The organism is Clostridium sp. 10cd* (genome assembly GCF_044336395.1).
Taxonomy (GTDB): domain Bacteria; phylum Bacillota_I; class Bacilli_A; order Erysipelotrichales; family Erysipelotrichaceae; genus Clostridium_AQ; species Clostridium_AQ innocuum.
Window position 1 is genome coordinate 2075219 of sequence record NZ_CP172347.1, and the last position, 55477, is coordinate 2130695.

A 55477-nucleotide genomic window follows, 5' to 3' on the forward strand; every position below is an offset into this window, starting at 1 on the left:
TAGAAGGCAGTCCGTGGTATGGATATTATATGGAAATAGGACAACCATTTGATGGTAACTATGCTAATGCTGGTGATGGAACAACACCTTGGACTGTAGATTTCTTTAAATAATTAAAAAAGCTAGAATTCTAGCTTTTTTAATTTGAAAGGAGGGAACAAGAAATGAAGAAATCATTCCGTTTTTCAGTACTGTTATTTCTTTTTATATTTGTAATATTCCCTATGATAGAGCCGGTTTATGTAAGCGCAGGAGCATTAACCACACAGGCATTTAAGCCTTTGAGTAATAAGGAAAAGGTTGTAGGTTTTACAAAAATCGGATCATGGAATAATGGGAGTTTTTTTGAAACAATAACTCATGAATTAGTTGGCTTTGACGATGAGGCTATGACAATGAAATACCGGTTTCGATATTACATAACACATAAGGGAAGTGCTGGTTCCTATATTTATCAGAAAGTACCTGTCGGTGTTTTCCTCGATAATAAAAAGGTTGCAACCTTTTCCAGCTGGATTGATAAGCATATAGCAAACAAAACACAGCTGTGCGGAGAAAAAACAGTAACCATAAAATCAGGAACACATGTCGTTGAGCTTCGTGATATTAAGGACGGAGCATTAACCGTTGTGAATGTGACCAAATCCATCAATATTCCTCTGCCATCCTATTCGGTCAAATTTCTTGATGATGACGGTACGGTATTGAAGACACAAACAGTGGAGAGGTATAAGAGCGCATCAGCTCCAAAGGTATCCAATAAAACAGATAAGACGTTTACCGGATGGGATAAGCCCTTTCAAAATGTCCGTGAGGATTTGGTGATAACAGCCCAATATGCTACCAACACCTATACTGTGAATTTTTTGGATTGGGATGGGCGTGTGTTGAAAACACAAACGGTTTCACATGGCGGAAATGCATCTCCGCCGTCCTCGCCGACCAGAGAAGGGTATATTTTTCAGGGATGGAAGGGCGATTATACCAATGTTACGGGAAACAGAACCATTACTGCCTCCTATAAAATACGGACCTTCACTGTTACCTTTGATTCCAATGGAGGCTCTTTTGTTGCATCTCAGACCATCACTTATGGAGATAAAGCAGGTACGCCAGCTGATCCAGTAAAAAAGAATAATAAATTTATGGGCTGGTATACGGCTGCAGGTGTGAGGTACGACTTCCGGCAGCCTGTGAAGAACTCTATGACGCTGTATGCCTATTGGGATGAGGAACCGGTAATCACTGCACAGGATATCCATATCTTTGAGGACTTGTATACGGTGCAGGAATGGCAGCGGATACGCCTGGAACGGGCGAAGGCACAGGATAAGGAGGATGGTGATATCAGCGCACGGCTGACAGTTCTCAAAGATACGACGAATCTGAAAAAGCAGGGAACCTATGAGTTAACCTATGAAGTAAAAGACAGCGCAGGAAACCGTTCCGAAAAAAATATCAAGGTTATCGTTCTGGATAAACGTGCACAAGAGGATCGCTCCAGAAAATATATTCGCTCAATATCCGCCAGCCATATTCAGACACTGCATCCTGACAGCTATTGGAGAGCGACAACACAATTTCAAAGGCTGACACAGTCCCTGCAGAAAACCTCAGCGCAGGCAGAGTGCACCTGGCATCTCACGGCAGAGGATATTGCAAAAATCCGCAGTTTCAATGCAGCGCACGGGTATTCAACGCAGGAGAACAAGGCGTTTCTGGAAGAATTTTCATATCTTAGGAGGTGAGTATGAAATCCGTTATCAAATATAGTATTTTGATGATTTGCTTTTCTGTCTCTATTCTGCTTGTGATGGATATCAATTCCATATCACAGAGAAAAAGTGAGATGGAGGATGCCGCAGAAATCAGTATGCGAAACTCGCTAAAGGCGGTAGGAATCCATAAAATGTATGCAGTGGATGAATCCGGCATGGAGGCTGAGCTTTTGCGTGAATTTGCATCCAATATCAATTCGGATACGGATTACACCCTGCGAATTATGGATATCAGCAGGGATGGATTACTGGATGTAGAGCTGACCGCAGACTTTGTTCATATGAATGGAGTCAGAGATCAGCGCAGGCTGCGAAAAACTATGATTATTGAGGCATATGATCTCCCCTGATCATATACAGGTTATGTCTTCCTGTCAAAAAGCGTGCACATAGTAATGTGCTTTTTTTGTGGCAACCCCACGGAAAGGACAAATGAAAATGGAAAATGCACCTAAAATAGCTGTTCTTGTTGTACTGGCACTTGTTGTTGGAAGTATCTTTATCGCTACAAGCAAGGAATACTCAAAAAGTGTTTCTGATAAAACCGTAGAGCAGACAAATAACCTATTCAATTCGACCGGAGCAGGCAGCTAATATGGCATTTGATTTTGGAATTCTGCAGCCATTTGTAAATGATGCGATGATTACGGACATTGACAGTAACGGAAAAACAGTTTATACAACACATGTGCACAAAGGAAAAAGCAGAGCAGCACTTTTGGAGCCTGGCTATCTGGAGCAGCTGCTGAACAGACTCTGCAATTCCGGCGCAATCAATGACCAGTTTAATTATGAGCATCCGAAGCTGGATGGTGAGATAGATGGCTTGCGCATACATGCGACACATCAGTCCTTCTCCACATCCGGATTTACATTGAGCATAAGGAAAAATCCGATAGAGCTCGTGATTACGCCAAAGACGGCGAAAAAAACGAAATACTGCAGCTCTGCGGTATTTGATTTTCTGCGGGCCTGTGTAATTGCAAGGATGAGCGTGATTTTCGGAGGTGAGGTAGGAACCGGAAAAACACAGCTGATGAAAACAATGCTGAGTATGTGTGATGATCAGGCGAGTATCGTTCTGCTTAGTGACATTGATGAAATGCGCATGCTTGAATTGTATCCGCAGCGCAATATCCGACAGTATATCATAAATGATATCATGTCATATACTGCGGCAACCTCGTGTATTCTGCGTGACAATGCAGATTATGTCTGCTTTCAGGAAGTTCGTGATGAGGCTGTGGATGATCTTTTTCTGGTGCTGAGCAGTTCGGCAAGAGTAACGGCAACGCTGCATGTAAAGGATGCTCTGTTAATGCCGCAGCGCATGATACAGCTTTCTTCAAACAAGAATGATCATCATCTGCTTTCTACCATACACGACTATATTCAGGTATGCATCACCCCCTGCAGAGTCATGCGAAACGGAAGGCTGCGCCGTTATATTGGACAGATTGCCCTGTTTTGGAATGATGCAGACAGAGTACCGCAGAAATGTCTTCTCTATGAACAAAGAGAGGAACAGGCAATTCGATATGCGATGCCGGAGTATTTTAAAAAGTATTTTGCAAATCAGAATATTCAGCTGGATTGGAGGGAAGGAATTGAAAACCTATAGCTTTACAAAGAAGCCGCTGATAGAAACCTATGGCTGTGCTTATTCCAAAAGGGATCTTTTGCTGACCATCGGCGGTGCCTGTTTATGTGTGGGGGCAATCTGTTATATGCAAAGGCTGCAGCTGCTGTATACATGTGTGGTAATCGCAACGTTAATGCTGCTGCTACCGGCAGTGATCTCCTCTTATTTTATCTATCAGAGTGAGAAAAAACGCTTTGAGGAATACTGTCATTACTTTGAAGGAATGCGCATGTATTTCAAGGTATACGGAAAGTTAAATACAGCGCTGAAGGAAACCTGCAATTTGTTTGCGGATGATTCGCAAATGTCCGTGTGCATTCATCGTGCAGTTATGGAAATCGAAGACAGCGGAGAGTATGCCAAAGCACTTGGCTACATAGAGGAGTTCTACGAAAACACCTATTTGAAGCGACTGCACTCACTGCTCATAACCGGAGAGAAGCAGGGTGGGGATTCTGTCTATTACAATTTGGATTTGATTGATTACGATGGCTGGAAAAACAGCATGCTTATGTTTCAGAAAAAGAAAAAATCTGCCAAATATATGTTTTTCCTCATGACGGTACTTTCCTTTGCCATCAGTGTATACTCCGTACTTGCCTATCAGGATGCGCAGGTGCAGGAAGGCATTATTGAAAATGCGCAGTATCAGCTTTTTACATTTCTTGAGCTTGAGATACTGATGCTTTTGTTTCTGGTGGTTTATATGTCGCTGGTGAATAAGAAATGGCTGAGGAGGGATGAATAAATGAATCAGGTTATGCAATGGATGACACATGATACAACGCGATACGGCTATCTGCTTGAACATAAAGAGGAATGGCATTATTCGCTCATACGCTTTGCCTTCATGCTTTTTATGGGACTGATAGGGGTGCTGCTGGCGGTTATAAAACGCTCTTCGCCTCCTGTCTGTATAGTTTGTGCCGTAGGCTTTACCTATGGCGGCTATAAGCTGCCCTGGCTGTGGCTCAGGCTTCGACACAATCAGCGCTGCAGACAGATCAGTGATGCCATCATTCTTTGGGTTAACACGATATATGCATTGATTGGAGAAAACAATATTTATAATGCAATCTCACTCTCCTATGCTTCTGCACCGGAAATTCTCAAACCGGATCTGGAGTGCTTCATACAGCAGATTACGCTGGATCATTCCGATAAAGACGCTTATCTAAATTTTCTATCCATGTATGAAATCGATGGATTTCGGGATATCATGATGAAGCTGTATGAATATCGCAGTCTTTCGAAGGATAAATTGAAATATGAGATAGCAGCACTTACAAAAGCCCTTTCGAGGATTGAAAGGGATAAGCGCGAGCGACGTTATCGCAGCGAGCTCTTTACAGCCGATACGCTGACTATGATCATGATGAGTGTTCCCTGTATGTATATGTTTTTTGTATCTTTGATTTTATCCCAGCTGATCATGAGCTGATGGAACATGCGACAGAAACGGCTGTTGAGGTCGTAGTGATGCTGCTTTGTGCAAGTGCCATGCTTACGGTATTCTATTATCTGTTTACGTCCATGCCGCTGCTGGGAGTTTAGTATGGATACGACAGTAAAAGAAAGTGTGGAACTGATGGTAGAACTGATTTGTGCTTTTTCTGTTATGGCAATGCTGTCTCTTGCAATGTACACGGATGTCATCAGCAGACTGCTGGAGAGGCTGTTCTAATGGAAAATGCAGTCAGAATCAGCGTACCCGTCTGGGTTACGATTCTGATCATTACGGTCGTTTTTTCCGCATTCGGAGGATGGAGCCTGAGTGCAAAGACCTATATGGAACAGGAAAGTAAACAGATGGAGAATACGCAGCTGCACATCAATCAGATGCTGCTGGAGCATTCCTTTCCACAGATACTTGCACAGAATCAGCGCATACCGCAGGGCAGCAGCTATCAGATCAGGGAACATGTGAGGGCGATTGACCATATGGATGGTGATATCAGTGAAAAGCTGGAATTTTACGGGCAGGTAAACCCGATGAAAAAGGGAGTGTATACGGTTCGATGTGTCGTCCGTAATTCCCTGGGGATGAAGAGTGTGAAGCACATTCAGGTGCTGGTGGATTAAGGAGGTATTATGAAAATTAGTATCACAAGTGCATTATCAATGATATTTCTAACCTTTGTTTGTGTTTTGTTTATCAACGTGATGTCAGCACAGATGCAGATTGCCAAGCTCAATGATTTTCATTACGGAGTTGTTCATGAACTGGAAAGCAGTGATTTTTCGCCTGCAGTTATCGATCAGCTGACACATGCGGCAAATTACGATGTCCGTATTGAAAACAGGGGGGTGAAGGATGATTTGCGAATTTATCAGGTCATAACCTCCGGCAGTGTACGCATGCCGCTTTTTCATTACGAAAAAACATATGTGAAGGAGAGCAGTGCACGCTGATAAATTTGTTATATTTAAGGAAAAGCTCCTTCAGATATGATACAATATAGACAAGTCTTAAAGGAGGAGCTTTTTTATGAAAACGTATATTGGTGTTGATTTGGGCGGTACAAACGTCAGAGTGGCAAAAGTTGATGAAACAGGTGCCATCCTGCAAATTGTAAAGGAACCTACTGAAATCGGCAAAGGTGTGGAGCAGGTAGTTAGTAAAATCATATCCATGATCGAACGTATTGAAGGATATGAAGCAGTTGCCGGTATCGGCATGGGTGTGCCGGGTCCTGTAGACACGAAAAACGGCAAGATGATTCTGGCTACCAATCTGCCGGGATTTGAGGGGTATCCAATCGCCTCCAGAATTGAAGAGCATTTCCACGTACCGACATTCCTGGATAATGATGTGAATGTTGCCGGTATGGGAGAGGCACTGCAGGGGGCTGGAAAAGGAAAAGATATCGTTTACTATGTTACGATCTCCACGGGCATTGGCGGTGCTCTGGTTGTCAATCAGAAGGTGATCGCCGGAAGAAACGGACATGCCGGGGAAATTGCCAATCTGATTATTGACAGAAACCGTGAGAAGGTGAATTATCTGAATGTCGGAGCCGTAGAAAATGAAGCAAGCGGTACGGCGATTACCCGTAAGGGGAAAGCGGCGTTTGGTGAAGATGCTGTTCAGCATGCCGGTGATGTGTTTGATCTGGCGCGCAAGGGAAATGCCAAGGCATTGGAAATCTGTGATGCGGTGGCGTATGATCTGGCAGTGATGTTTTCCCAGATTGCGCACGTTGTGGATCCGGAGGTCTTTGTCGTTGGTGGCGGTGTTATGAAGGGCAAGGATGTATTCTTCGATAAGATGGAGAATTATTTCCGTAATATGATTCATAAGGGAATGCAGACTGTGGTGTTTATGGAGGCTGAGCTGGATGAACCAGGGATTATTGGTGCAGCTATGCTGCCGATGGCATACGTAAAGGAGTAGGAAAATGGATGCACGTTTACAGAAATATGCAAAGCTTGCGGTGCGCAAGGGTGTTAACCTGCAAAAGGGACAGACGCTGATTATCAATACCTCCGTGGAAGCGCTGGAGATGACACGCGCCTGTGTGGAAGAAGCATATCAGGCAGGGGCAAAGGAGGTACTCGTTTTCTATAAGGATGATTACGTTTCCAAGCAGCATTATCAGTATCAGGACGAGGAAACCCTGTGTACGGTACGGCCCTGGCAGATCGACTGTAAGCTGGATTATATGAAAGAAGGAGCCTGCATTCTGCATATCATCAGTGATATTCCCGGCATTTTAAAGGATGCGGATGCTGAAAAAATCAGCAAGGCACGTCTGGCCATGGCGAAGGCGGGAAAAGAACTGCAGTCATATACCATGATGAATAAAACACAGTGGTGCATCGTCGCGGCTCCGAATAGGGAATGGGCGAATCTGGTTTTCCCTGAATTCGAGGGCGAAGAGGCTGCTGTAGAGGAACTGTGGGATCGAATTCTCAGTGCTGTACATGTTGAGGCAGAGAATGATCCAATTCAGGAATGGATCGATCTGCAGGAAAATTTTGCACGCAGGGAGCAGATCTTAAATACGCATCGCTTCCAGAAGCTGCATTTTGAAAATGCAGGGGGTACGGATTTATGGGTAGAGCTTGTTAAAAATCACCTATGGGCCGGAGGAAGTGAAAAAACAGTAGCCGGTGTAGAGTTTAATCCAAACATGCCAACGGAGGAAATTTTTACGATGCCGAAGAAAACCGGGGTAAATGGCAAGGTGTACGCCACAAAGCCGCTGGATTATAACGGAACGCTGATTGAGGATTTCTGGTTTCTCTTTCAGGATGGAAAGGTTATTGATTTTGGCGCCGAGAAAGGATATGACACACTGTCCTCACTCGTTCATTTCGATGAGGGAAGCTGTTATCTAGGTGAGGTTGCTCTGGTGCCTTACGAATCTCCAATCAGTAAGAGCGGTATTCTGTTTCTGAATACGCTGTTTGATGAAAATGCCTCCTGTCACCTAGCATTGGGAGATGCGTATCCGATGAATGTTGCAGGTGGTGTCGATATGAGTGAGGAACAGCTGAAGGAAGCAGGGGCCAATCATTCCATGACCCACGTGGATTTCATGTTTGGCAGTCCGGATATGAAAATAACCGGAGTTTGTGAAGACGGGTGCGAGGTAGCCGTCTTTGAACAGGGAAATTTTGTATTCTAGACCGGGGGTTCCGGTCTTTTTTCTATCTGCGTTTTGTATAGCGAGGAAGAGGAGCTTTTATGGAAATACGCCGTGAGAAAAGAATTTCTGGTGAAGCTATGTCTTCTATGGTATAATCTAGCTAATAAAAGGAGGGAATATCTATGATAATGATTATTATTGCTGTTGTAGTCGTGCTCATTCTGCTATGGGTTATTTCAACCTATAATAAATTTGTAAAGCTGCAGAATAAAGTGGAAGAGGCGTTTTCTACGATGGATGTATACCTGAAAAAGCGCTATGATTTGATTCCGAATTTGGTGGAAACCATCAAGGGCTATACAAAGCATGAATCAGAGACACTGGAAAGGGTTATCAGTGCGCGAAATCTTGCTGTAAATGCGCAGTCATTGGATGAAAAAATCAAATCCGAGAAGAATTTTCAGTCTATGCTGGGGCCTTTGTATGCCATCAGTGAGCAGTATCCGAACCTAAAGGCGGATCAGCATTTTACACAGCTGCAGAACGAGCTGCAGAATATCGAATCTGAAATTGCAAATTCACGTAAATACTATAATGCAGTATGTGTGAAATTCAACAATCTTGTGGAAATGTTCCCAAGCAATCTGCTTGCCGGCATGTTCCATAAGACGAAGAAGCCGCTGTATGAAATCGAGGATGCTGCCCAGCGTGAAAACGTAAAGGTACAGTTTTAAAGGGATAGCACAGCTATTCCTTTTTATCCTTTGAAAAATAAGGCGGTATCCGGCTGCATAGTATGTGCAACAGCTGAAGGCAGATGCATAACTGTGAGCTGAAAAGCGGCATAAAGGCGCGCTTGGAAAAACATGCAACAACATGTTCTTATGAGGGAAACAACAATGAAAAAAATTAAACGATGGATTGCGGTCTGCTGTTTGCTGTTTGCGGCAACGCTTATACCGGTGGATGCGCAGGAGGCTTTCATTATTGATGATCTGCATGTGTCTATGGAGGTACATGAGGATGGTGGTATTGACATTACAGAAACCTATGTGCTGAATTTTACAGAAGCAAAGCATGGATTTTTTCGTAATATCCCAACCTCCTATGATATGGAGTGGTCTGTGGATGGAAAGCTGGAAAAGAAGAGCTATTATTTTCCGGTCAGTGAAGTAACCTGTAACCGAACCTGCTCTCTTGAGGGCAACGCTGATGCGGTGGTTGTTAAGCTCGGTGATCCGGATAAGACGGTATACGGGGAACAGAAGTATGAGATTTCTTATCATGTAAAGACGAAGGATCTGGATTTGAGTAACCATGCGCAGGCATTGTATTGGAATCTTGCATACGGCTTTGATACTCAGATTCGTCATTTGTCCTATGACATAAAAATGCCGAAGGCTTTTGATGAAAATGCGGTGTTTACCTACAGCGGGGCTTTCGGGGAAACGACAACGAACCTCACACATGAGGTGGATCAGCTGCATATCAAGGGAGAAACCGGCAGGCTTCTTTTGTCCAATGAAAGTGCAACCATAAAGGTTAATCTGCCAAACGGATATTTTATCTATCCAAAACCGAAGGATTATTCCATACCGGTGAGTATAGCGTCTGGCATACTGCTGTTGGCGGCTCTTTCGCTGTTCTGGAAATACGGACGGGATGATGAGATCATCGCGACGGTTGAATTTAAAGCACCGGATGGTCTGGACAGTGCCGGTGTGGGTTATGTGATCGATAATACCGTAGAAAATAAGGATATTCTGTCTCTGATCATCGACTGGGCAAATCGCGGCTTCATAAAAATATATGATGAAAAGGACGGATTTCAGTTGGAGAAGCTAAAGGATATGACGAAAGAGAACAGTCATGCCTATGAACGTGCATTTTTTGATTCTATATTCCTTTACGAAACCATCGTCAGGGAAGAGGGAATGAAGAACGAAGAAGTGCGAAGAGGGCTTGCCAGTGCCAAAAGTATGCTGCGGAATTATTTTAACAAAGATCCAAAGAAACGCATATTTACGAATACCTCTGTGGTACTTCAAGTGATTATGATCCTATTGATTGGCCTTCCGGGCTTGCTGTTATCCTTCTTCAGTGCAAAGGCCAAGTATGAAATGAATTTATTTGCGATTCCCTATGTTATACCGTCCGTGCTACTGATGGTATCCTGTATCCCATGGATCATTATCATGCGTAAGCGTTATGTAATGAAGAAGCCGATTTTTGTGCTGGTTATGTGCCTTATGGTCTTTCTAAATGGAATTCTGATTGCCGTGAATGCTGTTTTGCAGCTGCTGGTAGGCGGCAGTATGTGGGCGGTACTGCTTCATGCCGTCATTACCATTTTACTGATTCTGATCATGATATTCATGGACAAGCGCAGTGAGCAGGGCACGCGCTGGCTGGGACAGATTCTCGGTCTGAAGGATTTTATCCTAACCTGTGAGAAGGACCGTCTGGAGCTTCTTGCAAAGGACGATCCCTATGCATTTTTCTCCATTCTTCCTTACGCATATGTTCTTGGTGTAAGTGATGTTTGGGTGAAAAAATTCGAAACAATTGCGGTGGCAGCACCAAACTGGTATCAGGGCTATGATTCCACAGGTGTTTTTACCACCATGCTGTGGTGGAATCATTTCCATTACTGCTTTCATGATATTTCAGCAGCAGCTACATACGTTCCGGCACCAAAAGGCGGAAGCGGCGGAGGTAGCTTTGGCGGTTTTGGCGGTGGAGGCTTCTCTGGAGGCGGTTTCTCCGGTGGCGGCTTTGGCGGCGGAGGCGGCGGAAGCTGGTAAGTCTATCATAAAAACAAGTCCTTGCGTTTTACGGACTTGTTTTCTTTTCCCTTTTCCTTGTTATGCAAAGCCGCTATCTTGATGTCTCGGAATTCAGCTTACCGTCCTCCAGCTCCTTGACTTTCTTATAGAAGGTTGAATATTTCAAACCGGAAATAGCGATTGCCTCCTTGCTTTGCAGCTCCCCCTGCTGCCATAAATACACAATCTCCTCGAAGTCCTCCGGTAATGCGATTTTTGGCCGGCCGAACCGCACACCACGCATTTTCGCTGCACGGATTCCCTCAGCCTGCCGCTGATGGATATTCACACGCTCATTTTCCGCAACAAAGCTGAGCAGCTGCAATACGATATCCCCAATCAGAGTGCCAATCAGATCTTTTTTCTGATCTGTGTCGAGAAGCGGCATATCCAGAATCTTGATATCCACTTTTTTGTCCTTGGTTATGTATTTCCATTCCTGCAGAATCTCATTGTAGTTTCTGCCAAGACGATCGATACTTTTTACGACAAGCAGATCCCCCTGTTTCAGTTTCTTATAGACAAGCTTATGATACGCAGGCCGATTGAAATCTTTACCACTCAGTTTATCCATGTAAATATACTTTTTGTCAATTCCCATGTCCAATAATTCCAGATATTGTCTAGCTTCATTTTGGTCCTGACTGGAAACTCGGACATAACCATAAGTTTTTCTCATGTACATACTCCTTTCCATGCATGTGAAAATTATACTAGACTTCAGTGGAAATTAAACTGTTAAAATTTACCAATTTGTAAGCGGAATACATAAAAGCTGTAAAATACGGAATATTTTGAAAATATGTTTACAAATTCTGAATACTATGGCGAATTTGTTTTTATGGGAGAAGTATTTGACATATCGTCTGGAATGGTGTATAAAATAGACAGGAGTTAAATACGAGGAAAAGGACATGGGGTCATTATTCTGATGCAGAGAGAAGGACGGCAGGTGAAAGTCCTTTGAAGGAATGCTGATCTTACTACCTTGGAGTAGCACCCGAAAGGGAAAGCCGCATGCCTGCGTTACGGGTTTGAGTGCATATGAGGAATCATATGAACAAAGGTGGTACCGCGTGTAAGACTGAACGTCCTTTGGATGCAGTCTTTTTTTTGTTGAAGGAGATGATGATATGCAGCTTGTACTGGCACAAGTTTCTGACGCTGAAGCCCTGCAGCGTTATGAGGATGTCTGTAAGGATGCAGAGGAAACAGATGTTTTGCCGTTTCGCCTTCAGTATGCGGATATGTCTGCTTTTCTGAAGGCACAGACAGATTGGCATATCGGTGCAAATCTGCCAGAGGGTGTTGTTTCCAGCAGTCTGTATCTTGTCAGGCAGCATGGTGAAGTCGTTGCCACGCTTGTATTGCGGCATGAGCTCAATGCATATCTGAGAAAGTTTATCGGGCACATCGGATACCGCGTGCATCCGGCATATCGCAGGCAGGGAATCGCCAAAGAGATGCTGAAGCAGGCAGTTGTACTTGCAAAACGGGAATATGGACTGCAAGCGGTAATGGTCAGTTGTCGCGATGATAATATCGCGTCGAAAAAAACGATTCTGCACGCTGGTGGATGCTGGGAACGAAGCTATCGCATACCGGAAACAAATGAATGCTACGATATATTCTGGATAGGAGGAAATGAATATGATTGATATTAAAGAGCATGAGGAATTAAGCAGGCTGAATCATTCCTGTGCACATATGATGGCACAGGCGGTAAAGCGCTTGTATCCACAGGCAAAATTCTGGGTAGGGCCGGTCATCAGTGAGGGCTTCTATTATGATATTGACCTGGGTGATGAAGTAATTAAGGAAGAGGATCTTGCGAAAATCGAAAAGGAAATGAAAAAGATTGCCAAGGACGGCAAGCGTATCGTACGAAAGGAGATTTCCAAGGAAGAGGCTTTGGAAATGTTCCAAAATGACCCCTACAAAATCGATCTGATCAGTGATCTGGAGGATGGTACAATCACCTGTTATCAGCAGGGGGAGTTCATTGACCTGTGTCGGGGACCGCATGTCGATACAGTTAAGCAGTTGAAAAATTTCAAGCTGCTGAAGCATTCCGGTGCCTACTGGAAGGGAGATGCCAGCAATAAGATGCTGCAGAGAATCTACGGTATCTGTTTCCCGACAGCTGAGGAGCTTGAGGATCATCTGCATCTGCTGGAGGAAGCGAAAAAGCGTGATCACAAAAAGCTGGGAAGAGAGCTTGGACTGTTCATGATGAGCGAATTCGCTCCAGGTATGCCATTTTTCCTGCCAAACGGAATGATTATCCGCAATCTGCTGGAAAACTTCTGGTATGAAGAGCACACAAAGGAAAACTATCAGTTTATCAAAACACCAATCATGATGAGCAAAGAGCTGTGGGAAGTGAGTGGTCACTGGGAAAATTATAAAGAGAACATGTATACGACCATGGTTGATGATCGTGAATTCGCAATCAAACCGATGAATTGCCCGGGTTCTTTGCTGGTGTTTAAGAACGGGCTGCATTCCTATAAGGATCTCCCATTGCGTATGGGAGAGCTCGGACAGGTGCACCGTCATGAGGCAAGCGGCGCATTAAACGGATTGTTCCGCGTCCGTACGTTTACACAGGATGATGCACATATCTTTATGCGTCCCGATCAGATTGAAAGCGAAGTTATGCAGCTGATTCAGTTCATCGATCGTGTATATTCGGTGTTCGGACTGAGCTATCGCATCGAGCTTTCTACACGTCCGGAAAAGAAATACATTGGAGATCTGGCGATTTGGGAGCAGAGTGAAAAAGCATTGGCAGATGCCTGCGTTCATGCAGGAAAGGATTATAAGGTGAATCCGGGAGACGGAGCATTCTATGGTCCGAAGCTGGATTTCCATATCAAGGATTCTCTGGGAAGAGAATGGCAGTGCGGTACCATTCAGCTGGACATGAATCTGCCGGAGCGATTTGATTTAACTTATGTTGAAAAAGACGGCTCCAAGGTACGTCCGGTCATGCTTCATCGCGTAATCTTCGGTTCCATTGAACGCTTTATCGGTATCCTGATTGAGCATTTCGCAGGACATTTCCCAGTATGGCTGGCACCGCAGCAGGTCAGTGTGGTTCCGGTTCATCATGAGAAGCATCTGGGATATGCAAATGAGGTACATGAGAAATTATGTGCACTTGGCTTCCGCAGTAAGCTGGATGCAAGAAACGAAAAGCTGGGATACCGTATTCGTGAAGCGCAGCTTTCCAAAATTCCGTACCAGCTTGTAATCGGTGACGGTGAAATTGAAAACCGAAGTGTTACACTGCGCCGTGCACAAAGCAGGGAATCTATAACGATGTCACTGGATGACTTCATTGCTATGATGGAGAAAGCAGTGAAGGAGAAAAAACTGTAATGAAGCTGCTTAAGGGGGCGCTTGCAGCAATACTGGCTGTTTCGATGACAGCCTGTAGCACCCAGAGCAGCAAGCAGGAAGAAAAGGAATCTAAGAAAGAGGAGCCTATCAAAATTCTGGCGCCTATGGGAGCACCGTCTCTGTCCTTGCTTGGGCTTTACGGTAATCAGAACGTAACCATCGATACCGTTGACGGAACGGATGTATTGCGTGCACAGCTTGCGAAAAAGGATGGTGAGTATGATGCGATCATAGCTCCGATCAACCTGGGAGCAGCGCTGCTTTCCAAGGATAAGAGCGCGTATCTTCTGGACTCTGTCGTCACATGGGGCAATCTGTATATTATCGGAAGTGATGAAGCAGATTTACAGAAAGAGGGAATGTTTGCGGCCTTCGGTGAAAAGGCGGTTCCGCAGAAGGTATTGGAAAGCAGTATGGATCTATCGTCGTTTACTCCTGAAATCCGTTATTTCAATTCTGCAAATGAAGTGCAGGCACAGCTGCTGAGTAAAAAGGCTGCTGTTGGTCTTCTGGCAGAGCCTGCTGCTACTGCAACCATTGCAAAGGCGAAGGAAAAAGGAATTGAACTCAAGGTTTTGAAGGATCTGCAGAAGGAATATAAGGCAGCAAATAACATGGAGCAAAGCGGATATCCGCAGGCTGCATTGTTTATTAAGAAGGGTAGCGAGGAGAAGGTTGCCGCTTACAGAAAGGAAGCGGAGGCATTTGTGAAAAAGGCGGATGACACCTCAATTGCCGGGGCTGTTGAAACAGCGACAGTGGAAAAGCTGGGAATTCCAAGTGTTCAGATTGCACAGAAAACATGGAAGCGTCAGAATATCCGGTTTGAAAAGGCAACAGATGTGCAAAAGGATATTGCATTGTTTCTGAAGCAGTTTGCCATTACATTAAAGGACTCTGCCTATACAAAATAATTTGTTTGATTGCTTCCTTCATTCCGTAAGACAACATCCGACACCACATGCTATGCGTGATTGAGTGCTGTAACTTATAAAGAGCAAAGAATTGAAGATAAATCAAATAAAAAGGATCCGTTCTGAGCAACGGGTTCTTTTTGCATATGCTGCAGTGCTTCTGCATAGAATACTGCGTAACCAGCCCTTACAGGGACCATACAGATGTTACCTGAAATCTAAGAAAATGTGATATTTTAAAAAGAATGAAAAAAGGTTACGGGTAAGGAATTTTAAACGAGAAAACCCGTAGAAACCCTATAAATACGGGACAATCTTTAAATTTTAGCGATAAAAACCATGCTTTTATTCGTAGAAAATTGCAAGAAAAAAATTATGAATTTTCCACAATTTATATAAAAATACGCCCTTTTATGCTGGGGTGCTTTTTTTTAATTTTAGGTGTCAAGAAACCGTTTAAATGACATTTAAGAAATATAGTAAAATTGAGCTAAAAGCCTTTATTTATAGGGGTTTAAACGATTTTGCTGTAAGCATTTAAATTTTAAACGTATAAAAAATCCGTATGTCTTTATTCTATCACTTTTTAAGATTCAGCCGTAACTTTAGCCGTAACCGCAAAAAAGCCTTTATTTAAAGGCTTTTCCGGAGTTTTATGAAATCATGTGGTTACGGCTGTTTCTGATGGGTTTTTAGGGTTTTTTTAATGAATTAGCTTTGTCAATAATCACCTGCATAGCATCCATCAGAACAGGTGTCTGATCTACATTTAAGGTTTTGCAAGCCTGCTTGAATTGAGACAAAAACTCTTTATCAAAACTACATCCCAATTTAGCTTTATTTTCTTTAATATATTTTTTTTGCGGATCCAGTGAACTCATTGTTTATCCCTCTTTCTTTTTAATATCAGTATATTGAACATCAGTGCAACAATTAAGAAAATTATAATTGCATAATCAATATCACCCAGATCTGATAGATCAGTAGAAGTAAGATAGCAGATGGTAATGAAAATTGTGAAGATTAGATAATAGATATTTCTCTTCATGTTTTTGTTGAAGTGTGCTAGAATAATATTGAGGAAGGGAGAAGTTAATCTCCCTTGCCAGCATCTCGATGATGCCAGTTATATATCGCCAGGCAAGCGTTGAATATAACTGTTATCAATTCGAGTGCTTTTTTTATTATTTCCGCATCCACTTTACTCTCCTTTCCACCAAGGTCTTACCTTGATTACATATATATTATACCATATAGGTACCTATATGTCAAGCGATATAAGAAAAGATCCTATTTATTTAGGATCCTTTTTTTTGTTCCTCCATTTTTCCTACTTTCTGAGTATCTATTTACATTACTATTCAAATTATGAATACTTCCAGCAACCAGATCCAGTATCATGGTTTTATTATTTGGATCTGATATTTTCAATATACTTTTTATTTCCACCCATATATTAAATAGCAACTCTCTATTCTCCTCAGGTTCATCCTTTGCAAGCTTTAATATGTTATTCATTAAAGGAACAAGCATATCGTCTATTTCATTCATAATCTCTGGATCCTCATGCTTCATCATAGGCTCTTTATTTTCAATTTCACCTCTTAAATATGCACCTGATACATTGAAAAAGTTTTCAAGCAATACTAATACTTTAGAATTTGGTTCCCTTCTACCTGATTCATAACTCTTTATCGCAACGAGAGATAACCCTAGTGATTTTGCTAGCTCTGCTTGTGTTAAACCTGCATTTGTCCGTAGTTCTTTTATTACATCCTTTATTTCCATAATGTCCTCCTACCTATGAGGTTATTTTAGCATATATCCTATATTAGGTATACGCTTGTATATCATATTTTGAAAATAATTATTGACAGTTTCCATATGGAAACCTATAATATAGGTGTAGATGGTATACATACGTAACCCAGAAAGGAGATATAAATGTTAATTCCATTAAGAGAAGAGATAAGAAAAAGGAGAATCGAAAAAGAACTGACGATGAGTGCATTATCAAAAAAGGCGAATTTGCCTAATAATGCATTATATCGAATAGAAAAGGGAAACTTCAAATATGTTTTTCCTATACGTGCCATTGCTATTGCTAATGCTTTAGATTGTGATATTTCAGATATATTTATGGAGGTCAAAAATCATGACAACAATATCAGAAAGAATTAGATTTCTTAGAAAAGAAAAGACCTTAACACAAAAGCAGCTCGGAGAAAAGCTAGGGATACCGTGGAGAACTATAATGAACTGGGAAAGAGGGCAAAGAGAGCCTAACTCAAAAGCTATGGCAGCTTTAGAAGATTTCTTTCAGGTTTCCGGGAAATATCTTCGTGGTGAAACGGATGTAAGAATGGCCTCTGAAGTTAAACAAATAAATAAGTATAAAACTTCTGCAAATCAAGAAATAGCAAAGAGAATAAAACTTTTGAGAAAAGAACTCAACTTAACTCAAAGACAAATGAGTGAAAAAAGTGATATTAACTATATCTCTATTGTGAATTATGAAAATGGATGCCGTGAACCAAACTCAAAAGCAATGGTAAAGCTTGAAAATTTCTTCCACGTTTCTGGGGCTTATCTCCGTGGTGAAACGGATGACCGAATGCCTTTAATATCAGAGAAACCTTCAAACAATAAGCAGTTCACTCCATCTGAAATAGATTTGCTCTATGCCCTTGTACATAAAGAAATCTTGTGTACTGAAAATTCAGCAGATATTTATGATTTGAGCAGTGAGTACAATCAGAAGGTAAAGAGAGAATTGCTAAAGCTTACAGTTAAATTGATTGAAATGAAAGAGTACGGAAATGAAAGAGTATAGTGCTGATGAACGGGAAGAGATAACCTTCTGGATCAAAATACTGAGGGACTGGAGTGTTGCCAGAACACAGCAGTTTTATGTACCTAAAGGTGAATTTGATAAAAGTTATGCTGCTATGCTTACTCTTGTATATCCTGAAATGAAATTTTCTGAGCACATATTGCGCAGAAAATATAATGCTTATAAAAATAACAACTATGACGGCTTATTGAATAAGCGAAGGAAATCGAAGAAATAAGAATGATTATCGGAACCGCCATACTGGCGGTCTTGCAGGGGTAGCCTACTGCAACTGATGAGATAGGCTGAAAGGAGAGGTTATTCATGGTGAAGTTGACCGCACAAGAGGTCGCTGAATTAAAAGGCTGCGGTGAAGCTGCTATAAGAAAAAGTATACGCAATGGAAAAATCAAAGCGCAGAAAATTCTTGATAGTAGAAACAATCAAAGATACATCATAGAACTGGATGATCTTCCTCTTGAATTACAGGATAAATATTATTTGCAGAACTGTGCTTCAAAAGAAATCCACATTAAGGAAGTCAGAAAAAATCTTGATGAATATTCAGCTGATGAGCGGGCAGAGATAACTCTCTGGTTAAAGATATTAGACGATTGGATGCTACAGCGAGCAACCAAAAAATCTGGGAAATCATTAGAGGATTTTGATGCTGGATATGTTAAAGAACTTAAAAACAAGTATCCGGATATGAAGTTTTCCAGACAGATCCTATATCGAAAGAAGAATGCGTATAAAGACGGTGATCTTGACGGATTGCTGGATAATCGGGGTAAGTCAAAAAAAGGATATAGCAAGATCAATGAAGAGGTATGGAAAACATTCTGCTCATTTTACTTTAATGAGAATAAACCATCCATACAGGCAGCTTATGATTATACCATAGCATGGCTGAATCAGAATAACCCAGATTTAGTAAAAAACATTCCTGATTACACCACTTTTACGAGAAAGGTTAAAAGGATACCAGTCGGTACTCTTACATTGGCTCGTGAAGGTGAAAAGGCATACGATGATAAATGCGCACCATATATACGGCGAACCTATGATGATTTGAAGCCTAATGATATCTGGATTGCAGATAACCACACGTTTGATGTCATGTGTCAGGATGCCGAGGGCAATCTATTCCGACTATATCTAACAGCATTCCTTGATGCTAGATCGGGTATCTTCACCGGATATCATGTTACTACCTCACCAAGCTCCTACGCAACGGTTATTGCGCTGCGTAAGGGCATTACACAGTACGGTATACCGAAAGAGGTCTATCTGGATAATGGTCGAGAGTTCCTGACCTTTGATCTTGGCGGTTTGGGACATAGGAGAAAACGCAAGGATGATCGCTTTGACCCGGCACCTATCTTCCAGCGTTTAGGAATCAAGATGACCAACGCCCTTGTACGTAATGCAAAGGCTAAGATCATTGAGCGCCGATTTTTGGATGTGAAGAACCGATTATCAAAGCTTTTTGAAAGCTATACGGGCGGTACGGTAGTTGAAAAACCGGAGAAGCTTAAAAAGGTGCTGAAGGAAGGAAACGCAGCACTTGATGAAAGCTTTGTTAAACAAGTGGGTGATCTGCTAGAAGGATACTTTAATTTTCAGCCCTATAATGGCGGCGTAAAAGCAGATAAAGGAAAACGAAAGATTGATGTTTACAATGAGTATATGGCTGAGACAGCAAAGCGTGTAGCTACGAAGGATGATCTGAATTTGATGCTCATGAGATCTACAAGGGCGCAAAAGGTCACAAGGCGTGGTGTACACGTAGATATCAGCGGTGTACGTATTGATTACTGGGACTACAGCCTATTACAGAATATGCTTGGTGAACAGGTCTTCCTGAGATACGATCCCGACGATCTGACGGAAGTCAGAGTATACAACCTGGATGATAGATACATCATGAGTGTTCCAACGGATAATATGACTATCTTGAAATACGGTGCAAATGTTGAGGATGTCAAGCGTGCGATGGCTGAAACCAGAAAAGGTAAAAAGTTGGAGAAGGAACGCATGAGATCAATGATCAATGCTGAAATCAGTAACAAGACGGCACTGGAAATCACATTGTCACAAGCGAAAAATAATCTGGAGGAAACACTGGATAAACCAGAATACGATATTAAGCTACAAACAGCAAAGGAAACACCATTGCTACATAAGGTTGAATTAAGCAATATAGACCGTATGCTGAAGAATGCGGAAGAACATAAGGGAGGACATGACAATGTATAGCAAAGAATTACAGGAAAGATTAGAAAGATTTTTGAATGAGAGTAAGACCAGCCAGGCAAAGGCTGCTCCTCAGATTGGGATAAGCCCTACTGCGTTATCTCAATACAGGAACAGTAATTATGATGGTGGTAATATCAAGAATGTTGAAAAGAAAATCCTTGCATGGCTGAATCGACAGGAAGAGGCTATGCAGAACAATGAGCGCAAGCGAGTGTACAAGCCGATAAAAAACGGTTATGTACCGACATCGGTGTCAGAGGATATCTACAAGCGCATCAAATACTGCCAGGTCGAGAAAGGTATGATCATTCTGCATGGCGATGCTGGAATCGGTAAGACAAAGGCGGCGGAAAAATACGCTCTCGACAATCCGGAAAGTACAGTATATATCCAGTGCGCCCCAAGCACCGGGGGGCTTGGAAACACGCTGAAGATCATTGCTAGTGCGCTGGGGGTGTCAGAATCCAGTAACCGATACATAACAAGCAATCATATCAAAAAGGCTCTTATAGACAGCGATAAGACGCTGATACTTGACGAGGCACAGCATCTTAAAATGATGGCGCTTGAAGAAATCCGTACTATCAGTGATCCTGATGACCTGCTGGGAGTACCTGGATGCAGTATTGTGTTGATTGGTAACACAGAGATTTACAACAAAATGCTGGGACGCAAAAGCGCATCCTTTGCACAGCTGTTTAGTCGTATCAAAATGCACAAAGCATATCAGACAAGTAATCTAAAAATGTCGGACATTGAAATGACATTTGAATATCTGAAGGAACATGGTATGAAAAAGGAAATCGAATTTTTATACACGATCACTAAGTCAAAGTGGGGGCTGCGTGGTGCTGTGAATGTCTATAACAATGCAGTCAATAACGATGATGTCAGCTTTAGAGGGCTTTATGGTATGGCAACAGAAATGGGAATCGGTGTCTTATGATCAGTAAGCTTGATGTAGTCTTGCTAGTAATCAATATCGTGTACTTGCTGATCAATCTATTCATCATGATTAGAAGATGGGAGGATGAACTTAATGAAAGAAGTGAAGATCTATGGTGACCTTTATGGTGAAGTTGTAGAAAGAACCGCCTACAGTCAGAGAATGGGATACCTAATCATCCAGCAGATGCACAAGGATCATTGCAGTAATATCCGGTATTCTTTTGCCGAAATGGACGCACTGCCGAAAGGAGCATGAATATGACCAAGAAAGAACGGAAAGAACTAGCGAAGGTTAAAAAGAGGTTGCAGGCAGAGGGGGTGCTACCACCAGATAAGCCCAGACTTAATCGTAAGAAGTTTGCAAGAGAAGTAAATGAAGAATGGGAGGAATTAGAAATCGGGGGTATTACAGATATTAGCTTGATTTTAAATGTCTTAGCTATGATGACAAGATCAGGTGAGTATGGAGGAATCACAAGTGAGGATATAGGTATACTGAAGCTAAAAAAATGTGTTGTTGAAATCAAAAAGGCAATGCAAGTAGAACAAAGAGGATGTTTCACAGTCGGCGAATTATACAAGATATGTGAGGAAGTATGGAAACTATAGGAGGCTACCATGAAGTGTAAGACATGTAAGGATAAAAAGTATTGTGTAAATTGGTGTTTTGGTTTTAATTACGAACCATCTTTATATCAGCTGATTAAAGAAAAGCTGAAGAATAGCATCATTAAACTATTACATTTATGAGGTGGTGGAACGCCACCCCACTAATGCAGCCGAGGATGGTCGCAAGCCCATGAAAATGCAGAGCGGTGGAAATGTTAAACTAATCGCGATTTGTACGACATTTAAATTAAATTTAAATGGAGGAAGCTATGAAAAAGAAATGGATAACAACTCTAGCCATTATTGATACTGTGTGCTTACTGATCATAGGTGTCATAGAATCAAATAAAACAGAGTTATATGCTACAGCTGAAGAACAGCAACAGACAATCAAGAATCTGAAAACAGAAATCGCTAAGCTCAATTTTGAAATTGAAGAGCGAAAACTGGAAATCCAGCAGGAGCTGCAAACAGAACAGGAGAAACCTCAGGAACGGTGGGTGTCCATTGGAGACTTTAAAATCACCTATTATGGATTAGATATTACCACTACTACCGCGACAGGTAAAACGCCGGAAGTCGGTAAAACCATCGGTGTGGATCCGGAAGTGATACCATATGGATCCACTGTAAAGATTGATGGTGAAGTGTATGAGGCACAGGATACCGGAGCGTATAAAGGTAATCTCATTGATATCTTATGTGAGAGCGAGGCGGTGTCTGCAAAGTTGGGAACACACACCAGTGAAGTGTATATACTGGAGGTGCCACATGACTAAGCAGGAAATCATGAAAGTGATTGCAGCTGATAGAACTTTGAAGCAAGCATACAATACAGAGCCTCTCTTTACTGAACAGATTGATTACCTTGGTGCCAGAGAGCCGATCAGTGCAACAGATCTACTTAAATGTATCAAGCATATGTGCAAACAGTTAGACCGAGCACAGCAAACGATATACGTGCTGTCAGCGAGTGTGCCAATGGAGGGATATGAATAATTACCAGAATTTGGAAAGAAATTAAAACTACAAAAGGTGAATAAAGGAGATAATTATGGTAGATCAAAACGCAAAGTCAAGATGGTTTGTAGTAAAGAACAGCGATATATTTACGGATGGTTGTCGTGTAGAAACAAGCGAGCCTGTAACTGCTAAAGAGATGAAAGAAATCTTTTGTGATATGGGAACTGCAACAGTGTTTGAACCAATCAGCGAGCAAGAGTATAAGGATATGAGCGAGGAATGACCTTGCTCTGCCTTAATGCAGCCGATGCAGGTCACAAGCCCTGGAAATGCAGAGTGAGGTAAGAAAGGAGAACAGGAATGTTATTACAGAAGAAAGTCACAAAAGCCGGGAGTGTCACAATACCGACGCTGATCCGTGAACAGTTGAATATCCCAAAGGGTGCAGCTGTGGAGCTGGAAACAAAAAATGAGGAGCTGATCATCCGCAAGCACATACCGACTTGTGTATGCTGCGGTACTGCTGATCATGTTGTAACTTATGCAGGTCTGGAGATCTGTCAGGATTGTCTGAAGAAAGCAAGGGAGGCTAGTGATAATAATGGAGATAGCTGAGCTGAAGCAGAACGTTGACCGTTTGGCAGCATTGACCATCCAGCAGGAGAAAGTCAAGGCAGAAATGGATCAACTGAAAGCAGCCTTTGAGAAACAGGCTGAAGCTGATCTGAAGGACAGCAAGGAAAAAACAATCGAGTACTGGGGTGAAAATAATGCTAAGGTCGTTGTCCAGAACTCAGAAACAGTGAAGCCAATCGCTATGAGCGTGCTGCGGAATCTGCTTGGTACTGCATATAGTGATTTTGTCAAAGAAGAATCCAAGGCAACACTGAATGCTGAATGTAAGTCATTTTTGACCGCTATGGTGCAAGGAAAGTATATAGAGGATGATCTGATAGCTGTAATCGGTAAGATCACAAGCGATGCAAAAGAGCAGCAGCTATTGCTTAAGAAGCTGAAAGGAAAATACCGATCAGATAAAAAGACAATCATGAAGGTGACTGGGCTGGATCCAGAAAGTGCAAACGATTATGCCTATCTGGTGGAAGAGGTCTATGCGTACAAAACAATCAAGCAAATTCTAGAAGCTGCCAAATTTGCCGGGACGTTTGAAGATGCTGTGGAGAAAGTAAAGGCATCCGTGATTGTGGACGAAGGAATCAAGGTAACGGTAGAAAAAGAGTAAAGGAGGAACCGGGGATGAAAGCTATCGAATCATGGCAAAAAAGAAAAATCTATGCAATCGCAAATGCTCTGGGATATACGGCAAAAACTGAGGAAACAGACATCCTGCACCTTATCATGGAGGACATGACAGGAAAGCAGTCAGTGACAAAGCTGACATATGATGATGCAAACAAGCTTATAGATTATCTTGTGCGACAGCAGACATCCCTGGATAAATCCGATAATGTAAGTAAGGGACAGCAGAAAAAGATCTGGGCGCTCATGTATGAGCTGAAGGACTGTGATCTGGTTGTCAACCCGGCTCCTATCGGTGAGCGACTTGCAGGTATCATCACAAGACAATTCGGTGTTCGATCCACACCGAAAAGGCTCTTCACTTATCTTGACTATGCGAATGGAGAAAAGTTGATCGAGATTTTGAAGCACTATATCGACAACGCTGAAAGGAAGAGGATGAGCTAATGAATGATGTACTGGATGAAATTACTATGGAGGATCTGAATGAAGAACAAAGGTCACTTGCAGAACTTCTGGGATTGTCAAAATATAAGGATCTGGTGAGATTTTATGGAGGAACATCTGTCTATATCCCTAAAGCAGACAATATCAAAATACTAAAGCGAAATGAACAGATTATTGAAGACTTCAATGGATACAATTTCAGGACTTTAGCATTGCGGTATAATTTGACAGAACGTCAGATAAGAAGTATAGTAAAAGATGTAACCGAGGAAAAAAAGAACGCTCCAGTAGAGGGGCAGCTTACTTTTGCGGATATAGTTTAGAAATTGAATTGTGAAGCCTTTCAGTGAAGGGCTTCATTTTTTTTTGTCTTTTAAAGCTGATATGATTATGCCAACGACAAGGGACGGAGGCTTTAAGCATGATAGAGAAAATTGAGTTCTGGGCTTTTACGGCGGTGATGGGCGTAATCTCTTATTTCCTGAAAAGAACAATGGTAAGGGTTGATAAGTCGGAAGATGGGCTGCATGAGATCAGGGAGACATTTGCTAAAAAGGATGATGTTGAGGAGATTAAAAAGAATTACACTACCAGAACAGACTTCAACAAAGTGATAGAGGAAATTCATGGAGATCTTAAAGCACTGAACAAAAGTAGCATTACAAGAGAGGAATATCTGAGCGGTCAGCGTGATCTATCTAAAAAGATTGATAGAGTAACTGAGTTATTGCTTGAAAAAAACGGAAGGTGAAATCATGGACAACAAAGAACTGAAGCGTAAACTGGAAGCTGGTAACTTCGTAAGGAACAATGGAAAAGTATTAAGAACTATCAATATCCTTCGTCACAAATACAATGAACTGCTAAGCGTTGAATGTGTGCTGAAGGATGAAGGTATCGAACAATGGGAATATCTGGATTGTATCAACTTTCTGAGTATGGAGGGCTATATCCGGATGAGACGTATTTCTGATCAGGAGGAAATCGAGGAGCTGTCACAAGATAACGATTACAGAAAGCTAGAGGCTAAGCTGACACCGAAGGGAATCCGATTGCTTGCTGGGGGCATTGAAGACAATATGATTGAGGTCTGATCAATGGCTGCGAGAAGGAAGCACAGCAAGATTGATGGACTTGATCAGAAATTAAAAGACACGGTAGAGGCTATGCTGCTCAGTGGCAGTACGTACCGGGAGGTAGTTGAGTATCTGGCAGAAAATGATGTACCGATATCTACAGCCGCTGTATGCAGACATGCACAAAACTTAAATGCAAGCGTAAAGGAGCTTAACATCGCTCAGGAAAACTTTAGGAAAATGATGGAGGAAATGGAGAAGTATCCAGATCTGGACACAACGGAAGCAATAATCCGATTGACCTCCAGTAATCTATTTCAACGCATTGCAAACACAGAAGAGGCAGACTGGGAGCGTGTAAAGCTGGATAAAGTCTTAAAGGAATCAACCTCACTCATTAGAGCTGCTGCATACAAGAAGCAGATCGACATAAAAAATCAGGAAGTCCTGGACAGTGCGGTAGATGAAATGAAGAGTGATATCTTTGCTGCAATGGCAAAAGAGGAGCCGGAGCTGTATGCAGCTGTTGCAAAATACCTTAATCAGAAGAAAAACTAAAGAGAGGATGGTGCAGCATATGAAATGGTATGTACTGTATGTAATGACTGGGAAAGAGTTAGAGATTGCGGCAACCCTGAACAAGCTGCACCTCCATGCTCTTGTGCCTACAATGACTAAAATCATTAGGTCAGGCGGAACATGGAACGAGAAAGAAGCAGTGATATTTGAATCGTATGTGTTCCTGGAGTGCGATTTTTGCGCTAAGACTTGGTATAAGGTCGCAAACATCCCCGGTGTGATCCGGTGGCTGGGAGACAAGAAGGAACCATCTACACTTACCTATCTGGAAGCTGAGTGGATCCGGTTGCTTGGGAATGAAGGGAAAGCAATCGCACCAGCAGAAATCAGCGTGAAGGATGGTAAGTATGAAATAGCATCCGGAGTACTAAAAATGTTTAAGCATCATATTACAACTTTTAAAAAAAGACAGAAGACAGTTACAGTGTCCATACCGATCTGTGGAGAGGCAAAGGAAATCACACTGTATGCAAATTACAATGAAAATGAAACTGGTGAAACAGGTGTGGTTGATTCGTCCCCTCCTAATGCAGCAGCGGATACATAAAAACAGCTAGGTGTGTGTGCCACCAAGGTGGCGAAGCATATCATCAGGAGGTTCATACTTTAGATTACACTCAGATACCGTTTAAATCTTACAGAAAGCCATTTAAATTTGATTTAAGAAAAAAATCCGAGTGTAAGTGTGCCTAAAACAAAACAACGCTTAGAAAGCCTTAAAATGGCTTTTTTTATTGGGAAGAAGGTGTGGTATTTGAAAAGAAGGAAAAAGGATAGCCTGGCATCGCTTAAGGATGCCATACAGGAAACAGAACGGCAACGATTTGACAGTGAAGAGGATCGTGACAGTAAGGAGGCATTTAAACATTTAAATGCTCTTTTACAAGACTTTCTGTATTTAAACGATGAACCTGAACGGTTGTGTTTAAGAACTGAATATGAACAAGGCTGCTCACTTACTGGTGACAACGGTATCCGGAAGAGGCTTGCTGCTATTGATTTGGAGTTTTTCGGGCGAGCATACTTCCCTCATTACTTTGTGAGATCTTCCCCTGAGTTTCACCGGGATTTGGATAAGATCTGGACGGATGGGGTATTGAAAAGAAAGAATCCGCTAAAGGAAAAGCGAAAGATCTCCCGCATGGATGGATCCAGAAGAGTGGTGGCAGCTCCCCGTGGTCATGCAAAGTCTACAACGCTGACATTCAAGGGTACTCTTCATTCTGTGTTATACGAGTATAAACATTATCCTATCATCCTATCTGATTCATCAGATCAGGCTGAAGGATTCTTGGATTCTATTCGTTCCGAACTGGAAGAAAATGAAATGATTATTGAGGATTTTGGTCATTTAGAGGGCAGAGTTTGGAAAAGTAATGTCTTGCTAACGAAAACGAATATCAAAATAGAAGCCATTGGATCAGGTAAAAAAATCCGTGGTCGTAAGCATAAAAACTGGCGTCCGGATCTCATAGTTTTAGATGATATCGAAAACGACGAAAATGTGCGAACCATCGAACAGCGTAACAAACTATCAAACTGGTTTAAAAAAGCAGTATCCAGAGCTGGAGACAGCTACACAGATATTATCTACATTGGTACACTGCTGCATTACGATAGCTTACTGGCAAATACGTTAAAGAATCCAAGCTACAAGGCAATCAAATACAAAGCTGTGCTGTCCTGGTCATCCTCATCGCTATGGGATGAGTGGGAAAAGAGATACACGGATCTGGATAACGAAAACCATGAAGCAGATGCTCTTGCTTTTTATAAAGCCCATGAGGCAGAAATGCTTGAGGGCACAGAAGTGCTATGGAAGGAGAAAAACAGCTATTATGATCTGATGGTCATTAAGATCACAGATGGTGATGCATCGTTTAATAGCGAGCTACAAAATGAGCCTATCAATCCTGATGACTGTTTGTTTAACGAAGAGTGGTTTGATTACTACAATGAGCATGAGCTTGACTTCAGTTCTAAAGACTTTGATTTTTGCGGTGCTGTGGATCCATCTCTGGGTAAAAGTAAAAAATCTGACTACTCAGCGATTATCACTATAGCTAAACACCGTAAGACGGGCTATATGTATGTGATTGATGCGGACATAGAGCGCCGACATCCGGACAGGATCATAAAGGACATATTAGAAAAAGAAATATGGTTAAGGAAGACATTCGGAAAAGGTTACCTGAAATTTGGATGTGAAACAGTACAGTTTCAATGGTTTTTGAAAGAGGAAATTGCGAAAGCTTCCGCTGCTGCGGGGTTGCATCTTCCAATCGAAGAAATCCAGTCAACCGGGGATAAAACACTGCGTGTTGAGAGTATGCAGCCCGATATAAAAAATAAGTATATTAAGTTTAATCAGAGACACAAGCTGCTGCTGGAGCAGCTAAAACAGTTTCCAATGGGGAGCCATGATGATGGGCCGGATGCTCTGGAAATGGCGAGAACGATTGCCAAAAAGAAAGCGAAACGCTTTCGTACCATGGGAATAAGGTTTTAATTTATGGATACAGTCAAATGCTTGAAACTGCTAGCAATGAGCTATTGTATAGTTGCAGCCGAAGTGTGGAAGAGACATCCAATGATAGCGGTTATATTGGGGTTGCTTTATATACATGAATTAGATAAGAAGTAAGGAGGGATGTTATGCCAGTAATCTATATGGAACAAGAGGATGTAAGATCCTTCACTGAAGGAGACATAAGAAAGCTGATCGAGTTGAGCAATCAAAGTATCGGGCGCTATGAAAATCTGGAGAACTATTATGCTGGGAAACATAAAATCCTGGAACATTTTAAAAGTGATCCAAACGTACCGAACAATAAGCTGATCAACAATATGCCCAAGTATATCACAGATACAGCTACAGGATACTTCATGGGGAAGCCTGTCACCTATTCGGCAAAGGATGAATCCTACATGGAGAGCTTGCAACAGATATTTGATTACAATGACGAACAAGACGAAAACAGTGAGTTGGAAAAGAAATGCTCTATCAACGGACATTGTTACGAAATGCTTTATGTTGATATGCAGGGATGGATCCGCTTCTCACTGGTTACACCGGATTCGGCTTTGTTTATCTACGAGGCTTGTTCTGACCATCTGCTTGCTGTCGTCCGTTATATGAAGTCTTACAACGTGCTGACGAACAAAACAACTTATTATGCGGAGTTTTGGACTGACACATTCTGTATGTACTTTCGCAGCGTCAACAGCTATAACTTTGAGCTTATGGATATACGGGATCATTACTGGTCGGATGTTCCTTTTGTCGAGTTTTTAAACAATCAGGAACGCATTGGAGACTTTGAGGGCATTATCACGCTGGTGGATGCATATAACCTAGCGCAAAGTAATACCGCAAACTTTTTTGAGTACAATGATCAAGCTATCTTGACAATCACTAACATGGGCGATGTGACCACGGATGATGTCAAAGACATGAAGGAAAAAGGCACAGTAATTCTGGAAGATCAAGGCTCTATGGGATGGTTGACTAAAGAAGTTAATGACGCTGCACTTGAAAATTACAAGAAACGACTACGCGAAGATATGCACTTTTGGTCATCTGTGCCTAATATGACGGATGAATCTCTAGGCTCTCAGCTGTCAGGGGTTGCTATATCATACAAAATGTGGAATTTTGAGCAGCTGGTTGTCACTAAGGAGCGTAAGTTTAAAAAGGCTTTACAGAGACGGATCGAGCTGATCACAAATATGCTCAACTTCCTGGGGGCTTCTTACGATTATAAATCTGTAAACATGACCTTCCGCCGGAACATGCCTCAAAACGTTTCAGAGATAGCTTCTATGATCTCTATGCTGCGTGGATTTCTTTCTGATAAAACGCTCATGCAGCTTGTGCCAAACGTTGAGGATCCACAAGAAGAACTAGCCCGCCGAGAAGCTGAAGAACAGGATGCTATGAAGAAATATGGTGCAGGAGATTATGGAAACCTGAAGGAAGATCCTGTACTGGAGTCGGATGATGGATCCTAAAAAAGCGCTAGCGGAAAGTGAGAAGATTACTGATGAAGCATGGAAAGAAATCTATCGGGCTTATGAAAATGCAAGGATGCAGCTCCAGAATGAGATTGATGCTCTTGTCGCAAGGTTTGGTGTTGATAACCAGCTAAGCAATGAAGAGGTCAATCAGATCCTGCATGGCAAAGAGTACACGAAATGGCGTATGTCATTGCGTGAGTACCTGAATCAGATCAGGGATGCGCCGGAAGATTCTAGCTTGCTATTGGAGCTAAATGCTTTATCCGCAAAATCACGTATTAGCTTGAAAGAACAGCTACTGGCAGATATAGACAGAGCAATGACAGACATTGCTCTGGAGCAGTGTGATATTACAAAAAAAGCGATCAGCAAGGTGTATGAAACTACATACTACAGGACGGCATATGATGTGCAGCGAGGTACTGGATTCGCTTTTAACTTGGCGAAACTGGATCATGGTGCCATCGAAAAGGTCATTACATACCCGTGGTCAACAAAAGTGTTTTCTAGGGCTATCTGGGATAACCTGGACAAAATGACCGCTACACTCAAAAAAACGCTTGCAGAGGGCTTTGCGAAAGGCGCTGGTGTGCAACGAATGGCTAAGGTGTTAAATGATGAATTTAAGTCAGGTAGGTATGCCGCTGAACGTGTGATTCGTACGGAATCAAAACATTTTCATATGCAAAGTCAGTTAGACAGCTTTCGGGAACTTGGATACGAAGAATACATTTTTCACATGAATGGAACGTGTTCCAGGACAAGGAAAGGCGTTAAAATCTGTGACTGTGAAACAGCTGTTAAAGGCAGTCCTTACCGCATAGAGGATGCAGAACCAGGCATCAATCTGCCTCCAATCCATCCAAATTGTAAATGTTATATCACAGCAAAGCGAAAAATAAATATGTTTGAAAAAAGAGAAGGTATCACACCACTACATGAAAATGTGAAATTTCAACAGTGGAAGAATACATATGTAAAATAGGAGGAAAACAAATGGAAACTGAAGTTATTGAAGAAGTAAAAACAGAACCGACAGCAACAGAGCCACAGGAACCGGAAACAAAAGGCTTTATGCAGGTAATGAAGGAATTTTTCACAGGAGTGAAAGACAAGACGGAACCTGATGAAAAGGATCCTGAAGCGAAAGAAACGGAACCAGCGAAGACGGAGCCTAAAGCACCTGAGCTGAATGTTGAGGAAATGCTGAAGAAAGAACGTGAAAAGTGGGAGGCTGAAAAAGCGGAGGAGGAACGCTTGAAAAAGCTGTCTCCGGAAGAACGTGCGAAAGAGCAGCAAAACAGCTTACAGAAAGAGCTGGAAAACATGAAAGCCGAGTTAAAGGCAAATAAGTTTAAGGATACAGCAATCACCACGCTTACCGGAAAAGGCTATCCGGCATCCCTTGCTGATATTCTGCCATATGGTACATACAAAGAAGCAGCAGACATGGAAAAAGGGCTTGATACACTGACAACGGTGTTTGAAACTGCCCTGAAAGAGGTGCTGCTGTCAAAGGTGAAGCAGGAAACACCAAGAGGGCTGAATGGCAGCAATACCGTTACAGGGGACAGTGTTTTAAAGCAGATTGACAATGCAGTTAAAAAAGGAGGATTTTAAACAATGCCAACAAGAGCTGAAGTAGTAGCACAGTTACAGACATCTCTGGATGATGCAATGATCCAGGGTCTTACATCCGGTTGGATGGATATCAACAAAGATGATGTTAGATACGCAGCAGGAAAAGAGGTTAAAATCCCGGTAATTGGGATGTCAGGACTTGGCGATTATGACCGTACGAAACGGGACGCATATCCGGATGCTAATGTGTCGCTGGAATACCAGACAGTGACCATGACACAGGATAGAGGCACCCGCATCACCGTGGATGCTATGGATCGTGATGAAACACAGGGTTTATTGGATGTGTCAAAATTGATGTCAAAGTTCCAGCGGGAAAAAGTAATTCCGGAGGTGGATGCATACCGATACTCCACTATCGCACAGCATTGTGTAAAAAATGAGCGTGTTGCTTATGGTTATACACCAGATGCAAGTACCTTGCTAACACAGCTTTATCTGGATATCGCTAGAGTACAGGACATTGTTGGTGAGGACACTCCACTGGTGGTGACGATCTCCATGATGGTTGCTGCTATGTTTGACCTTTCCAAAGAACTTGGAAAAAGGTTGGAAACAACGCAATTTACGACTGGTAATGTTAATTTAAAAGTTAAAGCTCTGGATGGTCAGATTCCAATGATTAGAGTAGGATCTGGGCGGATGAAAACTGAATATGAGTTTTTTGACGGACGCACTCCATCGGATGGTGCTGAAAGTAATCCATCACCAGATCAGACGATGGGAGGCTTTAAACCGACAGCGGCTGCTAAGGATATCAACTGGCTAATCACTCCGGTAACCGCTCCTATTGCAATCACACGACAGGATAAAGTACGTATCTTTGATCCAGAAACAAATCAGACCGCAAATGCATGGGCTACTGATTACCGTAGATACCATGATCTATGGCTGAAAAATTCTTCCTTGCCTGCTATTTTTGCGAATATCAGACAGGCTAAGTAGAGGTGTTAATATGAGAAAATATCAGAAAATGGGATGTGTACGCTATGCAGCAAATGATGCAAAGGCAGCGGAGCTGGAGCGTATGGGATATGCAGAGTGTAATCGTGAAGAAGAAAAAGTTATTATTGAGTCTGTACAGGTCAAGCCTGGGACGGACACTGAAGCAGTAACTGAAACATTAACTGAAGCAGTATCTGCTGCTTGCAAAAGTAAGAGCGGATCAAAAAGAAGTCTGGGAAAAAAAGGAAAAGCTGATCCTGAAACTAATTTGGAAGCTCCAGCACCAGGTGGTGATGATGATGGATCAGATCCAACAGATAACAAATGAGGTCAAGGATAATCTTGATCTTTCTTCTACTGATTCCGAGAAAATCGTCTTCAGGTACGTAAAACGTGCGTTAAGCCAAGTAAAAGTGTTTTGTAATCGTACTGATATCCCGATAGAGCTGGAGGATACCATTGCTCAGATCGTGGAGGATATGCTGAGAGCGGACGGTGTTGTTAAACTGGATAATGATATCGCATCAGTATCTCGTGGTAACACCAGCATAAGCTACACCAACAAGCAAGAAGCATACATGAGAACAGTCGATTTTATGAAAGACTATCAGAATATTTTGATCCACTACAGAAAAATGAAGGTGCCGCAGCGGAGGAAAAGCAATGAATGAAATTGATATCCTTGCAGCTACTTATGATCATACCTGTAAGGTGTATCGTGCGCAGATGGTAGACTTGCCGAATGGTGAAACGACTTATCAGGATGGCATAAATGGACAGCTGGTATACGAAAATCTCCCTTGTGCTCTATCCAGCCCCTCAGGCGGTAAGCTCTCGTATAAACAGCCGGAATACCGGATAAGCACAGATTATCTGTTATTCACCCGTCCGGACATAGAAATCATGGAAAATGACTATCTGGTGATCAATCAGTACGGACATGAGGTGATCGCCAGAGCTGGACAGACAGACTATTACCTATCGCACAACGAGGTACATGTTACTTTAGGTAAGACTATATGAGTGGATGCGTATATATGTTCGAGGGATTGGACGAATGGGAAAAAGAGCTTATGGATGTGATTCAGACAGATTTTCCAAAAGAATTTGAGCGTCTGGTGATTGATGTTGCTTCAGAGCTGCATGAACAGGTCACAGGAAGGACACCAGTGGATACTTCCAACTTACAGACAAACTGGAAGATCGGTAAGATCGTAAAAAAAGGTCGTGACTATTACATTCAGGTTTTTAACAATACCGATTATGCTGAACACGTTGAGTTCGGGCACAGGAAGAAAAACAGCGAGGAAATGGTTCCGGGGGCGCACATGATGGAGATATCGCTTGCTGTCCTGGATGCACGGCTTCCGCTGTACCTTCAGGATTGGTTAAGTGTTTTTCTGGATGAACATTTCTAGGAAGGAGAATGCAATGAGCGAATATGAAAAGATAAAAAAAGCGTTGATCCCGGTGATCAAAAGGGTATTACCTGATCATAAAGTGTTTGCGGACGATATCAAAACACTTAATGATGCTATTACAAATCAGCATATCAGTGATTATGTGCATATATCACTTGCTCCGATTACGAATACCAAAGAAGGAAAACTGATCAATCGTAATTATCAGGTAGGTATCATGATACATAACTTTGATGAGACACTTGCGGGTTACCATGATATCGGTGAGAGGTTGGATAAAGCATTTTATCCTGTGCTTCACTTTGATGATCGCTTTATCAGCGTAGGAGATACAACCGCAGCTATAGTGGACTGGAGGCTTCACTATAACTTTAATCTGCAATATACAGATACGTACGAACATGAAGATGAAGAAACACCGTATCTTGATGATTTTGATTTAAATATGAATTGAAGAAAGGAAGGTATCTATGGGATTACCTAGTATAAATATTGAATTTATTGGTAAGGCAAGCAATGCTATTACCAGATCTGCTAGGGGTATCGTAGCGTGCATCATTAAGGATGACACAGAGGGTATCCCGGCAGTACAGACATACAGTACCTTAAACGATGTGGATTTCACGAAAATGTCAGAGGCTAACTACGAATTTATGAAACTTATCTTTGCGGCTAGCCCATATCGTGTGATTGTAGCAGCACAGGCACCAGATGCTGCCGATTATACCGGAGTGCTGAAGACATTAAAGGATTTAAAATGGAATTACCTTACAGTGCCAGGCATTACAAAGGAAGAAACAACATCCATCGTTGCCTGGATCAAAGAGCAGCGGGACAGCAAGCGCAAGACATTTAAAGCGGTACTGCCTGAAGTAGTGGCTGATCACGAGGGTATCATTAACTGTACGATCAGCAATGTTAATACCTCCATATTGGATAAGACGATCAGCTGTGCAGCTTATTGCGCACGTATCACTGGTATCATGGCAGCTGTGCCATTATCACGCAGTACAACTTATTATGATCTGCCGGATATCATATCTGCTGATGTGCCAGAGGATCCTGATGCGGCTATAAACGCTGGTCAGCTGATTGCGGTCTTTGATGGCGAGAAGTACAAAATCGGGCGAGGTGTTAACAGTCTCACCACGATTCCGGAAGGAAAGAGTGAAGAGTTTAAAAAAATCAAAATCATAGAGGGTAAGGATCTGATTTGTGATGATATCACAACTACGCTAGAAAATAACTATATCGGGCGTGTCAGAAACAGCTATGACAAAAAGCAGGAAGTGATTGCGGCGATTAACAATTACTTTCGGACAATCGAGGGCGAAATTTTGGACGAAACGTATGATAACCTGTGTCAGATCGACATAGAGGCACAGAAAAAATACCTCAATGATCACAGTGTGGACACTAGCAAAATGAATGATGTACAGATTGCTGAAGCAAATACCGGCAGCAGCCTTTTCGTATGTTCAAACATTAAACTTGTGGATGCGATGGAAGACTTCATCATGGTTAATTACGTATAGGGGGATAATACATGGAAACTGAACAGATCAATGAATTAAAAAAATTATGCGCACCATTGCTTGAGTATCTGAAAGAAAATTATGATCCGTACACTGCTATTGTTGTTACAGATGGCGATATCAAACTGGTGCGCACAGAAATCAGTATACCAAGGAGGGACTAAGATATGGCGAAATTTAGAGGATACAGAGTTCTCAGCGGGTCTTATGCAGAGGTCTGGATCGATGGAGATCTTATTGCGGAAGCAAAAAAAATCGAGCTTAAGATCAGCTATGAACGTGAAGATATTCAGATTGGTATTGACATGGATTCAAAATTTAAAAGTCAGAAAGGTGAATGGACACTGGAGTTGAACAAGGTGTATTCACGTTTTGAAGATTACCGCCAGAAAATCAATGCAGGCAAGGATAAGCGTCTGCAAATCATCACAAAACTTAAAGATCCGGATGCAACCGGAGGACAAACAGAGCGTTACAGCATCGATAACTGCTGGTTGAACGAATTACCAGTAGTTAGCTATGAGGTCGGCGCACCAGTAACACAGGAAATCAGTGGAGGCTTTACTCCATCGGATATGATCAATTTGGATAAGGTAGGTGCATAAAAATGGGAGCAACAAGTGAAAAAAAGAATCTGTTACAGGAATTTACTGCAAAGGCTGCACAACGCCTGCGTGATAAAAAGCTAGGCAAGACAAAAAAGCTTCATGTGCCATCTATGGATGTTGACATCATCATAAGAGATCTAAAGACACATGAAATCACAGAGGTGCTGGATGTAGAAGATACCATGGAATCAACAAGGTACTGTGCTTATATCGGCATCCTTGAGCCGAATATGCAGCAGCTTGCAAAAGAACTGAAAGCTAGTGGTGATATCTATAAGCCTGTTGATGCAGTTGATATCTTTGAAATGCATGAAGTGAATGAAATTGCTGAAGAAATACTGAAGCTTTCCGGTGTAACAGCTGAGAAAGGTGCTAAAGTCAAAGCGGTTGAAGATTTAAAAAACTGATAGCCCAGGACGGGGATATGCAACTATTGCATTATTACGTCCAGTTGGGCTGGAAGATAGACGACTTTTTAAGAGAGCCATTGATCAATCAGTTATTTTACCGAGCCAGCATGATTACTAGATCTGAAGAAATACAGGAAGCAATGGGAGGGAGTGACTGATCATGCCGAAAAACAAGGGTGTCAAGGGTGAAATCGGAATCAAGGATAAGGTCACTCCTACCTTAAAAAACATTGTTAAAGAGCAGCAAAACTTCCGGCGGGATGTAAAAAAAACACATACAGCTATGAAAGAATTGTATGAGAAATCCTGGAAAATGAAGATTGATGATAATGCAGTCTACAAGAAACTATCATCACTTAAACGGAAAATGAGTGAATTTAAACAGGGTTTAACTGTACGTTTTAAAATATTGGACAGTGCCAGTAAAACAGCTGATAAGATAAAAAATAAGCTGGGTCTGCTAAAAAAGACGATCGTCAGCCCTATGATCAAGCTTAAGGATGCAACAACGACAAAAATCGTAAAGGTTAAAAAGCAGATCAAGGATATAGGTCGGCTTGTTGCAATGCCTGTGATCATGGTTAAAGACAAGACCACAAGCATAATCAATGGTATCAAGAGTAAGTTTGCTCAGCTTAAAAGCAAGGTGCCAAAGCCTGTAATCACAGCTGTAGATAAGACAGCATCCATACTTGGCAGCATAGGATCCAAGCTTAAAGCGATTGCAAGAAAGCTTGTGATCCCGGTAACGGTAGCTGCAACAGTAGCAACTGCTAGCATAGGCGCAGCTGTAAACAGTGGGATGCAGCTTGAACAGCAGCAGATATCCATTAAGCACTTTATCGGAGCCACCAATAAAGACATGGATCAGAATGCTGTTGATAAGGCGGCGAACGAATTTACACAGCAATTACGAAATAACGCTAATGCGACACCGTTCGAAACTGGTGAGGTCATTCAGGCGGGATCCAGAGCAATCTCATTAACTCAGGGTAATCGTAAGGATGCTATGGCTTTAGTTAAATTAGCTGAAGACATGGCAGCAGCATCTGGTGGTACTGCAAGTGTCCAGGATGCAATCGAGGCGCTTGGTGATGCCAAAATGGGAGAAATGGAGCGCTTGAAAAGCTTTGGATTTAAAGTGTCAGCTGACGAATTTGAGAAAAAGGGATTTAAGGGTGTATCTAAGGATCTGGAAAATTTCTTTGGTGGGGCAAGTGCAAAGCTTGCGACATCCGGTGGTGGTCTGGTATCTACTATCACTGGTAAGCTCAAATCCAGTGTTGCAGACTTCGGACTTAAGATCGTTGATCAATTAAAGCCTGTGCTTACAGATATGATTGGATTGATTGATAAAGCGATGCCATACATTGACAAATTAGGCTCTGCATTTGGTAGCAGCTTGAGTAAGGGCATTAAGACAGTATCTGCTGCAATGCCGACAATCATTGCCACGTTTAAATCTCTGTCTCCTATCTTTGCAGCTCTTGGTGATGGTATCAAAGCAATGATGCCCTCTATCATGTCATTTGCTCAAACGGTGATCACAACGATCCAAAACGTTGCTATAGCAGCCACTCCGGTGATTCAGCAGATCGTGGCAGCCATTGCACAGGTTATGCCAGTTCTGGCACCTATTTTCAGTACCATAGTGACGCAGATCGGCAATATCGTTACCGCTGTACTGCCGGCACTCAGCATTGCGATTGAGGGTATAAAAAACGTTATTATGACACTGGCGCCTTTTGTACAAACGGCCTTTGAGACTGTTGGTGCAATCATCACAAATGTGATTGATGGTATCACGGGTATCATACAGGGAGGCTTGGATCTGATCAGTGCTGTATGGTCTGGAGACTGGCAGGGTGTCGTGGATGCTTTTGGTACGATATTCGGCGGCATCGGAGAGATATGCAAAGCACCGATAAATGCTGTTATCGGCATCATTAACTGGGCTATAGACGGTATCAATTCAATCCAGGTTGACATCCCTGATTGGGTACCATTTGCTGGAGGTTCCCATTTTGGGTTAGATCTGGAACATATACAACCACTTGCTAAGGGTGGTGTAGTTGATAAGGCAACGCCAGCGATCTTTGGTGAGGCAGGTCGTGAGGCGGTCGTGCCGCTAGAGCATAACACAGGATGGATGGATCCAGTCATAAACAGGATCACCAGAAATGTGCAGGGCGCTAGCGGGGTGACGCAGATCTTACAGACAGATGCATCTGTACCATATCTAAAGTCTATGCTGCAAGGCATAAACCTACTGGTCAGCAAGTTAAGTCGCAGTGAGCCGATGCCTGTTGTATCTGGCAATCCACCAGCTGGTAAAGATAGACCAACAGGTACAGGAAGTGGTAAAACAATCACAATTAAAATTGAGAAACTTGCTGATAAAATCATTGTCAAAGAGGAAGGAGACATTGATGAAATTGGTGATAAAGTAGTAAAGAAAATCCTGAAAGCAATGGAAAATGTATAAAAAAGAGGAGGAATAAGTATGAGAGTATATCAGCTGATATCTACGGCAAACAGCAAGGAGCAAATAAAGTTACCTGTGAATCCGTCACAGTTTGAGCTTGATGATCCGCAACTTAATCAGAAAATCACTCTGCTGAATGTTGGAGAAGCAAATCAGCTGGGAAGTGTGGGTCTGATCACAGGCTCACTCTCCAGCTTCTTCCCTTCTTCCTCCTCGCCATTTTATAAACGAGCAGATAGATCTCCACAAGAATATCTGAAACTGTTGGAAAAATGGAAGGACAGTAGTCAGCCCGTTAGACTTATAGTCAGTGATACAGGTATCAATATCGCAATGACAATCGACAAGATCCATACTATAAGATATGAGGGTGATAAGGATATCTATTATACGATTGATCTGACTGAGTATAAGTCTCTTAACGTGCCTACTGTTAAAATCAAAACGTCTGTAAAAAAGACAATAACCGCAGCAAGACCAGCCGCAAAAAGTCCGAAGCAAAAAGTTAAGCAGCAAAAGAAGGTTACACATACGATCAAGGGCGGTGATACCCTCTGGTCGATCGCAGTAAAGTATTATGGTAATGGATCTAAGTATCCTAAAATATATAATGCGAACAAGGATGCTATCGAAAAGGCGGCAAAGAAACACGGCTTTGCATCATCCGATAAAGGTCATTGGATCTGGGCCGGTACAAAGTTGGTGATTCCGAAATGAGATTGCTTGCTAAGGATAAAGATATTATCAATCTGGTACAGGATCTGTCATGGTCAGGTGATACAAAAGCTGTCGCAAGGACATTACAATTCACGTATTATCAAAATCCACATGATGATAAACTGACTAAGGTCATACTGGAGCCGGGTAATGAGGTTATACTCCAGGACGATAAAAACAACAATCTGTTTGGTGGTGTTGTTTGGACGGTAGAGCGAGCAGCTGCATCCGGTATGATATCTGTTACAGCTTATGATCTGATGTTTTATGTCAATAAGAGTGAGATTAGCCGGATATTCAATAATACAGCAGAGCAGATCACACGGACGATCTGTAACGATTTAGGTATCACACCGGGGAGCATTGCGGCAACAAATACAAAGGTGTATTTCCCCTGCATTGCCAAGACCGGATATGATGCTATCATGATGGCATATACAGCTGCTGCCAAAAAGACAAAAGAGGTTTATATGCCAATGGCTCAATCCATTAACAAGTTAGCGGTCATAAAAAAGGGTGAGCTTTGCGGTGTGGTGGTAGATGGTAGTTACAATCTACAGGATGCGACCTACAGAGTAAGTGCTGAAAATGTAGTAAATCAAGTGCTGATCACAGATAAAGACGGTAATAAAAAGCGCATTATAGAGGATCGTACATCCAGAAATAAATATGGCACGGTGCAAAAGGTCTACAAAGAAGAGGATGGGAAATCGTCCGAAGCTGAAGCAAGGGCATTGATGCAGGGAATCGAAGAATCCGGAAACGTTACTGTCACAGGAGATTGTAGAGCGATAGCTGGATACAGCATCATCGTGCAGGAACAATCCACAGGGCTATACGGTAAATTTTATATAGAGAGTGATAGCCACTCTTTTAGTAATGGTAAGCATAGTATGACATTAACACTCGCTTTTAAAAACTTAATGGATACGAGAGAGATTGAGACAGGAGGTTAAGAAATGAATACATGGGCTTACAGAATGGCAGAGCTGTTGAAGAACAAAAACAGTACAGATCAACAGATCCTACTGGCTACAGTGACAAGTACAGATCCGGTCACACTCCAGCTGTATGATCTCACGGTCAATCAGCATATATACAGCAATCCAGACCTTAAGCTTAAACGTGGCGATCATGTCATTGTATTGTTGGATAACATTAGCTTTTATATCTTGCAGAAGGTGGTGGCAGTATGAGTATCTTTCCGTTTTTTACTGAGGTTCAGGAAGATATGAGCGATGAGGAAGAACTTCCTGTATTCCGTGAATATGCTTACGATTATGAAAAGAATTGTCTGAAGACAGATCTGGATGGTAATTCAATCATTGTTGAGGAAAATGAAGCGTTAAAGATCTGGATATATAAAGCACTCATGACTGCGCGGTATCGCTATGTAACATATACGGATGATTATGGATCAGAGCTTGATGATCTGACAGGTGTCGGTTTATCATATGACATCATAACCTCAGAAATCCAGAGAATGATAACGGAGGCGCTTATATATTCACCTTATATAACCGCTATTAAGGATTTTAATTTTGACAAGTTATCCTCTGGAATTAAAGCAAAATTTACTGTTTCTAGTATTTACGATGATTTGGAAATAGAGCAGATTATGAAAGGAGCTGGTTGAGTTGGATAGCTTTGAATATGAGGATATAAAGAATAGAATCATGGAGAACTTGAAGAATCCTACCAGTAAACTGGAGGGTTCTTTTTCGATGGATAACATTCAGGCTGTGGCGCAGGAGCTTGCCATGATGTATGCTATGGAGGTTGCGACTATTCCAGATAAGGTTTTGCTGGATACTGCTTATGATGAGTTTTTAGACAGAGCAGCGTTGGACTTCGGAGAAACAAGACTACCAGCAACACAAGCACAAGGAACAGTTTTATTCACAGGAAATCCAGGAACAACGATTCCAGCTGAAACTACTGTGAAATCTGATACTTTGAGTTTTTCAACACTTGAAAAAGGTGTAATAGATGATACCTCCACAGTATCAATAAAAGCGGTCTGTACTACTGCCGGAACAGTTGGCAATGTAGCTGCTGGAGATATAAGTGCTGTTGACCTTGATGGTGTTAAGGTAACCAATGTACAGCCCTTTGCTGGAGGCGTAGATATAGAGACGGATGAGGCTTTTCGCAGTCGCATTTTTGACAGAATCCGGAATCCATCCACTTCCGGAAACGTTAATGATTATATCAAATGGGCGAAAGAGGTTCCCGGTGTAGGAAATGCGGTGTGTATTCCCTGCGCAAACGGTAATGGAACTGTGAAAGTCGTATTGCTTTCTCCTGGAGGAGCTGCACCTGACGAAATCATTATCCAGAAAGCAATAGAGCATATCACTGAAATGAAGCCTATTGCGGCAGCTGTAAGTGTCGTAGCTGCTAAGGCTAAGGCTCTGAATATAAGTGGCAGCATTCACCTGTCAAATGGCTTTGAAATAAATAATATTACTGATCAGTTTAAGGCTGCATTTACACAGTACCTTACAACTAAGCAATTCGGATCCAGTAGATCATTGACATATTTTAAAGTCAGTGATCTCTTGTATGATATACCGGGTGTTCTGGATGTTGATTCGTATACTCTCAACGGTGGGACTTCTTCCATCACAGCAGATAGTGATGAGTATTTTGAGATAGTTGAGGTGAGCTTCTATGCGATTTGATACAAAATATCTTCCATTCTGGCTTCAGAGCATGAAGGAAATGGATGAACTACTGACTGCTGAATCAAAGGAGCTTGATAGATTGCATAATGCCTTGGAGGAATGTATCAGAGAGCTATCTTTAAACACAGCAAGTGAATTGCTTTCCAGGTACGAAAAAATGTTTGATCTGATGGGTGAAGGTCTAACCCAGGACGAAAGAAGGAAAAACTTGATTGCGAAGCTCAATGCACGCTATACAGCAACAAAGCGAAGTATCTATAACGAATTGACAGCTATGACGGGACTTCCAGTTGAAATAGAGGAGCATCCTGAACAATATCTATTCCTTGTCAATATCGTGCAGAGCAATCTATCAGATGCATTTGTGGCAGCAATAAGGAGCTATCTGGATATGATCAAGCCAGCACATATCGCTTATGATTTAACGCTAGTTAGATATGAGCAATCAAGTACAAATGCAAGATATGCAGTATTGCATTCGTCAATATTAGATTTCAAGGAGGTGGTTTAAATGGCATTTAGGGGCATGGTAATAACATATGACGGACAATCTCTGCTGACGCAGACACAGATCAGCAAGCAGTTTGCGGTAAAATGTATACGTATCGGGGATGGCAAATACAGTGCAGATCACCACGATATCCATAGCATGGTAAATCCTCTATATGATGTCGTACCGGAGATACAGCATAAAGATAATCAGCTGCTGATTGAGGCTGATATTACAAGCAATGATCACTCTGGTTATTATTTACGTGAGATAGGGATAATAGCAACAGATGCAAGTGGTAAAGAGGTGTTGTATGCGTATGATAATGCTGGGAATGATGCTGAATATATCAGCCCAGTAGATTGCGGTATAGCCTATGAAAAGCGTTTAAGATTTGCGTTATCTATCACTGATGACATTACGATCAACATACAGATCAACGGCAGTGTTTACGCTTTGCAAAGAGATCTTGTGCAGCACGTTAATGATCAAACTAATCCGCATAACGTTACGGTTGAGCAACTCGGGTTGGATAATGTTGACAATACAGCAGATAAGGATAAACCCATATCGGATGCAACCCAAAAGGCATTGGATGGCAAGGAGCCAGTATTCAGTAAAAATACAGCATTTAATAAAGCTTTTGGCAATACTGCTGGTACTGTGTGCCAGGGTAATGATAATCGTTTGAGTGATGCGAGAAAAAATCCGGCAGCTTTAACATTTACCGGAGGTGTAACAGGCTCATATGATGGCAGCATAGCAAAGAGTGTATATATCCCGACTTCTCTACCTGCGAGCGATGTTTCTGACTGGGCTAAGCAGCCGAATAAACCATCCTACATAAAATCAGAGGTAGGATTGAGTAATGTTGATAATACCTCAGACAAGGATAAACCCATATCGGATGCTACCAAAAAGGCGTTGGATGGCAAGGAGCCAGTATTCAGTAAAAATACCGCATTTAATAAAGCTTTTGGCAATACTGCGGGTACTGTGTGTCAGGGCAATGATAGCCGCCTAAGTGATGAGAGGACACCAAAGCTTCATAATCATAGTAGAAGTGATATAACCGATTTTCCCACATCCCTACCTGCGAGTGATGTATATGATTGGGCTAAAGCAGTTGTTAAACCCATATATGAATATGGAGAGATTACAGGAAATCCACCATTCAGTAATCTCAATCTATTAGATAATGGTGATTTTCAGGTATGGCAACGTGGAAATAGTTTCGATATCACAGAGCGTAGGAAGTATACAGCAGATAGATGGGTCGCTTATATGAATCCGGAGGAAGGATATGTGCCATACACTGTAGTAAATAGTAGCAGAAGGCTGAAAATCGTATCAGCCACAGGGGGAAGTAGATTTCTGGTATATCAGCACAAAGAGTTGAATAATTCTATTATTCGGAAAATCTTAGGAAAAAAATTGACATTAAGTGTGAAAATGATATCAGGAAATGCGCAGGAAATAACAACATCAGCAACAGTTTTGTATAATTCAAGTGATAAAACGTCTGTATTATTAGCACGAAAAGCACATATGATTTCAGCGAATGAATACAAGATCATGAGTATGACTTTCGATATATCAGGAGATATAGATTTTGATGATGTTAAATCTTTACAAATAATAATCGCCTCAGCAGGTATATCATCTGATGTATATATAGATTATGCAAAATTAGAGCTCGGGGAGATGGCGACGCCGTTTGTTCCAAGACCTTATGCGGAAGAGTTAATGTTATGCCAGAGATATTATCAAATGATTAGATTCGGTTTCACCGGTTATTCGGATAATATAAATCTGGCTAATATAAGTACAATTTATCTAAAAGCATCGATGCGTATTAAGCCAACTATCACAACAGTAAATTCAGGCTCAGATACAAACATTAAGAATATATCATATACATATTCTGATTCTGGAACTATACAAGTTTCAGCCAGCTCTGATGCTACTGGAATAATAAGGACATACGACAAAATGATCACTCTAGACGCAGAAATCTATTAAGGAGGTATCAACATGACAAAAGTATATGTTAAGACAGATACTAACACTGTAATCACAGAGATTAGCAGTGATGTATTTCTTTCTGATGTAGATGGATATACATTGATTGATGAAGGTAATGGTGATAAGTACGCACATGCACAAGGAAACTATCTTGAAAGTGGACTGATTGATGAACGAGGAAGATACAATTATAAACTGCGGGATGGAAATGTTACTGAGCTTACAGAAGCGGAAAAGGATATTCTATTTCCCGATGATACAAAAAAACCAAATACAGAAGAACGTATTTCTGTGATGGAAGATGCAGTTCAGGAACTAATCTTGATGCAGTTAGGAGTGGGAGGAGGTGAATGAAATGGCTGAATTTTTAGCATACAGAGTTTTGGATGGCAAGCTGGAGTTTCACAAAGTTCCGGTAAGCTTGAAGGACGAAGTAAGATCTATTCTTACAGATCTGGGTTACGCTGAGCTTACCGAATAAGAGGAAGAGGGCAACCTCTTTTTATTTTGCAAGGAAAGGAGAAGAAAATGAAGATTCCACAGTTATTACTTAATCTGATTTTCGTTGCTATCATTTATAGTGTCATTCAGACGCTGCTGGTACAAAAAATTAAGGAGCTGCCATTTATTAAAAAAGGGCTTAAGACATGGGTGGTAAATTTTGTTTTATCATTCGCAATAGGCATATGCTTCTGTATGTTTTTCTTTTCGCTATCCATATATTGTGCTTTATGGGTCGCATTGTTCAGTTTCATAGGTGCAAGTGCAATCTATGAGGGTATTATCAAAATAAAAAAATAGGAGGATGAAAAAATGAAGATTACAAAAATGTTAGCACCAGTAATTTATAGTGGGGCAAGAAGCGGTATCAAGAGAATGATGAACGGCGGTGTTACGATCCACAACACGGATAACTTTAAGGCAGGAGCTGGAGCTAAGAACCACGGAACGTATCTGCAGAACAGTGGATCCACGCTGCAGGCTTCCTGGCATTATGCTGTGGATGATAAAATGATCACGCAGTCTATTCCAGACAATGAAGTAGCATGGCACGCTGGCGACGGATGTGGAAACGGAAATATGACCACCATTGCAATCGAGATCTGTGTCAATCCGGATAGTAATTTGGAGAAAGCCACCGATAACGCTGCATGGCTGGCTGCGAAGCTGCTGAAAGCACAGGGGCTTGATCATCAGAGCCTGTACCAGCATCACGACTGGAGCGGCAAAAACTGTCCAAGCCAGATTCGTGCCAACAAGCCTTACAGCTGGGCGAAATTCGTCAGCAAGGTAAAAGGGTATCTACAGCAGAATAACGCTTCTAGCAAGCCGAAACCAGACCAGATACTGAATAAAGGTGATAAGTTTATCTTCCCGGATGTCTATCAGGTATCTAAGGTGTCAGCATCCCGTGATGCAGTGATCTGCTATGCCTTGACTGGCACACCAGTGGCCGAGTACCATTGGCTGGATGCAGCTGTATGTGATGAGGTCACGAAGAGCGGAAAGAAATCCGGCGATCAGGTACTACAGCCTGGTGAGTACGTTAAAATCAAAGGTACATTTACTGTCCTAGATAATGACCCAGAAACTGATTCTGTATATGCTAAGGTCGGCCGCAGAAAGATGTGGATCTACGCAAAGCCACTTCGGGAAGTATAGAAAATAAGGAAGGGATTCCCCTTCCTTAATATATATGAGAATATGAGGATTTACGCAGGATTTAAAGTACATTTAAATTTCATATTTTGATATATAGATTTTTTATTTTATTTGCAACACTTTTTTATTTTTCGCGCAACACTACAGAAAACTAAGCCTTCGGAATTCGCAATAAAAATTTTCTCATCTTTTTTTAGCAATCCTCTTGCCAAAGTGCTAATTTTGAGTATAATAGTATGTGTTAGCAGTTGAGAACTGCGAGTGCTAAAAGACAAGGAGGTATTTTTATATGTTGAAACCATTACACGATAACGTCATTTTGAAGAAAGAAAAGGCAGAGAAGGAAACGACGACAGCGAGCGGAATTATCCTGACTGACAATGCAAAGAATGTACCAAGCTACGCAACGGTGGTAGCAATCGGACCTGACAGCAAGGCTGATATCAAAGAGAATGACAAGGTGGTATATAAAGAGTACTCTGGTACAAATGTAAAGCTGGATGAAGAAGAATACATTATTATAGAAGCAGAAGATATCTTAGCAGTATTAGCATAAAACATAACAGGAGGTAAGGAACATGGCAAAAGAAGTACGTTTTTCAAAAGATGCAAGAACAGCAATGCTGAATGGTGTGAATGTACTGGCAGATGCAGTACGTGTAACACTTGGACCAAAGGGACGTAATGTCGTTTTGGAGAAAGAATACGGATCACCGCTGATTACCAATGACGGTGTCAGCATCGCAAAGGAAATCGAGCTGGAAGACAAGTTTGAAAACATGGGTGCCAAGCTGGTATATGAGGTTGCGAACAAAACCAATGATACTGCCGGTGATGGTACAACCACTGCTACTATTCTGGCACAGAGCATGATCAGCAACGGTCTTCGTCAGGTGGAAAAGGGTGCAAATCCTGTCCTGATGAGAGAGGGAATTGAATACGCAAGCAAGGAAGCAGCAAAGCATATTCTGGAAAAATCCCGCAAGGTGGAAACGAGTAATGATATTGCAAGCGTAGCAGCAATTTCCAGTGGAAGCAAGGAAGTTGGTAAGATCATTGCCGAGTCTATGGAAAAGGTTGGACGCAACGGTGTAATTTCCGTTGATGAATCCAATGGATTTGATACAGAGCTGGAAATCAGTGAAGGTATGCAGTATGACAAGGGCTATGTATCTCCATATATGGTAAGCGATCATGAAAAAATGCAGGCTGAGCTGGAAAATGCATATGTGCTGATCACTGACCAGAAAATCAATAATGTACAGGAAATCCTGCCTGTTCTGGAGCAGGTTGTACAGACAAACAAGCCGCTGCTGCTGATTGCAGATGATATTGAAAATGAAGTTACTTCCACATTGGTTGTTAACAAGCTGCGTGGTACCTTTAATGTAGTAGCTACCAAGGCACCTGGCTTCGGTGATAACCAGAAGGAAATTCTGAAGGATATCGCAATTCTGACAGGCGCAAACTTCTATTCCAAGGATTTAAGCATGGATCTGAAGGAGATGAAGCTGGAAGATTTGGGAACTGTTAAGAAGGTAGTTGTAACAAAAGACAATACGACGATGATTGGTGGTAACGGCTCTAAAGATGCTATTGACGCACGTGTAAAAGAAATCAGTGCACAGATGGAAAATTGCAAGAGTGATTACGACAAGAAGCGTTATGCAGAGCGTCTTGGTAAGCTGAGCAATGGTGTTGCTATCATCAAGGTTGGAGCAACTACAGAAAGCGAGCTGAAAGAAAAGAAGCTGCGTATCGAGGATGCTTTGAATGCAACACGTGCTGCGGTTGCGGAAGGTATCGTAATCGGTGGCGGTGCTGCTCTGGTTGAAGCTTATATCGCATTAAAGGATGAACTGAAATCCGATGTTGTGGATGTTCAGAAGGGTATCAAGGTTGTCATGGATGCACTGCTGGCACCAATTGCACAGATTGCAGAGAATGCAGGATACAATGCGGAAGAGATTGTTGAACAGCAGAAAACTGCAAAAGAAAACATCGGTTTCGATGCGAAGAATGGAAACTGGGTGGATATGTTCAAGGAAGGCATCATAGACCCTACAAAAGTAACAAGAAGTGCACTTCTCAACTCTGCAAGTATTTCCGCTCTGTTCCTGACGACAGAAGCTGGTGTTGCAGCAATTAAGGAAAAAGAGGCACCGGTACCTCCAATGCCTGCCGGACCAATGTACTAAGAACAAGCTATGGTGATATAAAACTGCTGTACGGACGCATATCCGCAGCAGTTTTTTTATGTTAAGCACACAGGGTTAGCTGTACAGTATCCATACGTCGTCTTTCGTTAGGCGGTGTATAATTGTAATTGCTTATATCAGATATTCGTAAAAGTAACCGTATGCTGTCTTTTCTTTAGAAAATCTTTTGTTTTTTTTACCAGGTTCCTTAAATTTCGTTATTTATAATACCAATAGGGGAAAAGGAGGCTTTATGGAACAAGAAAAAAAAGAACGAAGGCAGCATGGGTTTCATCCGCTGCAGGATATCGGACAGCTGTTTCTATCTCTGTATAACAGTATGAAAAAGGGTTTGCGCGGTGTAGGTGTGCTCGCTTCTTTGCTGAAGCAGAGTGTATGTGAGCGAATAGAGGATTGTCAGCTGCGTCAGAAGAATCAGAAAAGCAGAAAACAGATATTGCGCATGGAGGATGAACAGAGTCAGCAGATAAGGGATATTTTATTTCCCAGAAATGCAAGAACCGGTCAGCATGCAACAACGATTATACTGTTTGCGACCTTTGCTCTGCAGCTGATATCGCTGACAACAACCTATCGCGGCGCTCGCTATTATCTGCTCGATCTTAATCCGCTGGCACCGTTTTTGTTTGCGCTGGTTGTTCAGGTTTTGTTGTTTTACTTCAGTAAACAGGCCGGTCAGCATGCACATATGAAGCCGACACGCTATATGATATTTCTTATGATTGTCTGTATTTCCGTACTTACATCCTATGTCGGAATCATCAATAATACAATATCGCCACTGAATGATTATAAAAATCAGTATAAGGAATATCAGAGCAGCTTTGCAGCAGCCAAGGATGAGCTGCGCACGCTGTATGGGGATTACGTGTCCTATGAGAGAGCGTTGAATTCTTTGCAGAATCAGGCAAACCAGCTGATACAGATCACCGACAGTGCTATCGCATCTATTCAGAAAAAATCCGGTACGCTTCAGAACATCCAGCCTTCCACCTCGGTAACCACATCACAGCAGAGTGATGGAGGAAGCAGTGTTACACAGACTACGGATCAAAAGGAGCTGACCAGGGCTCTGGAGAAGATTGCAGATAATGAGGAGAAGGCTGAAAAGCTGAAAGCAGCTATCAAGCAGCTGCAGAACGCAAGCAGTTCTGCGAGTATGAAGCATATGAAAAAAGAGCTGGATGAGCTGTCTGCTGAAACCCGTCAGTAGCCTTCGCAAAAGGCATATACCGAATTTCAGAATCTGACGATGTCCTACAATCATTTACTGGATACACTGAACGCCTTTTTGAAGGAAGCTGATGCGGAAGGCATGAAGGATTTGAAAACGCTGAATATAAGTCTGGATCAGGTTATTCAAATGGTGGGGCAGTACCGTGAATTTCAAAAGCTTACCCTTACGGATATTCAAAAGCTGCAGCAGAAACATAACATTCTGGGCTCTGACCAGCAGGCAAAGGAATCCACGGTTTCCAGTCTGCTGAGTGCCTTTCTGCCATTCCGCAATATGCATCAGGAGGAATATCAGAAATTCCGTATCGATCTGGAGCTTCAGATATCCGATAGCTATTATGCATTAAAAGAGCATGCTAAGGTATTGCAGGCCTTGGATAAAGAAGCGGTGAACAGGATTATGAAAACACTTGATGAAAGCTATCAGAAGCATCATTCCTTCACAGATATAACGGTAATTGCATTTTCGCGCTTTACACAATCGCAGGCGGCGCGCAATACAGCGCTGATCTGCTTTCTGATCGCATCGCTGGTTGATGTCATATCGGCTATTCTGCCGTTTTTCTGGATCAATCGTTACAACTCAGCACTGCATGGCAGAAAAAAACACGGCGGGGATCCGGAAGAAGAATTGCTGGAACAGCTGTATTATGCTGCGGCTTCACAGCTTCCGGTACAGCACAAGGACATTCGAATCTATGTATGTGAGGTTCTCTCCTATCTGAACACCTATATACAGCTTTATCAGGAGGTACCCTTTGCGAAGGAGGATGGTTACGTGATGATGGCTGCGCGACAAAGTGTTGAACAGCCCGGGTATCATGCAATCAATGCTGTCCTGCTAACTCTGCATCAGTTAAACACCATATCCATACAGGATCTGCATCAGATGAAAATACAGTATTACAACTTTCATGAGGATGTGGGGCTTTTACAGGAGGATTATGTATACATCATGAGCAGCGACCTGCTACTGTGGCTGCAGCAGCATCTTCTTGCGGTACTGCATCAGCAGAGGCTGTTATCGGAAATGAAGGGAGGGATGATGGAATGCAAGCATTGAATGTTGCCGCAATCCTTCTGACAGGCAGTGCCTGCAGCGTCTTACTACTGCAAGCCAGACATCGCCTTCTCATTTGCCGTATCCCTGCACTGGTGATCTTTCTTCTGCTGGATTTACCGCTTTACGGCATTCTGCTCTATCTGCACGCAGACACTGCTGAGGCATTGCTTCGCAGGGCTGTTTTGGGCGGTGGCTTCGCTATCGGATGCATCGTAATTGCCCTGCTCTTTCTAAGAAGAAAAAAAGTGCTGCTTTCTTACGGTGGTGAGCTTGTTTCCGTGACCGCGTCACTTCAGCTGTTCACCTTGCTGTATACAGGAGCAGCTCTGCTTTACCTGCATATCGTGCAGGCAAGCGGACTGACAAGAGAAATCTGCATGATGATTATGGAGCACCTTCTTTTGTTCTCCATGGTTTCGTGTTTTCTCTGTCTTCTTGAACAGTGGTTTCAGGCAAATGCATGCAGTGAAGCACTGCGACAGCTGCATAAAAGCCGATTGCGGATACGGCAGAAAAAATAAGAGCGAGGCTGTCAAAAAGGGAACCTTTTTACTGCAGGGTGTTTGCGAACAGGGGCTTCAAATTCTATGGTTAAATACGATCTATTGCATTATGCCATGAGTAAGAATCCCGAAAGGATATCCGCAGTCTCTTTCGTGCAAGGTCGAAAGCAGTTGACAGTATCCGGTTAAAAGCAGGCGAATACAGAATCGCCTGCTTATTCTCTCTGATCAGCATGGGATCCATACAGCTCATGAAAATAGCTGAACCTCATCAGCGAAAAGCACAGAAAAAAGAGATTTCCGAGCTTGTGATTGGAAATCTCCTCGCTTCATGACCTAAGGAATACGCAGCACACAGCTGCTTTTTTCTGTGTTCAAAGAAGCGTGTACAATAATGTCTATCTGATATCCTTTACATACTGCAGAATATCGGCAGCGTTATTGGCGGGACTGGCCTTCTCAAAGGTTTTGATGATAACTCCCTCCTCATCGATGACATACGTGGAACGTGTTACTCCCATATAGGTCTTCCCGTACAGTTTTTTCTCCTTCCAGACATCGTAGGCCTGAATAACGCTCAGTTCTGTATCCGATAACAGAAGGAAGGGAAGCTCATACTTCTCTTTGAATTTTATATGGGAAGCACTGGAATCCTTGCTGATTCCGATTACGACGATATCCTCCCGTTTAAACTCCTCGTAGGCTGCCTTGAATGCACATGCCTGTTTGGTGCATCCCGGTGTATTATCCTTTGGATAAAAATACAAAACGACCTTCTTTCCCCTGAAGTCATGTAAAGCAACCGGATTGCCATGTTCATCCGGTAATGTAAAATCAATGGCCTTGCTGCCAGTTTCCAGCATATCGATCAACTCCTGTCTTTTCTTTATTCTAGCACGATTTTCATTGTGAAGAAAGTCGAATGCATGGTAAAATAAACAGGTATGTGAAAGTGAGGGTATTATATGATAAAACTTGTGGCATGTGATCTGGACGGCACGCTGCTGGATGAAAACCATCAGCTGTCACAGCGCAATATTCAGGCGATACAAAGACTTCATAAGGCAGGCATCAACTTTATGGTGGCGACAGGACGAAATTATCAAAGTGTTGCGCCCATGTTCAAAAAAGAAGGAATTCACTGTGACTGTCTGCTGCTGAACGGTGCCTTGATTACGGATGCGTATGGAAAACGGCTGTCTCATACACCCTTGACGCCGGGAATCGCTGAGGCAGCATTGCGAATTCTGGAGGAAAGCACGCTGCCCTACCATATGTATACCGGTGAGGGAATTGTGAGCAGTACACCGAAACAGGGCAGAGCAATGTTTATCCGGCATATGCGCAAGCAGGGGATGCGGGATAAAGAAATTCATGAGCTCATGGAAACATCCTCCTTTGGAAGGTATGACAGAGAAATCGATGATCCCTTTCAATATCTGATGGAGGAGCCGATTATTTATAAGCTGGAAGCCTTTGGGGATGATGCACAGCAGCTGCAATCAGTGCGGATGCAGCTTTCCGGCATGAAACAGACATCGGTAACGAATTCTGTGGCCGATAATATAGAAATAACAGCAAGCGATGCGCAAAAGGGTCTGGCTTTGAAAAAGCTCTGCGCAAAACAGGGGCTGCATCCGGATGAGGTGATGGTATTCGGTGACAGTCTGAATGATCTGTCCATGATGCGGGAATTTCGTTACAGCTTTGCAATGGCAAATGCCGAAGATATCATAAAGGAAGCCGCCGGCTATCAGACATTGAGCAATGCAGCGCATGGGGTGGCCCACGTGCTGGAACAGCTTCTGGAGGCTGCTACTGAAAAAAGGGTTTCCAATTTATAGAAAATAAGGTAAAATAAAGCTATATGACTCATGGAAAGGATGTTCGAAGTATGAAAAAAGCTACCATTGCGGACGTTGCTGAACTTGCCGGTGTTTCCAAAGCAACCGTATCCCGCTATCTCAAACAGGAAAATGTACGGGAGGAAATAGCAGAGAAGATACGTGCTGCCATTGAAGAGACCGGTTATGTTGCCAGAGGAAGTAAAAGAGATAAAGCAAATGACAAAACGGCGGAGACAAAGAGTGAAAAAGGGAAGCACACAGGCAGGGTAAAACAGAAAAATTACCGGCTCGGCGTGCTGGTTAAGGATATTGCGCTGCCCCGCACAAGAAATATAATTCATGCATTGAAGGATGTGCTGAAGGAGCAGGGCATCACATTCTCAATCTGTGTGACTGATGGAATGGAGGAGCTGGAGGAAAAATATCTTACCTCCTATATTATACAAAATGTGAACGGTATCATCATCGAAGGCTGTTCCAGTGCGGAGTTTATTCAGAAGCAGATGCGTACGACCTCGATTCCGGTTCTGTTCCTGAACGAGGATAAAGAACAGCTGAACTGCTGTTGTTTGCATGAGGTACAGGCCGGAGAGGTGCTGGGAGCCTATATGCTGAAAAAGCAGCAGCTGGTTGTCCGTTATCTCGGGGTTGATCAGATGATCGCGGATCAGCGGCTGCAGGGAATCCGAAACTGCTATCATGAAAAACGGCAGCCCATCGATCTCAAGGTGATTCTCTGTACTGGCAGCTATGCGGATATCTATGAGAAAATAAAAGAAATCTTTACGGAGAAAATTGATCTTCTTTTACTGGAACGTGATGAGATGGCGATTCCCCTAACCAAATTCGCAAGGGAATATCATATCGCGATTCCGCAGAATGCATCGGTAATCAGCTTTGGCGGACATGAGATTTGCCGCGTGATGTCACCTGCTCTTCATGCACTCGCATATGATTATACAGCATATGCCAGGGATATCGCAGCGCATATGAATGCATTGATTGAAAAAACTGCTGTTAAGGAACAGACGGCTGCCTTCTCGATTTTTGAAGGAGAAAGCGTACGTTAGCTGATATTCAGATATCAGCTTTTTTTCTGAAAAAAAGAGATACTATTGCAATTTCCATTGTAACCATTTACAATGACTTTATAAAAGTTAGGGAGTGAACATATGATAAGGGCTGAAGTGAGAAATCTGTGCAAATCCTTCGGAAAGCATAAGGTTTTGAAAAATGTGAGCTTTTCGATTCAGGATCATGAGATCGTAGGGTTTATCGGACCGAACGGGGCAGGAAAATCAACTACGATGAAATGCATGGCGTCATTGATATATCCAACCAGCGGACAGATCATCATCGAGGGGCATGATCTCGCAAAGGAGCGGGAGCTCGCTTTACAGTATGTATCGGCGATGATTGAGGCACCGGGGCTGTTTCCGACGCTGAGCGGCTATGAGAATCTGCAGTATTTCGCAAGACTGAAGCATGTCGATCAGAAACGGATAGAAGAAATTGCGACCTTCACCCGTCTGCATAAGAGTCTTGATAAGCGTGCAGGCCAGTATTCCATGGGGATGAAGCAGCGTCTGGGTCTTGGAATTGCAATGCTGGGGCATCCGAAATTTCTGATTTTGGATGAGCCGACAAACGGACTCGATCCCAGAGGTATCATGGAGCTGCGTCAGGAGCTGCGGCAGCTGGCGGATGATGAGGATGTGTCAATTCTTATATCCTCACATCAGCTGGGTGAAATAGAAAAAGTTGCGGACCGGATCATCTGTATCAATCAGGGAGAAATCGTGGAAACGCCGTCTGCCATACACAATGCATATATAT

At 42.3% G+C, this 55477-nt stretch carries 72 protein-coding genes (2 of these 72 cut by a window edge); 68 read left to right on the forward strand and 4 right to left on the reverse strand.

From position 1 onward, the window contains the following. The 14 genes from ACG3M1_RS10180 to ACG3M1_RS10245 form a co-directional block, all read left to right on the forward strand. On the forward strand, nt 1-113 hold the end of the coding sequence (locus ACG3M1_RS10180) for a hypothetical protein (protein ID WP_009269324.1). 952 nt of this gene lie to the left of the window's left edge; only the last 113 of its 1065 coding nucleotides appear in the window; its start codon lies beyond the left edge, outside the window; it ends in the stop codon at nt 111-113. Between the two features lie 51 nt (nt 114-164). Next, nucleotides 165-1748 (forward strand): InlB B-repeat-containing protein, encoded by a 1584-nt coding sequence (locus tag ACG3M1_RS10185; RefSeq protein WP_008819406.1) that lies wholly within the window; start codon nt 165-167, stop codon nt 1746-1748. Nucleotides 1749-1750: 2 nt separating this feature from the next. After that, a complete protein-coding gene (locus tag ACG3M1_RS10190; protein WP_008819405.1) occupies nt 1751-2128 on the forward strand; it encodes a hypothetical protein in 378 nt (125 codons plus the stop codon). A gap of 88 nt (nt 2129-2216) precedes the next feature. Further along, nucleotides 2217-2372, forward strand: coding sequence for a hypothetical protein (locus ACG3M1_RS10195; protein WP_002608656.1), 156 nt, complete (start codon nt 2217-2219; stop codon nt 2370-2372). 1 nt (nt 2373) lies between these two features. Further along, nucleotides 2374-3399, forward strand: coding sequence for an ATPase, T2SS/T4P/T4SS family (locus tag ACG3M1_RS10200; RefSeq protein WP_008819404.1), 1026 nt, complete (start codon nt 2374-2376; stop codon nt 3397-3399). Then, nucleotides 3386-4168: a hypothetical protein gene (locus tag ACG3M1_RS10205; RefSeq protein WP_008819403.1), complete on the forward strand. Its 783-nt coding sequence runs from the start codon at nt 3386-3388 to the stop codon at nt 4166-4168. The genes ACG3M1_RS10200 and ACG3M1_RS10205 overlap by 14 nt, the downstream gene beginning before the upstream one ends. After that, nucleotides 4169-4861: a hypothetical protein gene (locus tag ACG3M1_RS10210; protein ID WP_008819402.1), complete on the forward strand. Its 693-nt coding sequence runs from the start codon at nt 4169-4171 to the stop codon at nt 4859-4861. It begins immediately after the preceding gene. Nucleotides 4862-4975: 114 nt separating this feature from the next. Next, complete coding sequence (locus tag ACG3M1_RS10215) at nt 4976-5104, forward strand: hypothetical protein (RefSeq protein WP_002608661.1); 129 nt, start codon at nt 4976-4978, stop codon at nt 5102-5104. Next, nucleotides 5104-5502, forward strand: a complete 399-nt coding sequence (locus tag ACG3M1_RS10220; RefSeq protein ID WP_008819401.1) for an immunoglobulin-like domain-containing protein — start codon at nt 5104-5106, stop codon at nt 5500-5502. Before ACG3M1_RS10215 ends, ACG3M1_RS10220 begins: the two co-directional genes overlap by 1 nt. Nucleotides 5503-5511: 9 nt before the next feature. Further along, entirely contained in the window at nt 5512-5832 is a 321-nt protein-coding gene (locus ACG3M1_RS10225) for a hypothetical protein (RefSeq protein ID WP_008819400.1), read from the forward strand. Between the two features lie 76 nt (nt 5833-5908). After that, nucleotides 5909-6814, forward strand: coding sequence for an ROK family protein (locus ACG3M1_RS10230; RefSeq protein ID WP_002608664.1), 906 nt, complete (start codon nt 5909-5911; stop codon nt 6812-6814). Between the two features lie 4 nt (nt 6815-6818). Further along, a complete protein-coding gene (locus ACG3M1_RS10235) occupies nt 6819-8051 on the forward strand; it encodes an aminopeptidase (RefSeq protein ID WP_008819399.1) in 1233 nt (410 codons plus the stop codon). A gap of 143 nt (nt 8052-8194) precedes the next feature. Next, entirely contained in the window at nt 8195-8746 is a 552-nt protein-coding gene (locus ACG3M1_RS10240; RefSeq protein WP_008727570.1) for a LemA family protein, read from the forward strand. Between the two features lie 165 nt (nt 8747-8911). Continuing rightward, nucleotides 8912-10816, forward strand: a complete 1905-nt coding sequence (locus tag ACG3M1_RS10245; protein WP_008819398.1) for a DUF2207 domain-containing protein — start codon at nt 8912-8914, stop codon at nt 10814-10816. A 73-nt stretch (nt 10817-10889) separates the two neighbouring features. On the opposite strand, the gene ACG3M1_RS10250 is transcribed toward ACG3M1_RS10245, so the two are convergent. Then, a complete protein-coding gene (locus ACG3M1_RS10250) occupies nt 10890-11516 on the reverse strand; it encodes a recombinase family protein (protein WP_008727571.1) in 627 nt (208 codons plus the stop codon). A gap of 454 nt (nt 11517-11970) precedes the next feature. Between ACG3M1_RS10250 and ACG3M1_RS10255 the strand changes: the two genes are divergently transcribed. Genes ACG3M1_RS10255 through ACG3M1_RS10265 form a run of 3 tightly spaced genes read left to right on the forward strand, consistent with a single transcriptional unit; the run spans nt 11971 to nt 15156 of the window. Next, on the forward strand, nt 11971-12495 hold the full coding sequence (locus ACG3M1_RS10255) for a GNAT family N-acetyltransferase (protein ID WP_008819397.1): 525 nt from the start codon (nt 11971-11973) through the stop codon (nt 12493-12495). Then, nucleotides 12488-14221, forward strand: coding sequence for a threonine--tRNA ligase (gene thrS, locus ACG3M1_RS10260; protein ID WP_008819396.1), 1734 nt, complete (start codon nt 12488-12490; stop codon nt 14219-14221). Before ACG3M1_RS10255 ends, thrS begins: the two co-directional genes overlap by 8 nt. Then, complete coding sequence (locus ACG3M1_RS10265; protein WP_008819395.1) at nt 14221-15156, forward strand: hypothetical protein; 936 nt, start codon at nt 14221-14223, stop codon at nt 15154-15156. Before thrS ends, ACG3M1_RS10265 begins: the two co-directional genes overlap by 1 nt. A gap of 692 nt (nt 15157-15848) precedes the next feature. On the opposite strand, the gene ACG3M1_RS10270 is transcribed toward ACG3M1_RS10265, so the two are convergent. Both ACG3M1_RS10270 and ACG3M1_RS10275 read right to left on the reverse strand, forming a co-directional pair. Further along, the gene (locus ACG3M1_RS10270) at nt 15849-16037 is read right to left on the reverse strand and encodes a hypothetical protein (RefSeq protein WP_217793639.1); all 189 of its coding nucleotides are present in this window, start codon (nt 16035-16037) and stop codon (nt 15849-15851) included. 409 nt (nt 16038-16446) lie between these two features. After that, nucleotides 16447-16944, reverse strand: a complete 498-nt coding sequence (locus ACG3M1_RS10275) for a helix-turn-helix domain-containing protein (protein ID WP_217793636.1) — start codon at nt 16942-16944, stop codon at nt 16447-16449. A 156-nt stretch (nt 16945-17100) separates the two neighbouring features. On the opposite strand from ACG3M1_RS10275, the gene ACG3M1_RS10280 reads away from it, so the two are divergent. The 48 genes from ACG3M1_RS10280 (at nt 17101) to ACG3M1_RS10515 (ending at nt 51812) form a co-directional block, all read left to right on the forward strand. Next, nucleotides 17101-17337 carry a helix-turn-helix transcriptional regulator gene (locus tag ACG3M1_RS10280; protein ID WP_217793634.1) on the forward strand — a complete coding sequence of 79 codons (237 nt, stop codon included), beginning with the start codon at nt 17101-17103 and terminating at the stop codon, nt 17335-17337. Then, a complete protein-coding gene (locus tag ACG3M1_RS10285; protein ID WP_217793632.1) occupies nt 17312-17989 on the forward strand; it encodes a helix-turn-helix domain-containing protein in 678 nt (225 codons plus the stop codon). The genes ACG3M1_RS10280 and ACG3M1_RS10285 overlap by 26 nt, the downstream gene beginning before the upstream one ends. Continuing rightward, the gene (locus ACG3M1_RS10290) at nt 17976-18227 is read left to right on the forward strand and encodes a hypothetical protein (protein ID WP_217793630.1); all 252 of its coding nucleotides are present in this window, start codon (nt 17976-17978) and stop codon (nt 18225-18227) included. Before ACG3M1_RS10285 ends, ACG3M1_RS10290 begins: the two co-directional genes overlap by 14 nt. An 86-nt stretch (nt 18228-18313) precedes the next feature. Beyond that, nucleotides 18314-20248 carry a Mu transposase C-terminal domain-containing protein gene (locus ACG3M1_RS10295; RefSeq protein ID WP_217793627.1) on the forward strand — a complete coding sequence of 645 codons (1935 nt, stop codon included), beginning with the start codon at nt 18314-18316 and terminating at the stop codon, nt 20246-20248. After that, nucleotides 20241-21194: an AAA family ATPase gene (locus tag ACG3M1_RS10300; protein ID WP_217793624.1), complete on the forward strand. Its 954-nt coding sequence runs from the start codon at nt 20241-20243 to the stop codon at nt 21192-21194. Before ACG3M1_RS10295 ends, ACG3M1_RS10300 begins: the two co-directional genes overlap by 8 nt. 93 nt (nt 21195-21287) lie before the next feature. Beyond that, nucleotides 21288-21452 carry a hypothetical protein gene (locus ACG3M1_RS10305; RefSeq protein ID WP_217793621.1) on the forward strand — a complete coding sequence of 55 codons (165 nt, stop codon included), beginning with the start codon at nt 21288-21290 and terminating at the stop codon, nt 21450-21452. A 2-nt stretch (nt 21453-21454) separates the two neighbouring features. Beyond that, nucleotides 21455-21805 (forward strand): hypothetical protein, encoded by a 351-nt coding sequence (locus tag ACG3M1_RS10310; protein ID WP_217793619.1) that lies wholly within the window; start codon nt 21455-21457, stop codon nt 21803-21805. 269 nt (nt 21806-22074) lie between these two features. Next, complete coding sequence (locus ACG3M1_RS10315) at nt 22075-22584, forward strand: 3D domain-containing protein (RefSeq protein WP_142419948.1); 510 nt, start codon at nt 22075-22077, stop codon at nt 22582-22584. Beyond that, nucleotides 22577-22804: a hypothetical protein gene (locus ACG3M1_RS10320; protein WP_142419947.1), complete on the forward strand. Its 228-nt coding sequence runs from the start codon at nt 22577-22579 to the stop codon at nt 22802-22804. The genes ACG3M1_RS10315 and ACG3M1_RS10320 overlap by 8 nt, the downstream gene beginning before the upstream one ends. A 55-nt stretch (nt 22805-22859) precedes the next feature. Next, entirely contained in the window at nt 22860-23051 is a 192-nt protein-coding gene (locus tag ACG3M1_RS10325; RefSeq protein ID WP_142419946.1) for a hypothetical protein, read from the forward strand. Between the two features lie 77 nt (nt 23052-23128). Further along, nucleotides 23129-23383: an AbrB/MazE/SpoVT family DNA-binding domain-containing protein gene (locus ACG3M1_RS10330; RefSeq protein ID WP_395815380.1), complete on the forward strand. Its 255-nt coding sequence runs from the start codon at nt 23129-23131 to the stop codon at nt 23381-23383. After that, nucleotides 23370-24011, forward strand: coding sequence for a hypothetical protein (locus tag ACG3M1_RS10335; RefSeq protein WP_242409300.1), 642 nt, complete (start codon nt 23370-23372; stop codon nt 24009-24011). Before ACG3M1_RS10330 ends, ACG3M1_RS10335 begins: the two co-directional genes overlap by 14 nt. 14 nt (nt 24012-24025) lie before the next feature. Further along, the gene (locus tag ACG3M1_RS10340) at nt 24026-24475 is read left to right on the forward strand and encodes a regulatory protein GemA (RefSeq protein ID WP_217793736.1); all 450 of its coding nucleotides are present in this window, start codon (nt 24026-24028) and stop codon (nt 24473-24475) included. Continuing rightward, complete coding sequence (locus ACG3M1_RS10345) at nt 24475-24798, forward strand: Mor transcription activator family protein (RefSeq protein WP_217793735.1); 324 nt, start codon at nt 24475-24477, stop codon at nt 24796-24798. The genes ACG3M1_RS10340 and ACG3M1_RS10345 overlap by 1 nt, the downstream gene beginning before the upstream one ends. Nucleotides 24799-24896: 98 nt before the next feature. Continuing rightward, entirely contained in the window at nt 24897-25226 is a 330-nt protein-coding gene (locus ACG3M1_RS10350) for a hypothetical protein (protein ID WP_217793733.1), read from the forward strand. A 4-nt stretch (nt 25227-25230) separates the two neighbouring features. Further along, the gene (locus ACG3M1_RS10355; protein ID WP_217793731.1) at nt 25231-25569 is read left to right on the forward strand and encodes a hypothetical protein; all 339 of its coding nucleotides are present in this window, start codon (nt 25231-25233) and stop codon (nt 25567-25569) included. A 3-nt stretch (nt 25570-25572) separates the two neighbouring features. Continuing rightward, a complete protein-coding gene (locus tag ACG3M1_RS10360) occupies nt 25573-26109 on the forward strand; it encodes a phage protein Gp27 family protein (RefSeq protein WP_217793729.1) in 537 nt (178 codons plus the stop codon). 19 nt (nt 26110-26128) lie between these two features. After that, on the forward strand, nt 26129-26677 hold the full coding sequence (locus ACG3M1_RS10365) for a transcription termination/antitermination NusG family protein (RefSeq protein ID WP_181952848.1): 549 nt from the start codon (nt 26129-26131) through the stop codon (nt 26675-26677). Nucleotides 26678-26815: 138 nt separating this feature from the next. Beyond that, complete coding sequence (gene terL / locus ACG3M1_RS10370) at nt 26816-28639, forward strand: phage terminase large subunit (RefSeq protein WP_217752598.1); 1824 nt, start codon at nt 26816-26818, stop codon at nt 28637-28639. 146 nt (nt 28640-28785) lie between these two features. After that, a complete protein-coding gene (locus ACG3M1_RS10375; RefSeq protein WP_142419936.1) occupies nt 28786-30141 on the forward strand; it encodes a phage portal protein in 1356 nt (451 codons plus the stop codon). Continuing rightward, complete coding sequence (locus tag ACG3M1_RS10380) at nt 30131-31132, forward strand: minor capsid protein (RefSeq protein WP_187349705.1); 1002 nt, start codon at nt 30131-30133, stop codon at nt 31130-31132. Before ACG3M1_RS10375 ends, ACG3M1_RS10380 begins: the two co-directional genes overlap by 11 nt. Before the next feature lie 11 nt (nt 31133-31143). Beyond that, complete coding sequence (locus ACG3M1_RS10385; RefSeq protein WP_142419934.1) at nt 31144-31767, forward strand: capsid assembly scaffolding protein Gp46 family protein; 624 nt, start codon at nt 31144-31146, stop codon at nt 31765-31767. A 3-nt stretch (nt 31768-31770) separates the two neighbouring features. Further along, nucleotides 31771-32733: a hypothetical protein gene (locus ACG3M1_RS10390; protein ID WP_142419933.1), complete on the forward strand. Its 963-nt coding sequence runs from the start codon at nt 31771-31773 to the stop codon at nt 32731-32733. Nucleotides 32734-32743: 10 nt separating this feature from the next. Next, nucleotides 32744-33061 (forward strand): hypothetical protein, encoded by a 318-nt coding sequence (locus tag ACG3M1_RS10395; RefSeq protein ID WP_142419932.1) that lies wholly within the window; start codon nt 32744-32746, stop codon nt 33059-33061. After that, nucleotides 33033-33404 (forward strand): translation initiation factor 2, encoded by a 372-nt coding sequence (locus ACG3M1_RS10400; protein ID WP_142419931.1) that lies wholly within the window; start codon nt 33033-33035, stop codon nt 33402-33404. Before ACG3M1_RS10395 ends, ACG3M1_RS10400 begins: the two co-directional genes overlap by 29 nt. Further along, nucleotides 33397-33756: a hypothetical protein gene (locus ACG3M1_RS10405; RefSeq protein ID WP_142419930.1), complete on the forward strand. Its 360-nt coding sequence runs from the start codon at nt 33397-33399 to the stop codon at nt 33754-33756. Before ACG3M1_RS10400 ends, ACG3M1_RS10405 begins: the two co-directional genes overlap by 8 nt. Nucleotides 33757-33770: 14 nt before the next feature. Beyond that, on the forward strand, nt 33771-34151 hold the full coding sequence (locus ACG3M1_RS10410; protein ID WP_217752597.1) for an HK97 gp10 family phage protein: 381 nt from the start codon (nt 33771-33773) through the stop codon (nt 34149-34151). 13 nt (nt 34152-34164) lie between these two features. Then, the gene (locus ACG3M1_RS10415; RefSeq protein ID WP_395815383.1) at nt 34165-34608 is read left to right on the forward strand and encodes a phage tail terminator family protein; all 444 of its coding nucleotides are present in this window, start codon (nt 34165-34167) and stop codon (nt 34606-34608) included. 16 nt (nt 34609-34624) lie between these two features. Next, on the forward strand, nt 34625-35689 hold the full coding sequence (locus ACG3M1_RS10420) for a phage tail sheath subtilisin-like domain-containing protein (RefSeq protein WP_395815386.1): 1065 nt from the start codon (nt 34625-34627) through the stop codon (nt 35687-35689). Nucleotides 35690-35700: 11 nt separating this feature from the next. Further along, a complete protein-coding gene (locus ACG3M1_RS10425; RefSeq protein WP_217793750.1) occupies nt 35701-35853 on the forward strand; it encodes a hypothetical protein in 153 nt (50 codons plus the stop codon). 3 nt (nt 35854-35856) lie between these two features. Next, nucleotides 35857-36294 carry a phage tail tube protein gene (locus tag ACG3M1_RS10430; RefSeq protein ID WP_217793748.1) on the forward strand — a complete coding sequence of 146 codons (438 nt, stop codon included), beginning with the start codon at nt 35857-35859 and terminating at the stop codon, nt 36292-36294. Between the two features lie 2 nt (nt 36295-36296). After that, nucleotides 36297-36704 (forward strand): hypothetical protein, encoded by a 408-nt coding sequence (locus ACG3M1_RS10435; protein WP_154410966.1) that lies wholly within the window; start codon nt 36297-36299, stop codon nt 36702-36704. A 163-nt stretch (nt 36705-36867) separates the two neighbouring features. Next, nucleotides 36868-39192, forward strand: coding sequence for a hypothetical protein (locus ACG3M1_RS10440; protein ID WP_242409312.1), 2325 nt, complete (start codon nt 36868-36870; stop codon nt 39190-39192). Between the two features lie 18 nt (nt 39193-39210). Beyond that, the gene (locus tag ACG3M1_RS10445; protein ID WP_242409313.1) at nt 39211-39909 is read left to right on the forward strand and encodes a LysM peptidoglycan-binding domain-containing protein; all 699 of its coding nucleotides are present in this window, start codon (nt 39211-39213) and stop codon (nt 39907-39909) included. Then, the gene (locus tag ACG3M1_RS10450; protein ID WP_217793721.1) at nt 39906-40865 is read left to right on the forward strand and encodes an XkdQ/YqbQ family protein; all 960 of its coding nucleotides are present in this window, start codon (nt 39906-39908) and stop codon (nt 40863-40865) included. The genes ACG3M1_RS10445 and ACG3M1_RS10450 overlap by 4 nt, the downstream gene beginning before the upstream one ends. 3 nt (nt 40866-40868) lie before the next feature. Further along, on the forward strand, nt 40869-41105 hold the full coding sequence (locus ACG3M1_RS10455; RefSeq protein ID WP_217793719.1) for a hypothetical protein: 237 nt from the start codon (nt 40869-40871) through the stop codon (nt 41103-41105). Next, a complete protein-coding gene (locus ACG3M1_RS10460; protein WP_217793717.1) occupies nt 41102-41545 on the forward strand; it encodes a DUF2634 domain-containing protein in 444 nt (147 codons plus the stop codon). Before ACG3M1_RS10455 ends, ACG3M1_RS10460 begins: the two co-directional genes overlap by 4 nt. A 1-nt stretch (nt 41546) precedes the next feature. After that, nucleotides 41547-42593: a baseplate J/gp47 family protein gene (locus ACG3M1_RS10465; protein ID WP_217793715.1), complete on the forward strand. Its 1047-nt coding sequence runs from the start codon at nt 41547-41549 to the stop codon at nt 42591-42593. Then, nucleotides 42583-43107 carry a putative phage tail protein gene (locus tag ACG3M1_RS10470; RefSeq protein WP_217793713.1) on the forward strand — a complete coding sequence of 175 codons (525 nt, stop codon included), beginning with the start codon at nt 42583-42585 and terminating at the stop codon, nt 43105-43107. Before ACG3M1_RS10465 ends, ACG3M1_RS10470 begins: the two co-directional genes overlap by 11 nt. Beyond that, on the forward strand, nt 43108-45108 hold the full coding sequence (locus ACG3M1_RS10475) for a hypothetical protein (protein ID WP_242409315.1): 2001 nt from the start codon (nt 43108-43110) through the stop codon (nt 45106-45108). It abuts the gene before it with no gap. Nucleotides 45109-45120: 12 nt separating this feature from the next. After that, entirely contained in the window at nt 45121-45465 is a 345-nt protein-coding gene (locus ACG3M1_RS10480) for a hypothetical protein (RefSeq protein ID WP_242409316.1), read from the forward strand. Nucleotide 45466: 1 nt separating this feature from the next. Beyond that, nucleotides 45467-45592, forward strand: coding sequence for a hypothetical protein (locus ACG3M1_RS10485; protein ID WP_257279179.1), 126 nt, complete (start codon nt 45467-45469; stop codon nt 45590-45592). Nucleotides 45593-45924: 332 nt separating this feature from the next. Then, nucleotides 45925-46773: an N-acetylmuramoyl-L-alanine amidase family protein gene (locus ACG3M1_RS10490; protein ID WP_142419917.1), complete on the forward strand. Its 849-nt coding sequence runs from the start codon at nt 45925-45927 to the stop codon at nt 46771-46773. Nucleotides 46774-47062: 289 nt separating this feature from the next. After that, entirely contained in the window at nt 47063-47329 is a 267-nt protein-coding gene (locus tag ACG3M1_RS10495; RefSeq protein ID WP_002608672.1) for a molecular chaperone GroES, read from the forward strand. A gap of 22 nt (nt 47330-47351) precedes the next feature. Then, nucleotides 47352-48971, forward strand: a complete 1620-nt coding sequence (gene groL / locus ACG3M1_RS10500; RefSeq protein ID WP_002608673.1) for a chaperonin GroEL — start codon at nt 47352-47354, stop codon at nt 48969-48971. A gap of 253 nt (nt 48972-49224) precedes the next feature. Continuing rightward, nucleotides 49225-50205: a hypothetical protein gene (locus ACG3M1_RS10505; protein ID WP_009269323.1), complete on the forward strand. Its 981-nt coding sequence runs from the start codon at nt 49225-49227 to the stop codon at nt 50203-50205. 39 nt (nt 50206-50244) lie between these two features. Then, nucleotides 50245-51291, forward strand: a complete 1047-nt coding sequence (locus ACG3M1_RS10510) for a hypothetical protein (RefSeq protein ID WP_021420323.1) — start codon at nt 50245-50247, stop codon at nt 51289-51291. Then, a complete protein-coding gene (locus tag ACG3M1_RS10515) occupies nt 51279-51812 on the forward strand; it encodes a hypothetical protein (protein ID WP_009269321.1) in 534 nt (177 codons plus the stop codon). Before ACG3M1_RS10510 ends, ACG3M1_RS10515 begins: the two co-directional genes overlap by 13 nt. Nucleotides 51813-52192: 380 nt before the next feature. On the opposite strand, the gene bcp is transcribed toward ACG3M1_RS10515, so the two are convergent. After that, nucleotides 52193-52657, reverse strand: coding sequence for a thioredoxin-dependent thiol peroxidase (gene bcp, locus ACG3M1_RS10520; protein WP_009269320.1), 465 nt, complete (start codon nt 52655-52657; stop codon nt 52193-52195). Between the two features lie 102 nt (nt 52658-52759). Here bcp and ACG3M1_RS10525 point away from each other — a divergent pair, with 102 nt between their 5' ends. From ACG3M1_RS10525 to ACG3M1_RS10535, 3 genes are all read left to right on the forward strand, one after another. After that, nucleotides 52760-53638, forward strand: a complete 879-nt coding sequence (locus ACG3M1_RS10525) for a Cof-type HAD-IIB family hydrolase (RefSeq protein ID WP_002608677.1) — start codon at nt 52760-52762, stop codon at nt 53636-53638. Nucleotides 53639-53688: 50 nt separating this feature from the next. Then, nucleotides 53689-54711 carry a LacI family DNA-binding transcriptional regulator gene (locus ACG3M1_RS10530; RefSeq protein WP_008819390.1) on the forward strand — a complete coding sequence of 341 codons (1023 nt, stop codon included), beginning with the start codon at nt 53689-53691 and terminating at the stop codon, nt 54709-54711. Between the two features lie 102 nt (nt 54712-54813). Continuing rightward, nucleotides 54814-55477: the 5' portion of an ABC transporter ATP-binding protein gene (locus ACG3M1_RS10535; RefSeq protein WP_008819389.1), read on the forward strand. The gene runs 230 nt beyond the window's last position; the window shows 664 of its 894 coding nt (coding positions 1-664); the start codon lies at nt 54814-54816; its stop codon lies beyond the right edge, outside the window.

Bases quoted from the DNA above. Each gene is read 5' to 3' on its own strand.
- ACG3M1_RS10185 (WP_008819406.1), top strand. From the start codon at position 165: ATGAAGAAATCATTCCGTTTTTCAGTACTGTTATTTCTTTTTATATTT.
- ACG3M1_RS10190 (WP_008819405.1), top strand. From the start codon at position 1,751: ATGAAATCCGTTATCAAATATAGTATTTTGATGATTTGCTTTTCTGTC.
- ACG3M1_RS10195 (WP_002608656.1), top strand. From the start codon at position 2,217: ATGGAAAATGCACCTAAAATAGCTGTTCTTGTTGTACTGGCACTTGTT.
- ACG3M1_RS10200 (WP_008819404.1), top strand. From the start codon at position 2,374: ATGGCATTTGATTTTGGAATTCTGCAGCCATTTGTAAATGATGCGATG.
- ACG3M1_RS10210 (WP_008819402.1), top strand. From the start codon at position 4,169: ATGAATCAGGTTATGCAATGGATGACACATGATACAACGCGATACGGC.
- ACG3M1_RS10215 (WP_002608661.1), top strand. From the start codon at position 4,976: ATGGATACGACAGTAAAAGAAAGTGTGGAACTGATGGTAGAACTGATT.
- ACG3M1_RS10220 (WP_008819401.1), top strand. From the start codon at position 5,104: ATGGAAAATGCAGTCAGAATCAGCGTACCCGTCTGGGTTACGATTCTG.
- ACG3M1_RS10225 (WP_008819400.1), top strand. From the start codon at position 5,512: ATGAAAATTAGTATCACAAGTGCATTATCAATGATATTTCTAACCTTT.
- ACG3M1_RS10230 (WP_002608664.1), top strand. From the start codon at position 5,909: ATGAAAACGTATATTGGTGTTGATTTGGGCGGTACAAACGTCAGAGTG.
- ACG3M1_RS10235 (WP_008819399.1), top strand. From the start codon at position 6,819: ATGGATGCACGTTTACAGAAATATGCAAAGCTTGCGGTGCGCAAGGGT.
- ACG3M1_RS10240 (WP_008727570.1), top strand. From the start codon at position 8,195: ATGATAATGATTATTATTGCTGTTGTAGTCGTGCTCATTCTGCTATGG.
- ACG3M1_RS10245 (WP_008819398.1), top strand. From the start codon at position 8,912: ATGAAAAAAATTAAACGATGGATTGCGGTCTGCTGTTTGCTGTTTGCG.
- ACG3M1_RS10250 (WP_008727571.1), bottom strand. From the start codon at position 11,516: ATGAGAAAAACTTATGGTTATGTCCGAGTTTCCAGTCAGGACCAAAAT.
- ACG3M1_RS10255 (WP_008819397.1), top strand. From the start codon at position 11,971: ATGCAGCTTGTACTGGCACAAGTTTCTGACGCTGAAGCCCTGCAGCGT.
- thrS (WP_008819396.1), top strand. From the start codon at position 12,488: ATGATTGATATTAAAGAGCATGAGGAATTAAGCAGGCTGAATCATTCC.
- ACG3M1_RS10265 (WP_008819395.1), top strand. From the start codon at position 14,221: ATGAAGCTGCTTAAGGGGGCGCTTGCAGCAATACTGGCTGTTTCGATG.
- ACG3M1_RS10270 (WP_217793639.1), bottom strand. From the start codon at position 16,037: ATGAGTTCACTGGATCCGCAAAAAAAATATATTAAAGAAAATAAAGCT.
- ACG3M1_RS10275 (WP_217793636.1), bottom strand. From the start codon at position 16,944: ATGGAAATAAAGGATGTAATAAAAGAACTACGGACAAATGCAGGTTTA.
- ACG3M1_RS10280 (WP_217793634.1), top strand. From the start codon at position 17,101: ATGTTAATTCCATTAAGAGAAGAGATAAGAAAAAGGAGAATCGAAAAA.
- ACG3M1_RS10285 (WP_217793632.1), top strand. From the start codon at position 17,312: ATGACAACAATATCAGAAAGAATTAGATTTCTTAGAAAAGAAAAGACC.
- ACG3M1_RS10290 (WP_217793630.1), top strand. From the start codon at position 17,976: ATGAAAGAGTATAGTGCTGATGAACGGGAAGAGATAACCTTCTGGATC.
- ACG3M1_RS10295 (WP_217793627.1), top strand. From the start codon at position 18,314: ATGGTGAAGTTGACCGCACAAGAGGTCGCTGAATTAAAAGGCTGCGGT.
- ACG3M1_RS10300 (WP_217793624.1), top strand. From the start codon at position 20,241: ATGTATAGCAAAGAATTACAGGAAAGATTAGAAAGATTTTTGAATGAG.
- ACG3M1_RS10305 (WP_217793621.1), top strand. From the start codon at position 21,288: ATGAAAGAAGTGAAGATCTATGGTGACCTTTATGGTGAAGTTGTAGAA.
- ACG3M1_RS10310 (WP_217793619.1), top strand. From the start codon at position 21,455: ATGACCAAGAAAGAACGGAAAGAACTAGCGAAGGTTAAAAAGAGGTTG.
- ACG3M1_RS10315 (WP_142419948.1), top strand. From the start codon at position 22,075: ATGAAAAAGAAATGGATAACAACTCTAGCCATTATTGATACTGTGTGC.
- ACG3M1_RS10320 (WP_142419947.1), top strand. From the start codon at position 22,577: ATGACTAAGCAGGAAATCATGAAAGTGATTGCAGCTGATAGAACTTTG.
- ACG3M1_RS10325 (WP_142419946.1), top strand. From the start codon at position 22,860: ATGGTAGATCAAAACGCAAAGTCAAGATGGTTTGTAGTAAAGAACAGC.
- ACG3M1_RS10330 (WP_395815380.1), top strand. From the start codon at position 23,129: ATGTTATTACAGAAGAAAGTCACAAAAGCCGGGAGTGTCACAATACCG.
- ACG3M1_RS10335 (WP_242409300.1), top strand. From the start codon at position 23,370: ATGGAGATAGCTGAGCTGAAGCAGAACGTTGACCGTTTGGCAGCATTG.
- ACG3M1_RS10340 (WP_217793736.1), top strand. From the start codon at position 24,026: ATGAAAGCTATCGAATCATGGCAAAAAAGAAAAATCTATGCAATCGCA.
- ACG3M1_RS10345 (WP_217793735.1), top strand. From the start codon at position 24,475: ATGAATGATGTACTGGATGAAATTACTATGGAGGATCTGAATGAAGAA.
- ACG3M1_RS10350 (WP_217793733.1), top strand. From the start codon at position 24,897: ATGATAGAGAAAATTGAGTTCTGGGCTTTTACGGCGGTGATGGGCGTA.
- ACG3M1_RS10355 (WP_217793731.1), top strand. From the start codon at position 25,231: ATGGACAACAAAGAACTGAAGCGTAAACTGGAAGCTGGTAACTTCGTA.
- ACG3M1_RS10360 (WP_217793729.1), top strand. From the start codon at position 25,573: ATGGCTGCGAGAAGGAAGCACAGCAAGATTGATGGACTTGATCAGAAA.
- ACG3M1_RS10365 (WP_181952848.1), top strand. From the start codon at position 26,129: ATGAAATGGTATGTACTGTATGTAATGACTGGGAAAGAGTTAGAGATT.
- ACG3M1_RS10375 (WP_142419936.1), top strand. From the start codon at position 28,786: ATGCCAGTAATCTATATGGAACAAGAGGATGTAAGATCCTTCACTGAA.
- ACG3M1_RS10380 (WP_187349705.1), top strand. From the start codon at position 30,131: ATGGATCCTAAAAAAGCGCTAGCGGAAAGTGAGAAGATTACTGATGAA.
- ACG3M1_RS10385 (WP_142419934.1), top strand. From the start codon at position 31,144: ATGGAAACTGAAGTTATTGAAGAAGTAAAAACAGAACCGACAGCAACA.
- ACG3M1_RS10390 (WP_142419933.1), top strand. From the start codon at position 31,771: ATGCCAACAAGAGCTGAAGTAGTAGCACAGTTACAGACATCTCTGGAT.
- ACG3M1_RS10395 (WP_142419932.1), top strand. From the start codon at position 32,744: ATGAGAAAATATCAGAAAATGGGATGTGTACGCTATGCAGCAAATGAT.
- ACG3M1_RS10400 (WP_142419931.1), top strand. From the start codon at position 33,033: ATGGATCAGATCCAACAGATAACAAATGAGGTCAAGGATAATCTTGAT.
- ACG3M1_RS10405 (WP_142419930.1), top strand. From the start codon at position 33,397: ATGAATGAAATTGATATCCTTGCAGCTACTTATGATCATACCTGTAAG.
- ACG3M1_RS10410 (WP_217752597.1), top strand. From the start codon at position 33,771: ATGTTCGAGGGATTGGACGAATGGGAAAAAGAGCTTATGGATGTGATT.
- ACG3M1_RS10415 (WP_395815383.1), top strand. From the start codon at position 34,165: ATGAGCGAATATGAAAAGATAAAAAAAGCGTTGATCCCGGTGATCAAA.
- ACG3M1_RS10420 (WP_395815386.1), top strand. From the start codon at position 34,625: ATGGGATTACCTAGTATAAATATTGAATTTATTGGTAAGGCAAGCAAT.
- ACG3M1_RS10425 (WP_217793750.1), top strand. From the start codon at position 35,701: ATGGAAACTGAACAGATCAATGAATTAAAAAAATTATGCGCACCATTG.
- ACG3M1_RS10430 (WP_217793748.1), top strand. From the start codon at position 35,857: ATGGCGAAATTTAGAGGATACAGAGTTCTCAGCGGGTCTTATGCAGAG.
- ACG3M1_RS10435 (WP_154410966.1), top strand. From the start codon at position 36,297: ATGGGAGCAACAAGTGAAAAAAAGAATCTGTTACAGGAATTTACTGCA.
- ACG3M1_RS10440 (WP_242409312.1), top strand. From the start codon at position 36,868: ATGCCGAAAAACAAGGGTGTCAAGGGTGAAATCGGAATCAAGGATAAG.
- ACG3M1_RS10445 (WP_242409313.1), top strand. From the start codon at position 39,211: ATGAGAGTATATCAGCTGATATCTACGGCAAACAGCAAGGAGCAAATA.
- ACG3M1_RS10450 (WP_217793721.1), top strand. From the start codon at position 39,906: ATGAGATTGCTTGCTAAGGATAAAGATATTATCAATCTGGTACAGGAT.
- ACG3M1_RS10455 (WP_217793719.1), top strand. From the start codon at position 40,869: ATGAATACATGGGCTTACAGAATGGCAGAGCTGTTGAAGAACAAAAAC.
- ACG3M1_RS10460 (WP_217793717.1), top strand. From the start codon at position 41,102: ATGAGTATCTTTCCGTTTTTTACTGAGGTTCAGGAAGATATGAGCGAT.
- ACG3M1_RS10470 (WP_217793713.1), top strand. From the start codon at position 42,583: ATGCGATTTGATACAAAATATCTTCCATTCTGGCTTCAGAGCATGAAG.
- ACG3M1_RS10475 (WP_242409315.1), top strand. From the start codon at position 43,108: ATGGCATTTAGGGGCATGGTAATAACATATGACGGACAATCTCTGCTG.
- ACG3M1_RS10480 (WP_242409316.1), top strand. From the start codon at position 45,121: ATGACAAAAGTATATGTTAAGACAGATACTAACACTGTAATCACAGAG.
- ACG3M1_RS10485 (WP_257279179.1), top strand. From the start codon at position 45,467: ATGGCTGAATTTTTAGCATACAGAGTTTTGGATGGCAAGCTGGAGTTT.
- ACG3M1_RS10490 (WP_142419917.1), top strand. From the start codon at position 45,925: ATGAAGATTACAAAAATGTTAGCACCAGTAATTTATAGTGGGGCAAGA.
- ACG3M1_RS10495 (WP_002608672.1), top strand. From the start codon at position 47,063: ATGTTGAAACCATTACACGATAACGTCATTTTGAAGAAAGAAAAGGCA.
- groL (WP_002608673.1), top strand. From the start codon at position 47,352: ATGGCAAAAGAAGTACGTTTTTCAAAAGATGCAAGAACAGCAATGCTG.
- ACG3M1_RS10505 (WP_009269323.1), top strand. From the start codon at position 49,225: ATGGAACAAGAAAAAAAAGAACGAAGGCAGCATGGGTTTCATCCGCTG.
- ACG3M1_RS10510 (WP_021420323.1), top strand. From the start codon at position 50,245: ATGTCCTACAATCATTTACTGGATACACTGAACGCCTTTTTGAAGGAA.
- ACG3M1_RS10515 (WP_009269321.1), top strand. From the start codon at position 51,279: ATGCAAGCATTGAATGTTGCCGCAATCCTTCTGACAGGCAGTGCCTGC.
- bcp (WP_009269320.1), bottom strand. From the start codon at position 52,657: ATGCTGGAAACTGGCAGCAAGGCCATTGATTTTACATTACCGGATGAA.
- ACG3M1_RS10525 (WP_002608677.1), top strand. From the start codon at position 52,760: ATGATAAAACTTGTGGCATGTGATCTGGACGGCACGCTGCTGGATGAA.
- ACG3M1_RS10530 (WP_008819390.1), top strand. From the start codon at position 53,689: ATGAAAAAAGCTACCATTGCGGACGTTGCTGAACTTGCCGGTGTTTCC.